Raw genomic sequence first — 56,505 nt, forward strand, 5'->3', positions numbered from 1 at the left:
GGGGGGGGGGGGGGCGGGGCGGGGGCCCCGGGGGGGGGGCCGGGCCGGACGGTCGGCCGGCTCGGGGAGCCGGCCGACGTCAGGCGTCGATCGGGTCGAACGCTCAGGCGTTGGCGAGGATGTAGTCCACCGCGTCGCCGACGGTCTTCAGGTTCTTGACCTCGTCGTCCGGGATCTTCACGTCGAAGCGCTCCTCGGCGGCCACGACGACCTCGACCATGGAGAGCGAGTCGACGTCCAGGTCGTCGGTGAAGGACTTGTCGAACTCGACGTCCTCGGCCGGGATACCGGCGATCTCGTTGACGATCTCGGCGAGACCTTCCAGAACCTCGTCCTTGGTAGCCATACTGGCTGCTCCTCTTCAGTGGTGAATGCGGCCGCCCGGCGGACGGACGCAGGCTTTCTTGGGGGTGGGGCGAAACGCGCCTAGGGGAGCGTAACGACTGCCGCGGCGTAGACCAGACCCGCCCCGAACCCGATGATCAGCGCGAGGTCGCCGCTGCGTGCCTCACCGCTCTCCAACATGCGCTCCATCGCCAGCGGGATGGAGGCGGCGGAGGTGTTGCCGGTCTCGGTGATGTCGCGGGCGACCGGAACCGACTCGGGCAGCTTGAGGGCCTTGATCATGGCATCGGTGATGCGCATGTTGGCCTGGTGCGGGATGAACGCGCCCAGCTGGTCGGCGGTGACCCCGGCGGCGTCCAGCGCCTGCTGGGCCACCTTGGCCATCTCCCACACCGCCCAGCGGAAGACCGTCTGGCCCTCCATCCGCAGGGCCGGCCACTTGACCTCTTCGCCGGCGCCGTTGACGGCGTCCTCCTTGGCGAAGGCGGTGTCCCAGGCCTGGGTCTGCGAGATGACGTCCTTGTGCGAGCCGTCCGAGCCCCAGACGACCTTGCCGATGCCGGGCGTGTCGGACGGGCCGACGATCGCGGCGCCGGCGCCGTCGCCGAAGATGAACGCGGTGGAGCGGTCCGACTGGTCGGTCAGGTCGCTGAGCCGCTCGACGCCGATCACCAGCACGTAGTCGGCGCTGCCGCCGCGGACCATGCCGTCGGCCAGGCCCAGGCCGTAGCCGAAGCCGGCGCAGGCGGCCGAGATGTCGAAGGCGGGCGCGGTGCCGCAGCCCAGCCGCTCGGCGATCTCGGTGGCGATCGCGGGGGTCTGCTTGAGGTGCGAGACGGTCGCGACGATCACGGCGCCGATCCGGTCGGGGTCGATCCCGGCCTGCGCGATCGCCTTGCCGGCGGCCTGCACCGACATCTCGGAGACGGTCTCCTCCGGGCCGGCCCAGCGGCGCTCGGCGATCCCGCTACGGGTGCGGATCCACTCGTCCGAGGAGTCGATCCAGGTCAGCACCTCGGAGTTGGGGATCACCCGCACCGGGCGGTAGCCGCCGACCCCGAGGATGCGTGAGTACTGAGCGCCGGTGACCGGCCTGATCCGGGCTCTGCTCATGCCTGCTGCTCCTGACCGCCGTGCTCCGCGACGAGCTCACGGGCCTTGTCCAGGTCGGCGGGCGTCTTGAGGGCAAGCGTTGCCACGCCCTTGAGGTTGCGCTTGACCAGTCCGGTGAGGGTGCCCGCCGGGGCGAGCTCGATGACGGCGGTCGCGCCCAGCTCGCGCAGGGTCTCCATGCAGAGGTCCCAGCGGACCGGGTTGGAGACCTGCGACACCAGCCGGTCCAGCACCTCGGTACCGGACGCCACGACCTGGCCGTCCTGGTTCGAGACGTAGGCGACCTTCGGGTCGGAGACCGGCAGGGTCGGGGCCAGCTTGGCCAGCCGCTCGACGCCGGGCGCCATGTGCGAGGTGTGGAAGGCGCCGGCGACCTTGAGCGCGATCAGCCGGGAGCCGGCCGGCGGGTCGGCCTGCAGGGCCTCCAGCTGCGCCAGCGTGCCGGCCGCGACGATCTGGCCGCCGCCGTTGTTGTTGGCGGCGGTCAGGCCGTGCTCGGCGAGCTTGGCGGAGACGGCCTCCGGCTCGCCGCCGAGGACGGCGATCATGCCGGTCTCGGTGGCCGCGGCGGCCTCGGCCATCGCCAGGCTGCGCTCGCGGACGAACGTCAGCGCGTCGTGGGCGGAGAGGACACCGGCGCCGGCGGCGGCGGTGATCTCGCCGACGCTGTGGCCGGCCACGGCGCCGACCAGCGCACGGGCGCGGTCCTCGTCGGGGAACAGCTCTCGGGCGGTCACCAGACCGGCGGCGACCAGCAGCGGCTGGGCGACGGCGGTGTCCTTGATCTCCTCGGCGGACGCCTGGGTACCGGCGTGCACCAGGTCGAGCCCGGCGACCTCCGACCAGCCGCGAAGCCGGTCGGCGACACCGTCGAGCTCCAGCCAGGGGCTGAGGAAACCGGGGGTCTGGGCACCCTGTCCAGGGGCGACGATTACGAGCACGGTTCAACCCTCTCTCGCCGGACGCCCGCGGGCGGGTAGGCGACGGTAACGAAGAAAAGCATCCGGGATTGTAAGTTCCCTACATCGGGTTCAACTGGGCTCCCCGGCCGCCGTGAGTCGTCCCAGCGCCAGTGCGATGCGCAGTGTGAACGCCGAACGTACGTCGGAGGGAGCGTAGCCCGTGACGTCCGTCACACGTCGGAGCCGGTAGCGCACCGTGTTGGGGTGGACGAAGAGCATCCGGGCCGCTCCCTCCAACGAGGAGGCCTGTTCCAGGTAGACACTCAGGGTTTCCAGCAGCGCCGAGCCGGCTTCGTCCAGCGGTGTGTAGATCTCCTCCACCAGCTGACGACGGGCCGCCTGGTCACCGGCGAGCGCCCGCTCCGGCAGCAGGTCGTCGGCGAGCACCGGGCGGGGCGCGTCAGGCCACGCCGCGCAGGCCCGCAGGCCGGCCGCGGCGGCGTGCGCCGAGCGGGTCGCCGACAGCAGGTCGGGCACGGTCGGGCCGACCACCACCGGGCCGGGGGCGAACTGGCCGATCAGCGCCCGGGCCGCGTGCACCGGCTCCTTGTCGCCACCGACCACCACCACCAGGCGCTTGCCCAGCACCCCGGTCAGCACGTGCAGCTTGGCGTGCCGGGCGGCCCGGCGGATCGCCTCGACCACCAGTTCGCTGTCGCCGTCCGGGGCGCTGCCCATCACCACCCGGACCTGGCTCGGCTGGCCCCAGCCGAGCGCGGCGGCCCGGGAGAGCACGCCCTCGTCGGCGTCGCCGGAGAGCAGCGAGTTGACGACCAGCGCCTCCAGCCGGGCGTCCCAGGCGCCGCGCGCCTCGGCCGCCTGGGCGTACACCTGGGCGGTGGCGAAGGCGATCTCGCGGGCGTAGACCAGCACGGACTCGCGCATGTCCGCCTCGTCGCCGGGGGCGGCGACCTCCTCGATGGCCTCCTCCATCACCTCGATCGTGGTGCGGATCAGCTCGACGGTCTGGCGCAGGGTGATCGCCCTGGTCAGCTCGCGCGGCGCGGTGCCGAAGACGTCGGTGGAGATCGCCTGCGGGGCGTCCGGATGGCGGTACCACTCGGTGAAGGCGGCGATGCCGGCCTGGGCGACCAGACCGATCCAGGAGCGGTGCTCCGGCGGCATCCGCCGGTACCAGCCGAGCTGGTCGTCCATCCGCGCGATCGCGGCGGTGGCCAGTTTCCCGGAGGACTTCTCCAGCCGCTTGAGCGTCGCGGCCCGGCGCTCGGCCCGCTCGGCGGCGAGTCTGCGCTCCTGCGCGGTCAGGCGCGGCGCCGCGCGGCCCGGCCGGTCGCGGCCGGCCCCCGGGGCCGGACCCTTTCCGTTCTGGCCGGGCCCGGTGGTGGGATCGCTCTTGGAGTTCGCTGAAGCGGCTGGCACAAGGACAAGACTGCCTCACCGGAGTGACTGCTCGTGCACAGCCCCCGGCGGAGCGGCACGGTGGCGGCCGTCACACCCACTACGGTGGACCCGTGACCGACGCCCCCGCCCGCCCCCGCGCCGACCTGCGCCGCACCGCCGAGCGCTACCTCTCCACCCCGGCCGAGGGCGTCGAGACCAGGCACGCGTTCTCCTTCTCCGGCCACTACGACCCGAAGAACACGCACTTCGGCGCGCTGCTCGCGTGCAACGAGGAGCTGCTCGCCCCCGGCGCCGGGTTCGACGAGCACCGGCACCGGGACACCGAGATCCTCACCTGGGTGCTGGAGGGCGCGCTGGCCCACCGGGACTCCCACGGCCACGGCGGCGTCGTGCGCCCGGGCATGCTGCAGCACCTGAGCGCGGGCTCCGGCGTCACCCACACCGAGCGCAACGTCGGCGGCGCGCCGGGGCCGGTGCGCTTCGTGCAGATGTGGCTCCAGCCGGACGTGTTCGACGCGGACCCGGCGTACGGGCTGCGCCGGGTGGAACCGGCGGACGGCGGGTTGACGCTGCTTGCCTCCGGGCTGGACCGGGACGCCGGCGCCGGCGCCCTGCGGCTGCGCCGCAGCGACGCCGCGCTCTGGCTGGTCACCGCCGGCCCCTGGCAGCCGCTGCCCGAACTCCCGGCCGCCGCCTGGCGCTACGCGCACCTGACGGCCGGTTCGCTCGGCTACCGCACGGTGCCCGGGCCGCAGGGCGGCGGGCGCTCGATGGCGCCCGGCGACAGCGTCCGGATCACCGGCGGGGCCTTCGCCGATCCGACCGCCGGCGAGACCGGCGCCGAGCTGCTCCTCTGGGAGATGCACTCGCCGGTCTCGTACGGCTGACGGACGCGCGGGGGTGTCGCGGGTCAGCCGCGCAGTTCGGCCAGCACCGCGTCGCTGAGCACGGGCCAGACCTCGGCGGCCCACGGCCCGAAGTCCTGGTCGGTGAGCGCGATGCAGGCCACGCCGGCCTCCGGGTCCACCCAGAGGAAGGTGCCGGACTGGCCGAAGTGCCCGAAGGTGGCGGGGGAGTTGGTGGTCCCCGTCCAGTGCGGCGTCTTGCCGTCGCGGATCTCGAAGCCGAGGCCCCAGTCGTTCGGCCGGCGGTGGCCGAAGCCCGGGAGCACGCCGCCGGTGCCCGGGAAGGCGACCTCGCGGGTGGCCGCGCGCACGGTGGACGGGTCGAGCAGCTTGGGCGACTGGAGCTCGGCCGCGAACAGTGCGAGGTCGGCCACCGTGGAGAGGCCGCCCGCACCGGCGGGGGACCTGTGCGCGGTGTTGATCAGCGTCGAGCCCATCCCGAGCGGCTCGAACACGGCCTCGGCGGCGTACCGGCCGAACTCGATGCCCGAGGCCTCCTGGAGGGTCCGCGCCAGCACGTCGAAGCCGGCGTTGGAGTAGAGCCGGCGGTTGCCCGGCTCCGCCATCACCCGGTGCTCGTCGAAGCCCAGGCCCGAGGTGTGCGCCAGCAGGTGGCGGACGGTGGACCCGGCAGGACCGGCCGGGTCGTCCAGCTCGAAGACGCCCTCCTCGACCGCGACCAGCACGGCGTACGAGGTGAGCAGCTTGGTCACCGACGCCAGCGGGAACAGGTGGTCCTGCGGGCCGTGCCCGCCCAGCACCGCGCCGTCCGAACCCCGCACCACCGCCGCCGCGGCGTGGGGCACGGGCCAGGTCTCGATCATCCGCAAGCTCTCCATGCGCCCGACTCTAACGGGACGGCGCAAGCGGTCACCGGGGGAGCACCCGGATGGCAGGCTTGCTTCGAGTGCACTCCAACTCACTAGCGTCGTCGTCACCACCGCTCACCACTGGGGGTTTCCGGTCATGGCACTTCTCTCGCCGATCCAGGTCGACATGCGCACCTGTTCCGACGTGTTCAACACGCCGCTCGGAGAGCCGGACCGCACTCCCCGGCACAGCATCAGCGAGGTCGCGGCGGCCAGCGGACTGAGCGCCCACACCCTGCGCTGGTACGAGCGGATCGGCCTGCTCGACCCGGTCGACCGCTCCGCCTCCGGCCAGCGCCGCTACTGCGACGCCGACCTGCACCGGCTGGCCTTCCTGGGCCGGCTGCGGCTGACCAGCATGACCGTGGCCGACATGCTCCGCTACGTGGAGCTGGCCCGTCAGGGTGAGCGGACCTCCGAGGACCGGCGCGACCTGCTGGTCGCGCACCGCGAGGTGGTCCGGCAGCAGATCGCCGACCTGCACGCGACCCTCGCCGTCCTCGACTACAAGATCGATCTCTACGCCGGCAAGATCGCCGACCGCGGCGAGTCGGCGGACCGACCGCAGAGGAAGAAGAGCGCATGAGCCTCCCCACTCTCCCCACCGCCCCGCTCGGCACCGACGGTCCGGCCGTCGGCGTCCAGGGCCTCGGCTGCATGGGCATGAGCGAGTTCTACGGTCCGACCGACACCGCCGAGGCGCTCGCCACCCTGGACGCCGCCCTGGACGCCGGTGTCACCCTCTTCGACACCGCCGACATCTACGGGGCCGGCCGCAACGAGGAGCTGATCGGCCCCTTCGTCCGCGCCAACCGCGACCGCGTGGTCGTCGCCACCAAGTTCGCCGTCGAGCGCAGGGCGGACGACCCGTCGTACCGCGGCATCCGCAACGACCCGGCGTACGTCCACGCCGCCGTGGACGCCTCGCTGCGCCGCCTCGGCGTGGACGTGATCGACCTCTACTACATGCACCGCCGGGACCCGGCCGTGCCGCTCGCCGAGTCGGTGGGTGCCATGGCCGAACTGGTGAAGGCCGGCAAGGTGCGCCACCTCGGGCTCTCCGAGGTGACCGGGGCCGAGCTGCGCGAGGCGCACGCCGTGCACCCGATCGCCGCCCTGCAGTCCGAGTGGTCGGTCTTCGCCCGGGACGTCGAGCGCTCGGCGGTGCCGGCCGCGGCCGAGCTGGGCGTCGCCTTCGTGCCGTACTCGCCGCTCGGGCGCGGCTTCCTGACCGGCTCGTTCGGCGCGGCCGAGGAGCTGGCCGCGGACGACGTGCGGCGCACCCAGCCCCGGTTCACGGGTGCCAACGCCGCGGCCAACGCCACGCTGCTCGACCCGCTCCGCTCCATCGCCGAGGCCCGCGGGGTCACCATCGCCCAGGTGGCGCTCGCCTGGGTCCACCAGCGCGCCGAGGTGCACGGGCTGACGGTGATCCCGATCCCCGGCACCCGCAAGCGCACCCGGCTCGCCGAGAACACCGCCGCCGCGACCCTGCGGCTCGGCGCCGACGAGCTGGCCGCGCTGGAGCCGGTCGCCGGCCGGGTGACCGGCGACCGCTACCCGGACATGTCCTTCACCTCGGTCGGCCGGGAGTGACGGACGCCCGCCGGGAGCACGGGAAGCGGGCTCCCGGCGGGCGTGGGCGGTCTCAGACCTCGCGGCCCAGCCAGGCCGCCAGCCGGGTGGTCGCGTCGGCGTCCGCCGGGGCGGGCCGGACCGGGCCGAACGGGACCGGGCCGCCGCGGTTCTCGGCCGGCAGGATGGCCGTGGCGGCGGCCAGGGCGCCCTCGGCCAGCCGCTCGTCCAGGGCGAGGCCGCTGCCCAGGGTCCGCGCGATGTCCCAGGAGTGGGTGACCGCCTCCATCACGTAGCCGCCGACGGCGGCCCGGCCGGGCACCTCGCCCCAGGGGGCGAAGGAGGGGCGGTCCAGCTTGGCGTCGTCGGCCCAGGCGGCGGTCACCCGGGCGCGGGCCCGGTCGAACGCGGCCGGCCAGGCGTCGTCGGCCAGATCGCCGGTGGCCGCGGGGACGTCCTCGGCCCGGCCCCCCTCGCCGATGTAGGCGAGCCGGTGCATGCCGCCGACCACGTGGCCGAGCAGCTGCCGCAGGTCGTACTCGGTACACGGGGTGGGCCGCCCCAGCGTCTCCGGCGTCACCTCGCCGATCAGCTTCTCCAGCTGGCCGAGCGCGAGCAGGTACGGCTGGCGGGGGTCCTGGGTGGTGTCCATACGGGGTCAGCTCCATTGGTGCGGAAGGTGTTTGTCCGTCGGAGGCAATCTCCCGGTAAAACCTGACAACCGCCGTCAGGGTTTCTGGGATCCTTCCGGCATGAAGGCCGACCGCCTGCTCTCGATACTGCTGCTGCTCCAGACCCGCGGCCGGGTGTCCGCCACCGAACTGGCCGACCGCCTGGAGGTGTCGGTCCGCACCATCTACCGCGATGTGGAGGCGCTCTCCGCGTCCGGCGTCCCGGTCTACACCGAACGCGGCCGGCACGGCGGGATAGCGCTGCTGCCCGGCTACCGGACCGACGTCAGCGGGCTGACCTCGGACGAGGCGCGCGCCCTGTTCGTGCTCTCCGCCCAGTGCGTGCACAGCGACCTCGGGCTGGACGGCGCGCTCGGCTCGGCGCTGCGCAAGGTGATGGCCGCGCTGCCCGCCCCGCACCGCCCGGCGGCCGAGCGGATCAGCGAGCGCGTCCTGGTCGACCCGGCCCGCTGGCTCCAGCCCGGCTCCGCCGCCGCCGGAACGGACCTCGGCGAGCTCCAGCACGCCGTCTTCGCCGACCGCCGGCTGCGGCTGCGCTACCGGCACAGCGGCACGCCGGACCCGGTCGAGTACACCGTCGACCCGTACGGCCTGGTCTTCAAGGCGTCGGTCTGGTACCTGGTGGCCGATCTGCACGGCGAGCCCCGGCTGTTCCGGGCCGAGCGGGTGCTCGCCGCCGAGACCGCCGAGGAGCCGGTGCGCCGCCGTCCGGGGGTGGGGCTCGCCGAGGCCTGGACGGTGCTGCGCGAGCAGGTGGAGCGGCTGCCGAAGGAGCTGGCGGTGAAGGTCCGGGTGCGGCGCGGGCGGCTGGACATGTTCGTCCGGATCCACGGCTCCCGGCTCGCCGCACCCCCGCCGGCCGACGCGGGCGGCGGGGCCCCCGAGGAGTGGGTCGAGCTGGCGATGGGGTTCCAGTCACTGCCGTCCGTCCGCGCGCTGCTCTCCTTCGGCGGGGACGCCGAGGTGCTCTCGCCGCAGGCGGCCCGCCGGGAGCTGGCCCGCGCGGCCGCCGAGGCGGCCCGGCTCTACCGGGACTAGACCGGCTCCGGCGGGCCGGGCCCGGGCGCCCGTCGTCAGGCGCCCGTCATCAGGCGCCCGTCCGTCAGGTGTCAGGCGTCCGGGGCCGGGCGGACGACGTCCTGGTAGTGGCCGAGCGAGATGGCCGCGAAGTTGCGCAGGCTGTCGGTGCCCTCGGCGAAGTAGCCGTTGTGGCCGGAGGAGCGCGCCGAGGAGATCTGCTCGGCGCCGAAGTCGGCCGAGGTCGGGTCGGCGCCGTGGCCGAGCCCGCCGACCTCCAGGTAGGGCACGTTGCCGATCCAGTCGCTGCCGTTGCGGGTGGCCCAGACGTGGACGCCGGTGCCCAGCTCGGTGGTGCTCTGCACGCCCATGCCGGGGCTGCCGAACACCATGAGGTCGGTGACGCCGGAGGTGTCCGACGGGGACGCCGCCGCCCGCGGGATCTCGGGGGCGGCGTTGCCGCAGACCACCGAACCGTAGGAGTGGCAGAGCAGGGACGGCGGCGTGTCCGGGCGGGTGGTCTCCTTCAGCCCGGCGAGCAGCCGCTCCAGCCGGGGCGCGCCGACGTCGGCGAGCCGGGAGGTGACGGCGTCCGGGCCGAGGCCGGAGGGCGTGACGTAGCCGGTCCAGGCGATCACCGCGGTGCGGGTGGCGGGCGACTGCCGCCGCTGCTCCGCGTACAGGGCGCGGGCCATCCCGGCGGGGGAGCGCAGCGGTTCGACGGCCTGGTCGAAGTGGCCGAGGTCGGCGTCCGAGCCGGGGACGACGACGGAGATCCGGTCGGCGTCGGCGAGGTCGCCCCAGACCTCGGTGACCAGGCCGCGGCCGCGCGGGTCGAAGGCGAGGACCTGCCGCCCGGGGGCGAGCAGGTGGTCGACGTCGTTGGCCCGGGAGACGGCGAGCGCCCGCAGGTCGGAGTCGAGGTTCCGGTCGGCGGCGCGGGCCCGGGCGCGGTCGCGTTCGGCGGCGAGCGCGATCCGGTTGGCGCGGTAGCGCAGGTCGACCGGGGCGCCGTCGAAGTTGCCGACCACCAGCGGGTAGTCCCGGATCAGCCGGTCCAGCTCGGTGGGTGCCAGCGAGTCGAAGAACTCGGCGGCGGCGGCCGGCGTGGTGGTGGCCGGGCTGGGCAGGGTGCGGCCGAAGGAGTGGTCCTGGACCCAGGCGGTGCTGCCGGCCGGGGGTGTGGAGATCGCGAGCTGCTCGGTGGAGGCGGCGGCCTGGGCCGCGGCGGCGCCGGCATCGGCGAGGACGGCGCACCCCGCGAAGGCGCCGATCATTACACGCTTCCACCGCCGACGGCGCATCGCGTCAACTCCTAGGGGCCCGTGACCGTTCCGCGGGCGGGGCCCGGAGGTGGTACGCCTGCCAACTTCGACTGCCAACTTCCTGGGCCAGCCTAGGGCGCCGGGCGGAAAGCCGGGCCGCCGTAAACTGTGGGATGGATCACATGAACCGGAGGTATCCGGCCGGCGTCACGGGGCGTCACCCCGCGGTGCCGGCGTCGAACTCCCTGACCATCCGCTTCGGCGCGGCCAGCCGCCAGGCCTCGGTCAGCAGGTCCCGCAGCTCCTCCGGGTCGACCAGGTCGAGCCGGACGCCGACCCAGCCGTGCCGTCCGACGTACTTGGGGTAGGAGAACACCTCGGGCTCGGCCGCCAGCAGCTCGGCCTGGTCCTCCCGGGAGGCCTTGACGCTGATGGTCCCGCCGTCCGGCGAGCCCATCGCGAAGATCTTCGTACGGACCCGCAGGGTCTCGATCTCCCAGGTGGGCTGCTGTTCGGCCTCGGGCAGGGCGAGCGCCATCGCGCGGAACTCGTCGAAGGTCACCATGGCGGCAGCGTAGGGCAAGGGTCCGACAGGGCGCGGCGGTACGCGCGCACCGGGGCGCCCTGTCGGACGGGCCGTCAGAGCAGTGAGTCCCACCCGCTGCACGAGCGGTCGTCGTTGACCACGCGGTCCTGGTGGCCGCTGCCGTCGGCCACCGAGATCTTGCGGTAGTCCTCGCCGTGGAACACCCAGTACTCGCTCTTTCCGCCGACCCGCTGGCGGTCGGGCACCGGGAGGAAGCAGTCGACCCTGCTGATGCCGTTCAGCGAGCTCCACTGGGAGAGCTCGCGGTCCGTGCGCTCGCACACGTCGGCGTGGGCCGCGCCGTCGGCCACCGAGATCAGCCGGTAGCGCTGGCGGCCGCCGCTGGTGTGGAACACCCAGTACCAGCTCTTGCCGCCGACCCGCTGCTGGTCGGGCACCGGGAGGAAGCAGTCCACCCGCTCGACGCCGTTCAGCGAGTTCCAGGCGGTGAGGTCGCGGTCCGGCCGCTCCAGCGTGCCCGTGTGGCTGCCGCCGCAGGTGATCGAGACGGACCGGTACTGCTGCTTGCCGCCGGTCGAGTGGAACACCCAGGACCAGCTCTTGCCGCCCGGGTTCTGCAGGTCGGGCATGGGCAGCACGCAGTCGATCCGGCCGACGCCCTGGAAGCAGGGCAGGGCGCTCAGCCTGCTGTCGCCCTTGACCGTGCGGTCGGTGTGCGAGGAGCCGTCGGCGACCGAGATCTTCCGGTACTGGTCGCCGTGGCAGGCCCAGAACTGGGTCTGCCCGCCCGTGCGCCACTGGTCCGGGACGGTGAGGAACTCGTCGGCCGGGTACGCCTTGCCGGTCTGCGGCTTGGTCTGGCCGCCCTGCTGACCCTGCGACCGGCCGGTGAGCCGGCCGTCGGCGAGCGCCTTGAGGGTGCTGATGGACGGCGCGAACGCGTACACCGAGCCCTGGGTCTGGACGAACTGCTGGAAGCTGAGCGGGGTGTGCCTGATCGCGCCGTCCGGGCCGCGGCTCTCGAAGTCGACGTTGTCGGCCTCGGTGATGACCGGGTCCTTGCCGGGCTGCGGGTTGCGGCCGGGCGGGAAGTCCGGCTGGTCGATCCAGTCGGCCTGGATGAACTCGAACTGCGCCTGGATGTTGGCCTGGTAGCAGACGAAGAGCAGGCCGCGCGGGTCGTCGGGCCCGCCCGGGCCCTCCGAGGCCGGGTCGAACGGCTGCCCGTACGGTGCGCCGCGGCGCATGATCCGCCGGCCGTCGAGGTCCTTGGCGTCGAGTGGTGGCACGCTCGGGTTGGGCGCCTGCAGCCCGGCGCGCGGGCTGGACTTGCGCAGGTGCGACCAGAGCGGGGTGACCAGGCCCTCCAGGTCGTCCCGGAAGTCGAAGTTGTTGTCGGACGAGGCCTTCGGGTCGTTCGGGACGTCCCGGTCCTGGTGCTTGCAGACCGGGGCGCCGGAGCGCCAGCGGCCGACCAGCCGGGCGGCCAGCCACTCGTCGGTGGCGGTGTCCGGGACGGCCTTGGCCCGCTTGAGCTCCTTCAGCTTGACGGAGACCTGGGCCCACCAACCGGGGACGTCCTGGGCCAGGCGGCGGACGACCTGGAAGGAGCCGTTGCGCGCCCAGTCGGGGTAGTCGGTGAAGCTGCCGGGGGCCGGCTCCTCGCCGACGACGAACTCGCCGGCCGGGATGATCCGGGTGCCGGGGTGGCCGTCCACCTCCTCCGGGTTGTCCGGGTTCGGCCGGTCGAAGAAGCGGACACCGGGCTCGCTGATGCCGTCCTTGAAGCCGAAGTGCTCCTTGCCGCGGCGGCTGCCGAGCAGGGTCTTCGCGTTCTGCTGGAAGATGGTGACGATCTTGGCCGCGGCGGCCGCCTCGCGCTGGGCGGTGACGGCGGCCACGAGGTCCTGCTCGGTGTCCGAGGCGATCGTCAGCACGGCGTGCACCGGCTGGTTCCTGCCGTTGCCGAACAGCCAGTTCTCCGGGGAGTTGTCCCCGGTGTCGCCGAGCGCGCCGGCCCGCTTGGCCGAGCCCTCCTTGAACGCCTCCAGGCCGCTGCCGGTCGGCGGGGCCTTCTCGAACGGGTCGGTGGCGGAGAGCACGCGCATGCCCTCGTAGGTGAGGCTGACGCCGAACCAGGTGGCCTTCAGCCCCTTGGGATCGTCGCCGCCCGAGGACTTGCGGGCCTCGCTGAACGCCTCGTTGAACGCGGCGACCTGGCGGGTGGTGGCGATCTGGGGGGCCAGCTGCCGCAGCCAGTCGCGGGCCTGGTTCGGGTCCTCGAACTTCAGGAAGAGCAGGCTGACGTTGTCCTTCTTGAAGCCGGCGATGATGTCGCCCTGGATCTCGTCGCTCTCGCGCAGTCTCAGGTCTGTTGCCATGGGTTTTCTCCGGGTGGGGAAGGGCTGGGGGATCAGGCCGAGGAGCTGAGCTGCACCCACTGCGCGACGCTGGGCACGCCCTGGTCGTTGAGCAGGAAGAGCATGTACCAGCCGGGCGGCGCGGCCTTGGCGTCCGGCGGGGCCTGCAACTCCAGGCGGTTGCCGGCCCGGCTGCTGATCCGCAGTTCGACGTGGCGCTGGCTGGTGTTGACCGAGTGGGTGGAGGTGGTCGGTGCCAGCAGGACGGCCTTGGCGGCCCGCTCCGGGGTCGAGGTGGTGACCAGGAACTTCTTGTCGAAGCCGACCGGGGTGGTCGGGGCCCGGTCGAGCGAGGGGCGGTTGCCCTGGTGCAGGTAGGCCGGTTCGTAGATCTCGATGGTGCCGTTCATGTTGATCGGGCCGGTCGTGCCGGGCACGCCGCTCACCGTGCCGTCGATGTCCGGGTTGTTGGCGAGCTGCTGGAGCTCGTCGCCGGTCACCATGACGCGCCCGTCCGGCAGGACCACGGCGTTGGAGTGGTAGCCGCGCGGCAGCCGCTGGACCGGGCCGAGCTTCCAGTTGCCCTGGGCGTCGCGCAGCTCGATCTGGCGGTACTTGAGGTCGGCGTTCGGGTTGTAGGGGCCGTTGCCGTAGTCGCGGATGTCGTACGCGCCGTTGACGGTCATCAGCTTGCCGTCGGGAAGCAGGATGGTGTCGTCCTGGGTGCGGCCGAACGCGCGGGACTTCTCGGCGGTCCAGCTGCCGTTGGAGAAGCGCAGGGTGCTCGGGTTGTCCCGGTCGCCGCCGAGGACCAGCGCGGAGTCCGGGCCGTAGACGCCGCCGGGCAGCATGACGGCCGAGCCGTAGTTGCGCTTGCGGCCGTCCGGGCGGGCGGCCAGGTCGCTGCGGGACTCGGCGACCGGGTCGAACTTCCACTGCTCGTTGGCCTGGCGGCCGAAGCCGTAGATGTTGCCGTCGTTCAGCGAGAACAGGTGCGGGTAGTCCAGGGAGAACGGGGCGTCCGCCTTGAACCGGTCCACCGGGGTGTTCTTCGGGATCTCGCTCTTGAGCGTGGGCACCGGGTAGCCCTTGGCGGGGAACCGCTCCACCACCGGGGTCGGGGTGCCCCAGCCGAGCTCGGACTGGCCGGACATGATCAGCTGCCGGCCGTCGGCGCCGGTCACCACGGACGGGTACCAGCGGCCGACCGACATGTCAGGGTTGCGCGTCCAGGTCTCGGTCCACGGGTCGAAGACCAGCGACAGCTTGGCACCGGTGCCGCCGTTGCCGCCGAGGTTGCCGCCGAAGACGCCGAGCATGCCGTTGGGCAGGAACGAGTGGCCGGAGCAGAAGAACGGCGCGGGCCGGGGCTCGTTCAGGCCGTCGGGCATGTCGACGACCGGCGGGGTGACCTTCTTGTACGCGTCGGGGCCGCTGCCCTTGGCGGGGTCCCAGAGGAAGGCCCGGCCGGCGTTCTCCTTGCCGGTGGTCTGGGTCGGCGCGGGCTCCTTCTCCGGGTTGGTCTCGATGCGTTCGAAGGAGAACAGCAGCACCTTGCCGGTCGGCAGCAGCGCGATGTGGTCGCCGAAGTCGGGCGAGGGGAAGTACTCGTTGAACGTGCCGAAGACGGTCGGGTCGAAGCCGGCGTTGGTGGTGGTCTGGGAGTCCGTCAGCGCCTTCAGCCGGTTGGTCCGGGTCGTCTGCGGGTAGTCGCCGATGCCGCGGATGGCGGCGCGCATGCGGGCGTGTTCCTCGGCGTGCTCCTGGCCGAGCGCGGCGACCTCGTCGTCCCGGATCTCGGCCTGCACCCGGGGGGAGGTGACGTGCGGGGCGGTGTCGTCGGCGCCGTGGCCGGGCACGAGGGCGACGGCGGGCGCGGCGGCGGCCAGGACGGTGCCGGTGGTGAGCGCGCAGACGACGGCGGTGGCGACGGCGGACAGCCGGCGGCCGGCCCGCGACCGGTGCCGTGGCCGCGGTGGGGACAGGGACATGGGACTCCTAGCGAGGGGATGTCGTGGGAGGACCGGCGGGTGCGGCGCGGACGGGCCGTGGGAGGACGCGGGCGCGCGGGCGGTCGCCGACCGTCACAGGACATCACAGCGCGTGGTGGTTCGCATGCGGGTGGACCGCTTTGGCGGGTGCGTGTCGCATGCGAACGGGGCGTGCGCCCGAACGGCTCACGCCCCGTCAGTCCCCGTCGCCGGGCGCCCGATCAGACCACGCCCAGCGCGTACGCGGCGAACAGCGCGGCCGCGGCGCCGGCCGCCGCCTTCCAGCTGCGGGAGAACGCCGTCCACGGGCCGTCGAAGCGGCGGGTGAACCATCCGATGCCGACCAGCACGGCGCCGAACAGCGGAAGCAGCGCCAGCCGGGCGGCCACCCAGCCGAGCGAGTCGGGGGCGCCGGTCAGCCCGGGCACCGTGCCGAGGGCGGCCGCGCCGGGAACGGCGACGGCGAGCATCGCGCTCTGGTGCCAGCAGAAGATCGTCATCGCCGAGAGGTTGACCACCACCACCGGGAGCCAGAGCAGCGGACGGCGCTTCAGCAGCCGGCCGAGCCGTTCGCGCAGCAGCACCGCGGCGCCGCACTGCAGCGCGGCCAGCGCCAGCACCAGCAGGGACGGCGGGTGCGAGTTGGTCCGCTCGGCGCCGGGCACGCCGACCATGCTCGCCGGGTAGTGGAAGACCAGCAGCAGCACGGCGAACAGCGCGCCGCCGCCGAACAGCAGCAGTCGCGCCGCCGGACGGCCGAGCCGCCCCCGCGCCCAGAGCACGCCCAGCTGGTAGCCGAAGAGCCAGCCCGGCAGGATGTTCAGCAGCCCGACCCAGGACGGCACCGCCTCGGCCCAGGGGCCGTACCGGAGCAGGTCGACCACGGCGACCACGGCGGGCAGGATCCCGGCCGACCAGCCGCGCAGCCGCCGGGCGGCGGCGACGCAGAGCGGGGTGAGCGCGGTCAGCCCCAGGTAGACGCCGATGTACCAGAGCGGCTGGACCACCAGCACCGAGCCGGTCCGGACGGTGTCGCCCGGGACGCCGAGCCGGTCCAGCACCGGGATCAGCAGCGCCCAGACGGCCGTCACCCCGAGCACCGGGCGCAGCAGCCGGACGGCGCGGCCGCGCAGCCAGCCCGCGTACCCGCCTCCCTTGGCCCGGGCCCGTTCCAGCGAGCGGACCGAGGAGTGGCCGCCGACGAGGAAGAAGACGCCGAGCATCTGGAGCACCCAGCTGGCCGGGGCGAGGAAGCCGAGCGAGCCGAGCGGGCTGGCGTTGTGCAGCGCGCCGTCGGCGGAGAGGGTGAAGCCGCCGAGCATCCAGTGCCCGAACGGCACCGCGAGCAGGGCGAGTGCGCGCAGGCCGTCCAGGGCGCGGTCGCGGGTCTCGGGGGTGCGGGCGTCGATCTGGTCGGCGGCGCGGCGCAGGGCGGTGAGGGGGTGGGCCATGGCGGGTCTCCGTTCGCGGGGCGGTGCGGGGCGGCGGGGGTGGCGGGTGTGGCGGTGTGGTGCGGGGTGGGCCGCGTCGGTGTTGCGCGGCCTCGCCGGTTGCAGCGGCGGCAGCGGGTGCGGCGGGTGCGGCGGCGTCAGCGGCCGAGGGCGACGGCGGCGCAGGCCGCCAACGAGGCGGTGCCGGGGACGAGGTAGCCGGCGTGGCCGTGGGATCCGGTGGCCGGGAGCGGGCGGGCGCCGAAGCCGGGGGCGGTCGGGTCGGCGCCGTGGCCGAGGCCCAGGAGCGAGACGTTGGGCACGTTGCCGATCCAGTCGGAGCCGTTGCGCTCGACGGCCCAGAGCGGCACCCGGGGATCGAGCTCGGCCGCGGAGCCGACGCCCATCCCGGGGGAGCCGAGCACCACCACGCCGGAGGTCTGCTGCGGTCCGAGCCCGGCCAGCCCGCAGACCACCGAGCCGTAGCTGTGGCAGAACACGGTGGCGGGTGCCGCGGGGGCGGAGGAGACGGCGAGGCCGTCGAGCAGCCGGGACAGCCGCTGCGCCCCGGCGTGGGCGAGCGTCTCGGTGGCGGCGTCCGGGCCGACGCCGACCGGGGTGGTGTAGCCGGCCCAGGCGATCACGGCGCTCTCCCGGCCGGTGGCCTCGTACAGGGCCCGGGCCATCCCGGCCGGGGCGCCGTACGGGTCGCCCTGCCGGTCGTAGTCGTGCAGGTCGACGTCGGATCCGGGGACGATCACGGCCGTCCGGCGGGCGGTGGCCAGGTCGCCGTAGACCTCGGCGACCTGGCCGCGGCCGCGCGGGTCGAAGGCGAGGATCTGCCGGCCGCCGTCCAGCAGCGTGCGGTAGCGCTCGGCGCGGTCGCGGGCGGCGGCGTGGTCCTGCGGGGTGAGTGCCGGGTCGGCGGCGCGGGCCAGCTGGCGCTCGCGCTCCCCGGCCAGCGCCAGCGCGTTGGCCCGGTAGCGGAGCCGGACGGGGGCGCCGTCCAGGTTGCCGGTCACCAGCGGGTGGCGGACGGCGAGCGCGTCCTGCTGGGCGGCGGGCAGCCGCTCGAAGAAGGCGGCGACCTCGGCGGGGGAGGCGGTCGCCGGGTCGGGCAGCCGCAGGCCCAGGGTGGTGTCCGCGACCCAGGCCGCGCTGCCGGGCGGCGGCCCGGTGACCGCCTGCTGGGTGTCGGCGGACCAGCCGCCCGCGCCCAGGACGGCGGCCAGCGCCACCGCGGCGGCGGCGACCGCCCGCCGGAACCGCCGGGGCCTGTGGTGGGTGCGCGGCTGCCGCATCTCGTTCTCTCCTCGTCCGTTCGGTCTCGACGGAGAGGAAGGTAGAAATACGACGGCCCCGCGTTCGTCACACCGCGGGGCCAACTCCCGGGTACTACCCGGGTATCACACGACCTGGTTCACTGGCCCGGCGTCACCAGTCCGGACTCGTAGGCGAGGACCACCGCCTGGGCGCGGTCGCGCAGGCCGAGCTTGGCGAGGATGCGGCCGATGTGGGTCTTGACGGTCTGTTCGGCGAGCACCAGCCCGGCGGCGATCTCCTGGTTGGAGAGGCCGCGGGCGATCAGCTCCAGGACCTCCGTCTCCCGCGGGGTCAGGCCGTTGAGCCGCACCTTGGGGTCGCGGCGCCTGGCCGGCTTGTTCCGGGCGAACTCCTCGATGAGCCGGCGCGTCACCGAGGGGGCGAGCAGCGCCTCGCCGGCCGCGACGACCCGGACGGCGGCGATGAGGTCGGCCGGGGGCGCGTCCTTGAGCAGGAAGCCGCTCGCCCCGGCACGCAGCGCCTCGTACACGTAGTCGTCCACGTCGAAGGTGGTGAGCATCAGCACCTTCGGGCGGTGGGCGCCGGGGACGGCCGGGTCGAGCAGCCGGCGGGCCGCCTCCAGGCCGTCCATGCCGGGCATCCGGACGTCCATCAGCACCACGTCGGGGTGGGAGGCGCCGCTCACCTCCAGGGCCTGCGCGCCGTCCGCCGCGTCGCCGACCACGTCGATGTCGCTCTGGGCGTTCAGCAGGGCGGCGAAGCCGGCCCTCACCATCGCCTGGTCGTCGACGATGATCACGCGGATGGTCATGCGGGTTTCCCCCCGGGGGTGTCGAGCGGCAGGACGGCGGCCACCTTGAAGCCGCCGTCGGGCAGCGGGCCGGTGTCCAGCCTGCCATCCAGCAGCCGTACGCGTTCGCGCATTCCGACAAGGCCCTGGCCGGTCCCCTCGGCCGAGGCCTCCAGCGACTCGGTGCGCGCCGGCGGGGCGCCGTTCACCACGGTGACCTTCAGGCCCTGGTCGTCGACGGCCAGCGAGACCCACGTCTGGGCGCCCGGCGCGTGCCGCACGACGTTGGCCAGCGCCTCCTGCACGATCCGGTAGACGGAGAGGTCGACCGCCGGGGGAAGGGTGCCGGCCAGCTGGGGCGGCGTGACCAGCTCGGCCGGCACCCCGGCCCGCCCCACCGTCTCGACCAGCTGGGCCAGTTGCCCGACCCCCGGCTGCGGAGCCTTCTCGGCGGCCGACTCCTCGCTGCGCAGCACGCCCAGCAGCCGCCGCATCTCGGCGAGCGACTCGCGGGCGGTGCCGGCGACGGCGGAGAACTCCTCGGCGGCCGCCGCCGGGACCTCGGGAATCCGGTACGGGGCGCTGGCCGCCTGCACGGCGATCACCGACATGTGGTGGGCGACCACGTCGTGCAGCTCACGGGCGATCCGGGCGCGTTCCTCCAGCAGGGTGCGCCGCTCGCGCTCGGCCTCGCTGATGTGCTCCTGCTCGGCGAGCAGCCGTTGGGCCTCGGCCCGTTCCCGCAGGGCCCCGCCGAGTACCAGCACGACACCGGAGAGGGCCGCCAGCAGCAGGGTGTTGTCGCCGCCGAACCGGCTGCCGGCGATCGCCGACAGCAGGAGGCTGGTGGCACCGGTGACCAGCCAGACGGAGACCAGGGTGCGCCGGGGTTCGCGGAGTGCGAGCGGCAGCATCAGGAAGAGGTAGCCCACCAGGCTGGTGGCGGGCCAGGGCCAGACGGAGGAGGTCTCCCTCCCGGTGGTGAGGATCAGCAGGGAGGTGAGCAGTTCGGCGCCGCCGATGATCCACCAGGCGGGCAGCGGGCGGCTCACCGCCAGCAGCAGCGGCACGGTCTGCGCGACGGCGAGCCCCGCGGCCAGGCCGCCGTTGAGCCCGTAGTCGCTGCTGAGGACGTTGATCGAGCTGGGCAGCAGCGAGGAGATCGCCGCCACCGCGAAGACGTAGGGCAGGTAGCGGATCCAGGGGCGGGAGACGTGGGCCAGCAGCGGGGTGTGGTCGGCGGAGGGGCGGGTGAGCGGGGCGAGCAGTGCCAGCAGGGCGGGCACGGCGGGCGGCCGGCCGCCGCCCCGGGCCGGTTCGGTGGTCGGATCGATCATCCCGTCAGCGTAGGCGGGGCGGGGAGCCGCGGCGTGCTACCAGGGGCTGGATCCGGCCGTAGTACCCCGGTATGACACGGGGCCTCAGCTGCGCCAGTCGCCGGCCAACGCCGGCCCCAGCTGGTCGAAGTAACGACCGATCAGGGCGATCATGCCGTCCGGGCCGGACTCCTCCTGGTCGGCGGTCCAGGAAAGGTGGGCCGCGCGCAGCACGCTGCCGAAGACCGCGGCGACCACCGTGGGGCGCAGGTCCTCGGCCGGATCCAGTCCCTCGCGGGCGGCGATCACCTGGGCCACCACCCGTTCCTGCTCGGTGACCCGGCACAGGTGGGCGGCGAGCAGGGTGGGCGACTCCTCGATCATCGCGATCAGCTCCAGCGCGCTGGTGACCGAGCCCGGGCCGGTGTGCAGCGGGGAGCCGAGCTCGCGCCAGGACTCCACGATGGCGGCCCGCAGCGCCTGGATCGGGTTCTCCTCGGCGGGGCGCCGGCGCAGCTGGTCGATGAAGTAGTCCTCGGCGTCGGCCAGGACGGCGAGCGCGACCTCGTCCTTGTTGGCGAAGTAGCGGAAGAAGGTCCGCTGGGAGACGTCGACGGCGGCGGCGATCTCGTCCACGGTCGTCCGGGTGAAGCCCTGGCTCAGGAAGAGCCGGTGGGCGGCCTCGATCAGGGCGTCCCGGGTCTGCTGCTTCTTGCGCTCGCGCAGGCCCGGGCCGGTGCCGTCGGCGGTCCCGTCGCGTCCGGCGGGTCGTCCGGCCGCCGGGGCGGGGGCGGCGGGCTGGGGCTGAGCGGCCATGGCGGGGCCTTCCGGGCGGTGGGTGCGGCTGAGGTGCAGGGGCACAACTGTAGCGGTCTGACAAATGTCAGCGAACGGCATGAGACAGTCCGGGACATCAGTCAGCTATTGGCACAAGTCAGTGTTTGCCGAATGGCAGTCACTGACATAATCTCCGAGCGTGGCGCCCGACGGCCGGGTAACTCGTGGGGACGGGTGGCCGGGGCGCCACGCCCATGCCAGTCCCACCGCCATGCCCCCGGAGGGCCCAGATGAGCCAGTCCGTCGTCAAGAGCGCCGAGGCGGACGTCCCGCCGCAGCGCAAGCCCCCGGCCGGGAGGCGCCTCCAGGGGCACCCCTGGCTGACCCTGCTGACCGTCGCCGTCGGCGTGATGATGGTCGCCCTGGACGGGACGATCGTCGCGATCGCCAACCCCGTCATCCAGGCCGACCTCAAGGCCGCGCCCTCCGAGATCCAGTGGGTCACCAGCGGGTACCTGCTCGCCCTGGCGGTCTTCCTGATCACCGCCGGCAAGATCGGCGACCGGTTCGGCCACAAGACGACCTTCCTGGTCGGCGCGGTCGGCTTCGCCGCCACCTCGGCCGCGATCGGCTTCGCCACCAACATCCAGACGGTGATCGCCTTCCGCGTCCTCCAGGGCCTGTTCGGCGCGCTGCTCCAGCCGGCCGCGCTCGGCCTGCTGCGCGGGGCGTTCCCGGCCGAGCGGCTCAACATGGCGATCGGCATCTGGGGCGGCGTGATCGGCGCCTCCACCGCGGCCGGCCCGATCGTCGGCGGCCTGCTGGTCGAGCACGTCAACTGGGAGTCGGTGTTCTTCATCAACATCCCGGTCGGCCTGATCGCGCTGGCCCTGGGCGTCTGGATCCTCAAGGACGTCCGGGCCGAGAACGCGGCCAAGTCCTTCGACGTCCCCGGAATCGTGCTGCTCTCGGTGGCGATGTTCGCGCTGGTCTTCGGCATCATCAAGGCCCCCGAGTGGGGCTGGGGCGACACCCGCACCGTCCTGTTCCTCGGCGGGGCGGTGGTCCTGATGGCGCTCTTCGCGCTCTGGCAGGGCAAGGCCCGCGAGCCGCTGATCCCGCTCAGCCTGTTCCGCTCGCTGCCCCTGTCGGCCGGCACCCTGCTGATGGTGCTGATGGCGTTCTCGTTCTTCGGCGCGATCTTCTTCGTGACCTTCTACCTGCAGAACGTCCACGGGATGTCGCCCGTCTCGGCCGGCGTCCACCTGCTGCCGATGACCGGCATGATGATCGTCGGCTCGCCGCTCGCGGGCCTGGCCATCGGCAAGCTGGGCCCGCGGATCCCGATCGTGGCCGGCATGCTGATCACCACCACCGCGATGTTCGGCATGTCCACCCTGGACGCGGGCTCCGGCACCGGCGTGATGTCGCTCTGGTTCGTGCTGATGGGCCTGGGCATCAGCCCGGTCATGGTCGGCGCCACCGAGGTGATCGTCGGCAACGCCCCGCTGGAGCTCTCCGGCGTGGCGGGCGGCCTCCAGCAGGCCGCCATGCAGGTCGGCGGCAGCCTGGGCACCGCCGTCCTGGGCGCGCTGATGGCCGCGAGGGTCACCGACGTGCTGCCCGGGAACTGGGCCGAGGCCGGCCTGCCGCCGGTCGAGGGCGCCCAGGCCGAGGGCCTCAACCAGGCGGCCCAGCTCGGCATCGCCCCGCCCGCCCCGGCCGGCACCCCGCAGCAGGCCGTCGACGCGATGGCCGGCGCCGTCCACGACTCCTTCGTCAGCGGCATGTCGCTCGCCTTCGCGGTCGCCTCGGTGGTGGCCTTCGCCGCCGCCCTCCTCGGCCTCCTCACCCGCCGCGGCGCCACGGACGCCGGCCCCGCCGTGCACATCTGATCCACCGCGCGCCCGACGGCGGCCCCGGACTCGGCGGAGTCCGGGGCCGCTCCCGTTCTCCCGGGCCCGCCGGTCCGGTCCGGGGCGGCCCGGGAACGGCGAAGGGCCGGACCCCCCCGGGTGGGAGGTCCGGCCCTCAGCGGCCTTCAGGCGGCTGTCAGGCGTCGCCGCCGGCGGCGCCCGGGTCGGCCGCCGCCACGTCGAGCAGCTGGTAGCGGTCGATCGCGTCCTTCAGGGCGCTGCGGTCGATCTTGCCCTGCTTGGCGAGCTCGGTGAGCACGGCGAGGACGACCGACTGGGCGTCGATGTGGAAGAAGCGACGGGCCGCGCCACGGGTGTCGGCGAAGCCGAAGCCGTCGGCGCCCAGCGACTGGTACTGGCCCGGCACCCAGCGCGAGATCTGGTCCGGCACCGCGCGCATCCAGTCGGAGACGGCGACGAACGGGCCCTCGGCGCCCTGGAGCTTCTGCGTCACGTACGGGACGCGCTGCTGCTCCTCGGGGTGCAGGAGGTTGAACTCCTCGGTCTCCACCGCGTCGCGGCGCAGCTCGTTCCAGGAGGTCGCGGACCAGACGTCGGCCTTGACGTTCCACTCCTCGGCGAGGATGCGCTGGGCCTCCAGGGCCCACGGCACCGCCACGCCGGAGGCGAGGATCTGGGCCGGGATCTGGCCGGCGGCGCCGGGGGCGTACCGGTACAGACCCTTGAGGATGCCCTCGACGTCGACGTTCTCCGGCTCGGCCGGCATCTTGATCGGCTCGTTGTAGACGGTCATGTAGTAGAAGACGTCCTCGCCGTGCGGGTGCTCCGCCGACGAGCCGTACATCCGCCGCAGGCCGTCCTGGACGATGTGCGCGATCTCGAAGCCGTACGCCGGGTCGTACGCGACGACGCCCGGGTTGGTCGAGGCCAGCAGCTGCGAGTGGCCGTCGGCGTGCTGCAGGCCCTCACCGGTCAGCGTGGTGCGGCCGGCGGTGGCGCCGATCACGAACCCGCGGGCCAGCTGGTCGGCCATCTGCCAGAACTGGTCGCCGGTGCGCTGGAACCCGAACATCGAGTAGAAGACGTACACCGGGATCAGCGGCTCGCCGTGGGTCGCGTAGGACGAACCCGCGGCGATCAGCGAGGCGGTGCAGCCGGCCTCGGAGATGCCGTCGTGCAGCATCTGCCCGGTCGGCGACTCCTTGTACGCCAGCAGCAGCTCGCGGTCGACCGACTCGTAGGTCTGGCCGAGCGGGTTGTAGATCTTCGCCGACGGGAAGAGCGAGTCCATGCCGAAGGTGCGGTACTCGTCCGGGGCGATCGGCACGAAGCGGTTGCCGATGCCCTTGTCGCGCATCAGGTCCTTGAGCACCCGGACGAACGCCATGGTGGTGGCGATGGTCTGGTTGCCGGAGCCCTTCTTGACCGCCTTGTACGCGTCGTCGCCCGGGAGCTCCAGCTGCCGCGGCCGCACCTTGCGGGTCGGCACGTAGCCGCCCAGCTCCTTGCGGCGGTCGTGCATGTACTGGATCTCCTCCGAGTCACGGCCCGGGTGGTAGTAGGGCGGGTAGCCCTCCTCCAGCTGCTTGTCCGTGATCGGGATGTGCAGGCGGTCGCGGAAGCGCTTGAGGTCCTCGACCGTCAGCTTCTTCATCTGGTGGGTCGCGTTGCGGCCCTCGAAGTTGGGGCCGAGCGTCCAGCCCTTGACCGTCTGGGCGAGGATGACCGTCGGCTGGCCCTTGTGCTCGCGGGCGGCCTTGAACGCCGCGTACACCTTGGCGTGGTCGTGACCGCCGCGACCCAGGTGCTGGATCTGCTGGTCGGTCATGTTCTCGACCATCTTGCGCAGCCGCAGGTCGCCGCCGAAGAAGTTCTCGCGGATGTACGCGCCGGTCTCGGTGGCGTAGGTCTGGAACTGGCCGTCCACCGTGGTGTTCAGCTTGTTCACCAGGACGCCGTCGCGGTCCTGCGCGAGCAGCGGGTCCCAGCTGCGGTCCCAGACGAGCTTGATCACGTTCCAGCCGGCGCCGCGGAACTGCGACTCCAGCTCCTGGATGATCTTGCCGTTGCCGCGGACCGGGCCGTCCAGGCGCTGCAGGTTGCAGTTGACCACGAAGGTCAGGTTGTCCAGGCCCTCGCGCGCGGCGAGCGACAGCTGGCCGAGCGACTCCGGCTCGTCCATCTCGCCGTCCCCGAGGAAGGCGTAGACGTGCGACTGGGAGGTGTCCTTGATGCCGCGGTGCTCCAGGTACCGGTTCATCCGGGCCTGGTAGATCGCGCCGAGCGGGCCGAGGCCCATCGAGACGGTCGGGAACTCCCAGAAGTCCGGCATCAGCCGCGGGTGCGGGTAGCTGGAGAGGCCGTACGGGGCCTTCGACTTCTCCTGGCGGAAGGCGTCGAGCTGCTGCTCGGTCAGCCGGTCCAGGAGGAAGGCGCGGGCGTAGATGCCGGGGGAGGCGTGACCCTGGAAGAAGATCTGGTCACCGGACTCGCCCTCGGCGTCCTTGCCGCGGAAGAAGTAGTTGAAGCCGACGTCGTAGAGCGACGCGGAGGAGGCGAAGGTGGCGATGTGACCGCCCACGCCGATGCCCGGGCGCTGGGCGCGCGAAACCATGACGGCCGCGTTCCAACGGGTGGCGTTGAGGACCTTGCGCTCGATCTCCTCGTTACCGGGGAAGAAGGGCTCGTCCTTGGTGGCGATGGTGTTGACGTAGTCCGTGCTGCGCATCTCGGGCACGGCGACACGCTTCTCGCGGGCGCGCTCGATCAAGCGGAGCATCAGGTAGCGGGCACGCTCGCGCCCCCGCTCGTCGATGGCCGCGTCGAGCGACTCCAGCCATTCCGCGGTCTCCTCGGGATCGAAGTCCGGGACCTGACTCGGAAGGCCGCCAATGATGATCGGGTTGCGATCGGATCCGGAAGCCACGCTGTTCCTTCACTGTCGGTCGAAACTGAGGTGTGTCGCGCCGCCTCCATCGTGCTACCGCGCTCGGAGATCCGTCATCTCTACCGATCGGTAACCGTTCCGCCTGGTGGGCGGTACGGTCTGGCGGTGTGCGGAACAGGCGCTGTTGCCTGTGCCGCGCACCACCGGGTGTTACGAACAGAGGTGGTCCGACCTGGTTGCCCGGCCGCCCGATGGCGGGCGGTCGGGGTGAGGGCCAACAGGAGACTCTACGCCCGCGCACGCGCGGACCCGAATGCCGTTCGCATCTCGGGCACGCGTACGGCCTGTGGACCTGGACCACCCGAAGCATCCTTGTCCCACGCAGAGAAGGGCAAATCGGTGTGATTCGCGACACCTCGACCGGCGTGTCCCCCTGCGACACGTCAACCTTTGGAGGGGATCGGGGGTCGGGTACTTGCGCGAACCGCCGCGCCCGTGTGGACTACGGCCACAGCCTCGGCATGGATGCCGGGCCAAATACTGGAGGTTATTCCCGTGAGCGCGACCGCGGACCCCGCGGACAAGTCCAACCCGGCGCACCGTCTCGCTTTCGAGGCGGGCCAGATCATCCAGGAGCTGGGGTACGACGACGACACTGACCAGGAACTCCGCGAAGGAATCGAGGAGCTCACCGGGACGGATCTCGTCGACGAGGACTACGACGACGTCGCCGACGCCGTCCTGCTGTGGCACCGCGACGACGACGGGGATCTGACCGACGCCCTCGTCGACGCCCTGGAGTACCTGGCCGAGGGCGGCCTCATCTGGCTGCTGACGCCCAAGACCGGTCGCGACGGCCACATCGAGGCCTCGGACATCGCCGACGCGGCCCGGACCGCCGGCCTCTCCCAGACCAGCTCGATCGCGATCGCCAAGGACTGGGCCGCCACCCGTCTGGCGACCAAGGCGACGAAGGCGGGCAAGCGCTGAGCGCCCCGACGAACCGGTCCGGGGCCTGAGCCGCGGACCGGGGCCGGGCCCCGCCGGAGGAGACTCCGGCGGGGCCCGGCCGTTTTCGCCGCCCCGTCCGGCCCCGTTCCCGGCCTGCTTCCGGCCGGCCCTGGTGCGCCCCGGTCAGCCCTGATCCGACCCGGCTTTCGCGGGGAAGGTGCGTTCGCTCAGGGCGAACGCGTCCGCCCGGCAGGCCGGCGGCCTCACCCGTCCGGCCGAACCGGTGTCAACGGATGCGAAAATGGCGACCGCCGCGCCCGCTGCGCGGCCCGGTCGCGTCAGAAAGGTCCCACCCATGGCCATCGAGGTCGGCACCGAGGCCCCGGACTTCGAGCTGAGGAACCAGCACGGCGAGCCGGTCCGGCTCTCCGACTTCCGGGGCGGGCAGAACGTCGTCCTGGTCTTCTACCCGTTCGCCTTCACCGGGGTCTGCACCGGCGAGCTCGGCGCGATCCAGAAGGAACTGCCGCGGCTGCAGAACGACGACGTGCAGGTGCTCGGCGTCTCCAGCGACTCGCCGTTCACCCAGCGCGTCTTCGCCGAGCAGGAGGGCCTGGAGTTCCCGCTGCTCTCCGACTTCTGGCCGCACGGCGAGGTCGCCCGCGCCTACGGCGTCCTCGACGAGCAGAAGGGCTGCGCCGTCCGCGGCACCTTCGTGATCGACAAGGCCGGCACGGTCCGCTGGAGCGTCGTCAACGACCTGCCGGACGCCCGCGACGAGCAGGAGTACCTGAAGGTCCTCGGCTCGCTCTGAGGCCCCCTCCCCGCCCGCGCGGGACCGGCCCGGCCGAGATTCGAACAGCCACGCCGGTCCCGTTCCCTGCCCAGGACGGGAACCCCGCACTACGATCGGTCCGTTGGCTGGTCAGAGGGCCGGGGGCAACCGCCGCCGGTGTCTCGGACCGCACCACGGGGGCACCACGGAGTGCCTCCCGAATCTTGGAGGACAAGTGGGTGTCAGCCTGAGCAAGGGCGGCAATGTCTCGCTCACCAAGGAGGCCCCCGGCCTGACCGCCGTGGTCGTCGGCCTCGGCTGGGACGTCCGTACCACCACCGGCACGGACTTCGACCTGGACGCCAGCGCCCTGCTCTGCAACGACCAGGGCAAGGTCGGCACGGACGGCAACTTCGTCTTCTTCAACAACCTGAAGAGCCCCGACGGCTCGGTCGAGCACACCGGCGACAACCTGACCGGTGAGGGCGAGGGCGACGACGAGCAGATCAAGGTCAACCTGGCCACCGTCCCGGCGGACGTGTCCAAGATCGTCTTCCCGGTCTCCATCTACGACGCCGAGAACCGGACCCAGAACTTCGGCCAGGTCCGCAACGCGTTCATCCGCGTGGTGAACCAGGCCGACAACAAGGAGCTGGCCCGGTACGACCTCTCCGAGGACGCCTCCACCGAGACCGCGATGGTCTTCGGCGAGCTCTACCGCAACGGCGCCGAGTGGAAGTTCCGCGCCATCGGCCAGGGCTACGCCTCCGGCCTGCGCGGCATCGCCCAGGACTTCGGCGTCAACGTCTGAGCCTGGCGGCAGGCCCTGGCGGCCTGACGAAGCACCACCGGCCGGGGCGGCCGCGGACGCATGGCGTCTGCGGCCGCCCCGGCTTCGCGTTGTCCCGGCGCACTGGAAGGATAGGAGTTCAGGAAGTTCAGCCGGCCGGAAGAGGCCGGGCGGGGCCACGGGGGAATAGACCTGAGATGCGCCCCGGAGGCAAAGGGAGGAAGGACAGCGATGAGTGTCACGCTCGCCAAGGGTGGAAACGTCTCGCTCACCAAGGCCGCGCCGAACCTGACGCAGGTGCAGGTCGGGCTCGGCTGGGATGCCCGCTCGACCACCGGGGCGCCGTTCGACCTCGACGCCAGTGCGCTGCTCTGCTCGGGAGGGCGGGTGCTCGGCGACGAGTACTTCGTCTTCTACAACAACCTGAAGAGCCCCGAGGGCTCGGTCGAGCACACCGGCGACAACCTCACCGGTGACGGCGACGGCGACGACGAGGTCGTGCTGGTCAACCTGGACCTCGTCCCGCCGCAGGTGGACAAGGTGGTCTTCCCGGTGTCGATCTACGACGCCGAGTCGCGGCTGCAGAACTTCGGCCAGGTGCGCAACGCGTACATCCGCGTGGTCAACTCCGTGGACGGACAGGAGATCGCGCGCTACGACCTGACCGAGGACGCGTCCAGCGAGACCGCGATGATCTTCGGCGAGCTGTACCGCTACGCGGGGGAGTGGAAGTTCCGGGCGGTGGGCCAGGGTTACGCCTCGGGCCTGCGCGGCATTGCCCTCGATTTCGGCGTAAACGTACAGTAAAGGCGCGATACCCGCCTGCGGCGCATTCGCCGCAGGGGGCGCCATGAACTCGAAAGGTAACCAAGTCCCGTGTTCCTCCGCACATTCGGCTGGTCATTCGCGATCACCGTCATCGGGCTGATCGCAGCCGGCCTGCTCTGGGGAGCCGAGGGATTCGGCATTGTGCTGATCCTCTCCGTCCTGGAGATCTCCCTGTCGTTCGACAACGCGGTGGTCAACGCCACGGTGTTGAAGCGGATGAACCCGTACTGGCAGAAGATCTTCCTCACCGTCGGTGTGCTGATCGCCGTCTTCGGCATGCGGCTGATCTTCCCCCTGCTGGTGGTCGGCCTCACCGCACACCTCAGCCCGGCCACGGTCATCGACCTGGCGCTGCACTCGGACAAGACCTACGAAGGCCTGACGTACGCCCAGTACCTGGAGGCCGCCAACCCGGCCATCGCGGCCTTCGGCGGCGTCTTCCTGCTGATGATCTTCCTCGACTTCATCTTCGAGGAGAAGGACTACAACTGGCTGGCCTGGATCGAGCGTCCGCTGGAGAAGGTCGGCAAGCTGGACGCCTTCTCGACGGTCGTCGCGCTGGTCACGCTGCTGCTGGCGTCCAACTTCTTCGCGGGTGAGCACGCCGAGACGGTGCTGCTCGCCGGTGTGCTCGGCCTGGTCACCTACCTCTCCGTGAACGGCCTCTCCTCGGTCTTCGAGGCGGGCCTGGAGGAGGAGGCCGAGAAGGAGGAGGAAGCCGAGAAGACCGGCAAGTCCATCGTCCAGGTCGGCGGGAAGGCGGCGTTCTTCCTCTTCATGTACCTGGAGGTCCTGGACGCGTCGTTCTCCTTCGACGGCGTCGTCGGCGCGTTCGCCATCTCCAGCGACATCTTCCAGATCACCCTGGGCCTCGGCATCGGCGCGATGTACATCCGTTCGCTGACCGTCTTCCTGGTCCGCAAGGGCACCCTGGACGACTACGTCTACCTGGAGCACGGCGCGCACTACGCGATCGGCGCGCTCTCGGTGATCCTGCTGGTCGGCATTGAGTACCACATCCCGGAGATCGTCACCGGCCTGATCGGCGTGGCCTTCATCGGCCTCGCGCTCGGTTCGTCCATCCTCCGCAACCGCCGCGAGGCCGCCGCGGGCGGGGGCGAGGAACGGGAGCTGGTCAGCACCGGCAAGTAGCAGGGCCGACAACGGCAGGTCCGGTGTTCGGCAGAGCCGGCACGTAGCAGGACCGGCAACGACAGGGCCGGTGTTCGGTAGAGCCGGTAAGTAGCAGGACCGGCAACGACAGGGCCGGTAAGTAGCAGGACCGGCACGTAGCAGAGCCGGTTGCGGCAGGTCCGCCCGCGGTGCCCGGCGGCGCCACGGCGGAAACGGAACGGCCGCCCCCTTCGGTGAGAAGGGGGCGGCCGTTCGGCGTTCCCGGGGTGTTGCCCCCGGTGACTAGCCCAGCTGCTGCTCGATGGCGCGCAGCTTGCGCTCCAGCGAGTCCAGCTTGGGCATCGACAGGGTGTCGTCGTCGGCCGTCAGGTCGATGGACGAGCTGCGATAGGACGAGGACGAGGAGCTGCTGCTGCGGTACGACTCGTCGGAGGAACCGAACGAGGAGGACGAGCCGTACGAGGAGCCCGAGTCGTAGGAGGAACCCGAGCCGAAGGAGGAGCCCGAGTCGTAGGAGGAACCCGAGGAGGACGAGCCGAGCGACGAGGACCTGAGCGACGAGGATCCGACGGCGGCGCGCGGGCGGCGGCCGGTCTCCAGGGCGCTCAGCGGGGCGGGCTCCAGCGAGGAGGCGGCGTTCTGGGTGGTGGCGTCGGCGTCAGCGGCTAGGGCAGGCTCCGTAGCGCTCGGGCCGTCGCCGGCAGCGGTGAGCGCGGGCACCTGGCGGCCACCACGGGCCCGGGCGAGCATGCCGCCCTGGCGGGAGATGGCCTTGAGCTCGGCGCGCTCGCGGCGGTCGGCGCTACGGGCACGCAGCTTGGCGGCCTCCTTGGCCTGGCGCTCCTCGCGCACCTCCTCGACCGCCTCGTCCAGGCTGCGGACGTTCTCCAGCAGCATCAGCGACCAGGCCGCGTAGGTCTCGCGGGGGGCGCGCAGCCAGCGCACGATGCGGATCTGCGGCAGCGGGCGCGGCACGAGGCCCTGCTCGCGGAGCGCGGCCTTGCGGGTCTGCTTCAACGCCCGGTCGAACAGGATCGCGGCCGAGATCGACATGCCGGAGAAGAACTGCGGGGCGCCGTCGTGCGACACACCGCGCGGGGCGTGGACCCAGTTGAACCAGGCCGAGGCGATCGCGAAGACCCAGACCAGCAGGCGCGAACCGAGCGCCGCGTCACCGTGGCTGGCCTCGCGCACGGCGAGCACCGAGCAGAACATCGCCGCGCCGTCCAGGCCGAACGGGACGAGGTACTCCCAGCCGTTGGAGAGACCCAGGTTCTCCTTGCCGAAGCCCACCAGGCCGTGGAACGACAGCGCGGCCGCGACGCCGGCGCAGCAGAACAGCAGGACGTAGGAGGAGATCCCGTAGATCATCTCCTTGCGCCGACGGCGCTCCTCGCTGCGCTCCCAGGAGTCGCCCGAGTCCTCGGTCTTGCCGGTGTTCTTGAAGCGCAGCGTCGCCACCAGGATGGCGGTGAACAGCAGGGCTGCGCCGCCGATGACGGTCCAGACCAGCTGTATGGAGGTCAGGTTCATTGCGGGTCGGGCCTCGGGTTTCCGCAGGGGACAGGGGGCACATGGACACAGGCGGTCAGGTTCCCTCCCCGGGACCGGGCCTGACGGTGCGTCGTTGCTCTCGGCGCGCCCGTCCCACCCGGGCAAGGGGGCGGACGGGACACCTGTGCGGCTAGACGATATCGCGTCCGAAGGGGCGGCATGTTACGGGAGGGGAGCTTCGACCGGTCAACCGACCCGCCGGTGCCGGTCGTCGGCGGGCTCCCCGGTAGTGCCCGCCGGTGGTGCCCGCCGGTGTTCGGGGTATGGGGACGGGTAGCGAGCCCGCCGGTTGGGAAGTTCGGCTACCCGGCGGGCGGGCTGATGCCCGATCATGGAGCGGTGGTCCGTCAGATCGACTGGCGGTACCAGGGGGAGGACTGGGATGGCCTCGATTTGGGAGTACCTGCGCGGGGAGCGGAACACCCTCGACCCGGGCGGGCAGCACAAGGTCACGCTCACCAAGTCGACGCCGCAGCACGCGATCACCGGGGCTGCGGCCACCACCGGTTACCTCTACGTCAACCTGCACTGGACCACCCGGATAGGAGCCCCGCGCCCGTCCGGCCGGGACACCCTCAAGCGCTTGTTCAGCCCGCGCATCCTCAGCCCGATGGAGCCGGACTCCCAGCAGGCGGCGCAGGTCAACGTCGACCTCGACCTGGCCTGCCTGTACGAGCTCTCCGACGGCAGCCGCGGCGTGGTCCAGCCGCTCGGCGGCCTCTTCGGCGACCTCCAGCGGGTCCCCTACATCAAGCTCAGCGGCGACGACCAGTACGGGGCGCCCTCCGGGGAGACGATGTACGTCAACCTGGAGAAGAAGGACCAGTTCAAGCGGCTGCTGATCTTCGTCTACATCTACGACGGCACGCCCGCATTCGAGCAGGCCAACGCGGTGGTGACGATCGTGCCGCAGACCGGCCCGCGCATCGAGATCAAGCTGGAGGAGCGGGCCGCGGCGGCGCGCTCGTGCGCGGTGGTGCTGATCGAGAACACCGGGGACAACACGCTGACGGTCCGGCGCGAGGTGCGGTACGTCAACGGGTTCCAGGCGGACATCGACCGGCTTTACGGCTTCGGGATGCAGTGGCAGCGCGGGTACAAGGGCGCTTCGGGGTCCTCGGGGCCTTCGGGACCGGAGTAGGGGCGTAGGCGGGGCTCAGGCAGGCAGACGGGGGCGGGCGCCGGGGCGGACGGGAGCGGGCGGGGCGCGTCGGGTCGGGCAGGGGCGCGGTTGTGCCGTCGTGCGCTGGCACGCCGGGTGCTGGTACGGGCGCGCCGGGGCGCCGGGTGTCACGGGCGCGGGGGCGCTGGCGCGTCGGGTGTCGTCACGGGTGGCCGGAGGGCCGGGTGACCGGGGCGGTTGCCCCGGCCGGACCCGGTCTCAGCGCGGCTGGAACTGCGGGCCCTGCGGCGGCAGTGCGAACTCCTCGGCGGCGGCCGGGGGCTGCTGGGGCTGCGGGCCGGTGTTCGGCTGGGGGTAGCCGTAGCCGCCGGCCTGCTGGGGCTGCTGCGGGGCCTGCGGTTGCTGGGGGTAGCCGTAGCCGGGAGGCGGCTGGTTGGGCGCCTGCTGGGGCTGGGGGTAGGGCTGCGGCTGCGGCTGAGGGTAGCCGTATCCGGAGCGCGGGGCCTGCGGCGGGTAGCCGTAACCCCCCTGCTGGTGCGGCGCGGACTGGTGCGGTGCGGCCTGCTGCGGGGCCGGCTGGGGGTAGCCGTACGCCGGCTGCCGGGTCGGGGGAGCCGGTGGCGCCGGCGGGACGGTCGGCGGCATGGTGGGCGGGGCTGTCGGCGGCGGGGGCGTGTTGGCGGGCACGGCCGGTGCCGCCGTGGGCGGCTGGGGGACGGCCGGGGCCAGGGTGAACGTGCCGGGCTCGGCCCGGCCGGCCGGGCGCGGGTCCGGTACCGCGGTACGCGGGTCCACCGCGGGGGTGACCGGAGCGGCGGACCCCGCAGCCGCGGAGGCGGCCGCGTCGTCCTCGACGGTGATGCCGAAGTCGGTCGCCAGGCCGATCAGCCCCGAGGCGTACCCCTGGCCGACGGCCCGGAACTTCCAGGAGCCGGCCCGGCGGTAGAGCTCGCCCGCGACGAGCGCGGTGACGTCGTCGGCCTCCGGGATCGCGAACTCGGCGAGCGCCGCCGCGCCCTCGCCGCCGGCGGCGTCGAAGAGCAGTACCCGCAGCCCGGTCACCGAGCGGAACGAACCGCCCTCGGAGGAACCGGCCAGTACCACCCGGTCCACCTCGGGTGGCAGCTTGCCGATCTCGACCTCGACGGTGTCGGCGATCTCGGTGCCGCCGGACGTCTGCTGCTTGGGCAGATGGCGCACCAGACCGGTGGGGTGGCGCGGCTGGTTGTAGAAGACGAAGTCTGCATCCGAACGGACCCTGCCGTCCGCGCCGAGCAGCAGCGCGGAAGCGTCCACGTCCGGCGCACCGGGCGTGGCGCTCCAGCGCAGCACGGCGCGGACCGCCGCCACCGGCAGTGCGATGTTGGCGCCCTTGGCCATCACGTGCGTCATAGCCGACCATCCTGCCTGTTCGCCACCCCTTCGGACAACGTGACCGAAGGTGGTGAAACGGTGGGACTTTGCCAACGCTTGCGCTTTGTGAAGCGGAGGGTAACCTTCCGAGAATTCGATGTTTCGGAACCACATTCGACCGGAAGTCGTCCGTACGATTGGCGGCCAGGGGCCTCCGGGGGGTCCGGCAGGGGGGTGTCAGACGCGCGAGCCCGGGAACGACTGTGCCGGGCGGGTCGGTTAACCATGGTGAGGCCCCGCGCTCCGGGGCCGGGTCCGACCGCCCCCTCCGCCCCCGGCGTCCTGTATCCAGCTCGCCCCCTCCGCCCGCCCCGCCCCGAGCCAGACCGCTGCCGCCCGCCCCCTGCCCGACCGCCCCGGCGCACCCGGGCACCGCACCGCCCACCCGCCCGGGTTGCCTGCCCGAGCATCCCGTCTCATCCGCTGAGCCCCGCCTCACCCGCCGAGCCCTTTCGCGCCTGCCCGAGTCCCGCCGCCCCCGCCGAGCCTTTCCGCACCCGCCGAGTCCTTTCGCACCCGCCCAGACCGGCGGCCGCAACCCCTGAGGAGAGCACCATGCGCCATTTCGGCCACCTCGCCGACGACGTACGCGGCCGGCTCTTCCTCGAACAGCCCCGGGCCTTCTCCCCGGACAGTGAGGCGGACGTGCTGGCCACCGCGCTCGGTGCGACCCTCTACAGCCCGGCCACCAGGCCCACCCTGGGAGCGGACATCCGCAAGCAGGCGGCCCGGGGCGTGGTCTCGATGGTGCTCTGCCTGGAGGACTCGATCGCCGACCACGAGGTGACCGCGGCAGAGGCCAACCTGGTCGCGCAGCTCGGCGAGCTGTCCCGCGAGCAGTCCCACGAGCTGGCGGGCGAGCTGTCCCGCGAGCTGTCCGGCAGGCAGCCCGGCGAGCGGTCGGGCGGGGGCGCGGAGGCTCTCGGGGCCGCCCCCCGGGATACCCCGGAAGCCGCTCATATCTCCACCAGTTGCACACAGGACCTGCCCCTTCTCTTCATCCGAGTGCGCACCGCCTCCCAGATCACCGACCTCGCCGGCCGGCTCGGCCCGGCGATCGGGCTGCTCACCGGTTTCGTGCTGCCGAAGTTCACCGACGAGAACGGCGGCGCGTACCTGGAGGCCCTCGCCGCCGCCGAGGCCGCCACCGGCCGCCGGCTCTTCGCGATGCCGGTCCTGGAGTCCCCCGAGCTCGCCCACCTGGAGACCCGCCGTGAGCAGCTCTTCGGCATCGCCCGGCTGCTCGACAAGTACCGCGGACGCGTCCTCGCCGTCCGCCTCGGCGTCACCGACCTCTGCTCCGCGTACGGCCTGCGCCGCTCGCCCGACCTGACCGCGTACGACGTGGCCCTGGTCGCGGCCGTGATCGGGGACGTGGTCAACGTGCTCGGCCGGGCCGACGGCACCGGGTTCACCGTGACCGGGCCGGTCTGGGAGTACTTCCCGGTCCAGGAGCGGATGTTCAAGCCCCAGCTGCGCCGCACCCCGTTCGCCGAGGCCGAGCCCTCCGGGGAGGCCGTCCGGCAGCGGATCATCGAGCACGACCTGGACGGCCTGATCCGCGAGTTCGAGCTGGACCGGGCCAACGGCCTGCTCGGCAAGACCTGCATCCACCCGAGCCACGTCCCCGCCGTGCACGCCCTCTCGGTGGTCACGCACGAGGAGTACTCCGACGCCCGGGACATCCTCGACCGGGAGCGCCACGGCGGCGGGGTGCTGCGTTCGGCGTACACCAACAAGATGAACGAGGCCAAGCCCCACCGGGCCTGGGCGGAGCGGGTGCTGCTGCGCGCCGAGGTGTTCGGGGTGGCCCGGGAGGACGTCAGCTTCGCGGAGCTGCTCTCGGCCTGCCTCTGTGGCTGAGGACGGTACCCGCCGTGCCCGCACCACCCGTCCCGGCCGGCCCAACCCGCAGGACCCGTCCGCAGCACCGCACGGCCCGGACGAGCCGAGCGGCCCGAGTGGCCCGTCCGGACGGAACGGCCCGCATGATCCGTATGAGCCGAGTGGCCCGTCCGGACCGAACGGCCCGCACGGCCCGCACGACCCGTACGGCCCGTACGGCCCGTACGGCCCGTACGGCCCGTACGGCCCGTACGGCCCGCATGATCTGCAGGAGCCGAACGACCCGTCGGACCCGAAGCAACCCGCACGACTCGCACCATCGAAGGCAGGACCAGTAGTGACAGCACAGCAAGAGTGGACCGGCCGCTGGGTGGCGGACCGGGCCGGCGTCGGCCTCACCGGCTCCGACCGGCTCCCCGAACTGGTCGGCCTGGCTCTGCGTGAGAACCGCAAGCGCGCCCACCTGCTGGTCTCCACCGTGCTCGGCAAGCACGTTCCGCAGCGACCGTCGGTGGTGCACGGCTCCGGCCTCGACCTCGGCCGCCGGGTCCGCGAGCTGCTCGGCGAGGACGCGGCCGCGCGTGCCGTCGTGCTCGGCTACGCCGAGACCGCGACCGGGCTCGGCCACAGCGTCGCCGACGGCCTGGACGCCCCCTACCTGCACTCCACCCGGCGTGCGGTGGACGGGGTGGCCCCGGTCGGCGGCTTCGAGGAGGAGCACTCGCACGCCACCTCCCACCTGCTGCTGCCCGCCGACCCCGCGCTGCTCGCCGGGGACGGCCCGCTGGTCCTGGTCGACGACGAGTTCTCCACCGGCAACACGGTGCTCAACACCATCCGCGAGCTGCACGGCACCAACCCGCGCGGCCACTACGTCGTGGTGGCCCTGGTCGACCTGCGCGACGAGGCCGACCGCCGACGGCTGGCCGACACCGCCGCCGAACTCGGCACCCGCCTCGACCTGGTGGCCGCCGCCAGCGGTGGCGTCGAGCTGCCCGCCGACATCCTGGACCGCGCCGAGCGCCTGATTGCCGAGGCCGGCCCGGCCCCGGCGCTGCCGTCCACCGCGCCCGCCCCGCTGGTCCGGGCCGCCCTGGACTGGCCCGCGGGCCTCCCGGACGGCGGCCGGCACGGCTTCACCGCCGAGCACCGCGGCCGTCTCGAAGCCGCGCTGCCGGACCTGGCCGCCCGGCTGGCGGAGGCGCTGGAGCCCGTCGGGGACGGCGGGCGCGTGCTGGTGCTGGGCTTCGAGGAACTGATGTACGCGCCGCTGCGCCTGGCCGGCGCCCTCGCGGACCTCCTGCCCGACGGTGGCGAGCGCGTCCGCTACTCCACCACCACCCGCTCGCCCGTCCTCGCCGTGGACGACCCCGGCTACGCCATCCGCACCCGGCTGGCCTTCCCCGCCCACGACGACCCGGACGACTCCGCGCCGCGAGAGCGCTTCGCCTACAACGTCGCCCCCGGCGCCGACCCGGCCCGCCGCTTCGACGCCGTCGTGCTGGTGGTCGACGACGTCGCCGACACCCCCGCGCTGCACGAGGGCGAGCGGGCCCTGCTGACGCAGCTGCGGCAGGTCACCGACCGGGTGGTGCTCGCCGTCCTGCCGTCGCACCGTCCGTCCCGTCCGTCCCGTCCGGCGGCCGTTCCTTCGGCCGACCTGGCGGTCGGCCCGGAGGTCGCCCCTTCGGCCGGCCCGGCGGCTGGTCTGCCCGGCTCGGCGGCTGGTCTGCCCAGTCCGCTGCACGGCCCCGGGTTCTCCTCCTACCGCCCCGACGAGGTGGCCTGGCTGCTCAAGGACCTCTCCGACGTCCCGTTGGAGGCCCCCACCGAGGAGCGGGAGGAGGCCGTCCAGAGCGGCGGAGCCCACTACGCCGAGTCGCTGCCGGTCGAGTACCAGCCCAGCCCCGAGTACCAGGAGCTCTTTCACCAGGCCCTGCGGGTCTCCGCCCGCAGGATCGCGCTCGCGGTCGGCACCGTCGCCGAGACGCTGGTGCGCGAGCGCGGCCGCGGCCTGGTGCTCGCCTCGCTGGCCCGCGCCGGGACCCCGGTCGGCGTCCTGATCCGGCGCTGGCTCGCCTTCGCGCACGGCCTGGACACCCCGCACTACGCCGTCTCGATCATCCGGGGCCGCGGCATCGACCCGGTCGCCCTGCGCTACCTGGACGCCCACCACCACGCCCCCGACGTCGTGTTCGTCGACGGCTGGACCGGCAAGGGCGCGATCACCCGCGAACTCGCCGAGGCCCTGGCCGGTTCCGCCTTCAACCCCGAGCTGGCCGTCCTCGCCGACCCCGGCCGCTGCGTACGCACCTACGGCACCCGGGACGACTTCCTGATCCCGTCCGCCTGCCTCAACTCCACGGTCTCCGGCCTGATTTCGCGTACCGTGCTGCGCGCCGACCTGATCGGCCCGGACGACTTCCACGGAGCCAAGCACTACACCGACCTGGCCGGCGGCGACGTCTCCGAGGCCTTCCTGGACACCGTCGCCGACCACTTCGCCGACGTCCGGGAGGAGGCCGCCGGCGCCGCGGCCAGGCTCGCCGCCGAGGACCGCACGCCGGACTGGGCCGGCTGGGCCGCCGTCGAGCGGATCAGCGCCGAGTACGGCATCGACAACGTCAACCTGGTGAAGCCCGGCGTCGGCGAGACCACCCGGGTCATGCTGCGCCGCGTCCCCTGGCGGGTGCTGGCCCGCCGCGGCGCCGGTGCCGACCTCGACCACGTCCGCCTGCTCGCCGCCCAACGCGGCGTCCCCGTCGAGGAGGTGGACGACCTGCCGTACTCCTGCGTGGGTCTGATCCACCCCCGCTACAGTCGGGGAGCGACCGGTGCCTCCGGCACGGCCGTCCTGGTGAAGGAGTCCTGAGCCCGATGAGCAGTCCCAGTGGTTTCCTGGTCGCGAGCGACCTCGACCGCACCCTGATCTACTCCAACCGCGCCCTCGCCCTGGACGTGCCCGACCGGCTCGCCCCGCGGCTGCTCTCGGTCGAGGTGCACGACGGCAAGGCGCTCTCGTTCATGACCGAGCAGGCCGCCGCCCTGATGGTGGAGCTGGCCCGGGAGGCCCTTCTCGTCCCCGCCACCACCCGGACCAGGACGCAGTACGAGCGGGTCAACCTGCCCGGCCCGACGCCCGGTTGGATACCCTCGTACGCGATCTGCAGCAACGGCGGTCGGCTGCTCGTGGACGGCGTGCCGGACGAGGACTGGCAGGCCGAGGTGGCCGGCCGGCTGGCCGCCGCGTCGGTGCCGCTGGCCGAGGTGGTCGAGCACCTGGCGCTCTGCGCCGACCCGGAGTGGACGCACAAGCGCCGGGTCGCCGACGACCTCTTCGCCTACCTGGTCGTGGAGCGCGCCGAACTGCCGGCCGGCTGGCTGGAGGAGCTCACCGGCTGGTGTGCCGAGCGCGGCTGGGCCGTCTCGTTGCAGGGCCGCAAGGTGTACGCGGTGCCGGCGCCGCTCAGCAAGAGCGCCGCCCTGGCCGAGGTCGAGCGTCGGGTCGGCGGGGCCACCGTGCTGGCGGCCGGCGACTCGCTGCTCGACGCCGACCTGCTGCTCGCCGCCGACTTCGGCTGGCGCCCCGGCCACGGCGAACTCGCCGACAGCGGCTGGACGGCCCCCGGCGTCACGGCCCTCGACCAGGTGGGCGTGGCGGCGGGGGAGGAGATCGTCCGTCAGTTCCTGGCCCGGGTCCGGGGCGAGGTGGACGCCGTCGTCGCGCGCTGACCGTTTCGGCTGCGCGCCGACCGTTCCGTTCGGCGGTGGCGATGACTGGTCCGTTCAGTGGTGGTGGCGGGGTTGCCCTGCCTGGCGCTGGTGCGCCCGGGCCCGGTGCCCGGCGTGCCCGGTGCCGGCGTCAGGGCCGCCCCGCCCGGTACCGGCGTCAGCCGCAGCAACCGCCGCCGCAGCAGCCCCCGCCCCCGCCCCCGGACGGGGCCTGCTGGGCGGCGCCGCCGGAGGCTCCGCCGGTGACGGCGACGGCCGACAGCAGCTTCACGGTGTCCTCGTGTCCCTGCGGGCAGACCGCCGGGTCGTTGGCCTGCGCCATCGTGCGGCGGAGTTCGAAGGTGGCGCCGCAGGAGCGGCAGCGGAAGTCGTAACGTGGCATACCGGCAGGGTACCCAGCCTCAGGCGGTGCGGCGCTTCTCCCGTACGTACAGCTGCTTGCGCACCCGGGCCACCACCGAGCCGTCCGCCGCCAGGACCTCGGTGTCGAACCAGACCAGGGCCTTCTTGCCCTCCTGGGTCAGCTCGCGGATCTCGGCCAGCCGGTCCTCGGTGAGCACGAACTCGGCGAAGACGTCACCCCGGCCGGGCGAGACGAAGGTGATCTCGGCCGCCGCGTCCCAGACCATGTAGTCGCGGCCGAGGTTCTCCATCACCAGCAGCATCCAGAACGGGTCGGTCATCGCGAAGATCGAGCCGCCGAAGTGCGTGCCCACGTAGTTGCGGTTCAGCCGCCCGAGCCTGAGCCGGACCTTCGTCCGCCGGAAGTCGTCCGAGAGGGTCAGCACCCGGATTCCGGCGAACAGGAACGGCGGCCAGAAGTTGATCCCGCGCCGGAGCGTGCGGGCCGGGATGCTGCGCTTACGAGCCATGGCGGGACTCTACCCGACAAAGTTACTCACGGGTAACCGGGGGGTTGTGGCCGCTGACCTGTGGTTCTCCCCGTTCGGAGGCCAGTGACTTCCGGCGGAGGCCCGCGCTACCGGTGGCCGCCGATGTCCCCGCGGATCAGCTCCACCACCTTCGCCGCCGTCTCCCGCACGCTTGCCAGCTCCGTCAGGAAGTGCCAGTAGTCGGGGTGCCGGCCGGCCGCCTCCAGCTCCGCCACCGCCCGGTCGAGCCGCCCGACCGCCGCGTCCAGCGGGCCCGCGTGCCGCGGGTCCGGCGCCTGCCGGCCCGCCATCGCCAGCCGTTGGGCGTCGCGCAGGGCGAAGCGGGTGCGCTCGATCTCCCGGTTCGGGTCGTGCTGCACCTCGTTCAGCTGCCGCAGCCGCTCGTTCACGGCGACCACCGAGCCGTCCGCGGTGTCCAGCAGGGCGCGCACGGTACCGATCGCGCCCGTCGCGTCCGCCCAACGCTGCTCGTCGCGCGCCCGCGCCGCCTCGGTGAGCTTCTGCTCCGCCGCGCGCCCCGTCTCCGCCACCTGGTCCGGCACCCGCTGGAGGTCCTGCCAGCACGCGGTGGAGAACCGTCGGCGCAACTCGCTCAGCGCCGGTTCCACCGTGGCGGCCTTGGTCTCCAGCGCCTGGATCCTGGTCCGCAGACTGGCCACCCGCCGGTCGATCTCCCGCGCCCGCTCCGGAAGGTGCGAGGCGTCCGCCGCGATCGCGTCGGCCCGCTCCTTCACCTGCTCCGCGCGCCGGAGCGTCGCCGCCACCCCGTGCCGACCGGCGCCCTCGTTCAGCCGGCCCAGCTCCGGCGCCAGCTCGGCCAGCCGGGCCGCCAGGTCGTCCGCCTTCAGGCCCGCCCCGCGCACGGACTCGAGCGCGGTGGTCGCCGCCAGAAGAGCCCGCTTGGCCTGCTCCACGGCCGGCGTCACCCGCATCAGCTGCGACTCGGCGTGCTGAAGCGACGGCTGCAACCGCTGCAGGAACCCGTTCAGCTCCGCCAACGCCTGCCCGAGCTGCCCCTTCACGTCCTCCAGTTGGTGCCGGGCCCGCGCCGCCGCCCCGGACTCCAGCTCCTCCGCGTCCAGGTCGTGCGCGTCCAGCGCCGCCAGGTAGTTCACGGTCACCTGGTCGACCCGGCCGGAGATCGCCGCGAAGTCCGCCGCCGCCTGCCGGGCGGCCGCGCCGTCCTCCGCCGCGCGCACCGTCTCCACGGCCAGCCGCACCTCGCGCTGCGTCGAGTCCAGCTCGTAGAACGCCTGCTGTGCAGCGTCCCGGGCCGCCCGGGCGTCCGCCCGCACGCCCTCGCCACCACGCCGCCCCCACCAGCCGCCGCCCCGGCCGCCCCCGGCGCTTCCGAACGCCGACGCCACGGCCGCCCCCAGCGCGCCCGCCACCACGAGCGGCAACACCAGCGCCTCGGCCACAGCACTCCCCGGTCGCCGCCCCCGCCTGCTCCCGCCGGCCACCCTCACTGCGCGCTCCCTGTTCCGACCGCTGATCCGCCCCCCATTCTTCCCGATCACCCCACCCCACCGGCACCCCACCCGTCCCACTCCCCGACCACCTGCACCACACCACCCCCGGGACCGGGTACCCTAGGCAGTCGCCGTTGCCCACCCCGGGCCACGGCCGGGGGCGCGTAGCTCAGTGGTAGAGCGCTGCTCTTACAAAGCAGATGTCGGCGGTTCGAAACCGTCCGCGCCCACCAGCCCAGAAGGCCCGCAGCGATCATGCTGCGGGCCTTTTGACTGCAACAACTGACGGCAACCGCTGATGTCAGCCCGTTGGCCGCCTCCGCTTCAGCAGGCGGTCCATGTGCCCCAGAGCCTCCCGCCGGGTGTCCTCGGAGACGTGGGTGTAGACGTTCATCGTCACGGCGATCTGCGAGTGCCCCAGGATCTCCATCACCACCCGCGGTGCGACCCCGGCCGCGAACAGGATGGTCGCGCACCCGTGCCGCGCGTCGTGGAGTCGAATGCGCGGCAGACCGGCGTCGGCGCCGATCCGCTCGAACGACCGGCTGAGGTTCCGGGGCTCGATCGGCTGGCCGCTCCGCGTGGTGAACACGTACCCGGTGTCCTCCCACTCCTTCCCGGCGGCGGCGCGCTGTCCGGCCTGTTGGATCCGGCGCCAGCGAAGCGGGGCGATGCACATCGCTGGCAGCGGGATCACGCGCGTCCGACGGTTCTTCGTGCTGTCGGCGTACAGCTCCTTCTGGACGCGCTGGAGCTGGTTCCGAACCGTGAGCGTGCGGCCGTCCAGGTCGATGTCACTCCAGCGCAGCCCCAGGACCTCGCCGCGCCGCAGGCCCAGCGTGATGGCCAGTACGAACGCCGTGTACAGCGGGTCCGGGCGAGCCGCCTCCAGGAAGGTGACCGTCTGGTGCGGTGGCGAGGTTGTTGCGGCTTTTGGCGATGAGTGCAGTTAAGGGCGGTCGTGGTGCGTGGTCTGTAAAGCGGCGGGTCAACCGGCCTCTGCCGGTCACCCTTGCGGGGTTGCGCACTTCCTATTGGTTCCCGAGTGGCAACTAGCGTTGTATATCTAACGCCTCATCGGACATGCGCCTGACCTCGCCCCGCCAGTGGGCGAGGTTGCCTTGGGTGATGAGGGTGTCGGGGTGGTCCGGGCCCAGCACCCGGATCCGATCGCTCAGCAGCTCTGCGAGGGCCGTGGCGGCGCCGCCCGGATCCCCTGCCTCGCCCCGCAAGCGGGCGAGTCTGGCCCGGGTGGAGAGGGTGTCGGGGTGGTCTGGGCCCAGCACCCGGACCTGGTCCTTCAGCAGCGCGGCCAGAGCGGTTGCGGCGCCGGCCGGATCGCCTGCCTTCCCCTGCCAGTGGGCGAGGTTGCCCCGGGCGTACAGGGTGTCGGGGTGGTCCGGGCCAAGTACCCGGACCTGGTCGTTCAGTAGCCCGGCATAGCCTTTCGTGGCGCCAGTCGGGTCCCCAGACGTTCCTTGCCAGTGGGCGAGGTTGGCCCGGGTGGAGAGGGTGTCGGGGTGGTCCGGGCCCAGTATCCGGATTTGGTCGTTCAGTAGCTCGGTGAAGCCTTTTGTGGCGCCCACCGGATCCCCGGCCCTCCCTCGCAGGGAGGCGAGGTTAGCCTGAGTGGTGAGGGTGTCGGGGTGCTCTGTGCCCAGCACCTGAACCAAGGCGGGCAGCAGGTCGGCGAAGGCCGCCGTGGCACCAGCCGAATCCCCCGCCGCGCCTTGCCAGTACGCGAGGGTGCCCCGATGGGCGAGAGTGACGGGGTGCTCCGAGCCGAGATGATGGGTCGCGACGGTAGTGAGGTGGTGGAAGTGGTCGCGGGCTGCTGCGGCCTGGCCGCTTTCGCCGAGGCTGCGGCCTATCCGCTGCAGCACCAGGTGCTCATGCGGTCGGTGCAGCTCCTCGTCGGCGCAGGTGATTAGAGCGGCGGTGTTGGCGCGCAGCGCTGCGGCGAGGGCGGTGTCGCGTTCGATCGCAGGCCAGACGGCGATCAGAGCGTCGGCGGCGGTGCGGGCGAGTCGCTGGTGCTGGTCGGGAATGAGGGTGTCGCGTACGGCGCGTTGGATGAGCTGGTGAACCCGGACCGCATGGCGTTGGTCCCGGGGGGTGTGATCAATCAGGCTGAGTCGGTTCAGTGCCCGCAATGCCTGTGCCGCCTGGCCGGCTGTGACTTGGGGACCGACACCACGGTGGCTGGTTAGGTGCGCTAGAGCGGGCTCGCTGGTCAGAACATCGGTGGGGATTCCGTTGGGATCCAGAAAGGCGGCGAGCTGGAGCATGGGCTGGGCTAGTCCTGCGGGGCGCAGGGCATCAGCCCGCTCGATGGACAGAGCCCATGCGGCGGCCATGGTGTGGGTTTGGCCGTCAGGGAGTGCTTCTGGGGAAGCGTCGGTGAGCGTGGTGGCGCGGTCGGCGAGCAGGGCGCGATAGTCGGCGCAACTGATGTCGGCGTCGACGAGGTAGGCGGCGGCTTGAGCCAGGGCGAGCGGCAGGTGGCCGAGGTCCTCGGCGAGGCCGGCGAGCTGCTGCTCGGGTTCGTGGCGCTGGTGGGTGGCCAGGGCGTTGGTGAGGTAGGCGAGCGCTTCGGCTGGTATGAACAGGCCGACCTCGATCATGCGTCGGTGGTGGCCGGTCAGGGCTGCATCCTTGCGGCGGGTGGTGGCCAGGGTGCGCCCGGTGGGGCTGGTCGGCGGCCATAGTCCGTGCAGGTCGGCAGGGTCGGTGACATCGTCCAGGACGATCAGCCATCGGCACGCTGGCCGCTGGGGGGCGGGTTCGAGCCAGGCAAGGAATGCCTCGGCGGCGGCCTGCGGGTCGGTGGGGTCGGCGGCCAGGAGCGCGGTGGCGGCCTGCGCGTACCCAGTCACTGCGGCGCTGCGGTTGCTCGCGGTGATCCACACCAGCACGTCCAGCTCGCCCGCCTGCCACACCGTGCGAGCGTAGTCAGCGGCGAGCTGGGTCTTACCTACCCCGCCCATCCCGACCAGTACTCCTCCCGTCGGTACGGCGTCTGCGGACTCGACGACCGCCGTACCTCCGGAGGCCAGCGCGGTCTTGAGCCAGGCTGTCTCTGCCCGGTCGCGAAAGCAGTCGGCCCGCGGCGGAAGCACGCCTACCTGGTGAGGCCACCGCACGGGCGTGCGGGGTGGGCTGTGGAAGTAGTTGTGCTGTTGGCTGTAGTCGCCGTACTGGCCGGCTATATCGCCGGTGAATGCGTTGGTGATGTTCTGCGCGGCGATGGACCGCTCACCGGCTGCCTCGTTGCTCACGCACTGGCCCCCTGGCGGGCCGGGGGCCAGGTGAGCTGGGTGTGATCACCTGTGATGGCGGTGCCTATGGCGTGGGCGGCGACGGAGCGTTCTCCGGAGGCGGTGATGGTCACCGACCCGGAAGCCGGCGTGGGGAGGAGGGCGGCGAGTTCCTTGAGCAGGTCGGCGTCTTCGCGGATGGCTCGCTTGATCTGATGGCGCAGTGCGGCTGTGGCGTCGGGGTCGTCGGTGTCTTCGGCTGCTTCGTGGATCGCGGCTTCGAGGGCGGCTTGTTCCCGTTCTGTGCGGCGGCGCCAGACAGCTTGCAGGAAGCGCCGGCCGAGGTTGGCGGTCGCTTCTGCGGCACTGTCTTCGGCCCGGGCCAGGGCGACCCCGCCGTAGGCGCTCATGGCTGCTGTCAGGTATGGGCTGGCCTGCTCGACCAGCTGGACGATGTCGCCACTCACGTCAGTGCCTCCGCCTCGCCCATGGAAGGTTTATGACGGAGCGTATGGGAGGTGGTCCCGGCGAGTGGAGGGTTCCTCGAAACCCCAGGACCAAGGTTCAGCGGGACATCTGTGGGACCGCCAGTCAATCCTGGGGAAGGTGGCAGCTCAAGGCAGCTGTCATGCGTAGAGCCGTCCGCTGTTCAGCTCCGCCTGGTTGCGTTGCACCCGGACGAGCCGGTTCGCCAGGTCGACGTCCCGCCGGCGGAGCGCGGCCAGCTCACCGAAGCGGAGCGTGGTGAACGCGGTCAGCAGGACCAGGGCCCGCCGGCGCGGTCCGATGGCGTCGGCGACGGCGAACGCCTCGGCCACGGACAGGACGGGCCGTTCCGGGACGTCGTAGGTGTCGGCGCCCTTGATCCGGCACGGGTTGCGCTGGATCAGCTCGTCGTCGAGGGCGGTGTTCATGATGCCCCGCAGCAACTGGTACGCCTTGACCACCGAGGGCTCGCCGGCCCCGTTCTCCAGGAGGGCGGAGAGCCAGGAGCGAACCCGTGCCGGGGTGATCTCGGCGAGCGTCCGATGACCCGGAAACGTGCCGGCGGCGCGATTCGCGTCGTCGCTCCGTCGTTTTCGAGCTCACCACCAGGTGGCCTTGACCTACTGTGACGGGCTCGCAGTAACCCGGAACTGGCCCATCGCTCCGGCATAGAGCACTGCATCGCCGCTTGCGAAGATCACCCAGACTGCTGGCTTGCCAGCGACGGCCAGCTCCAGTTTGCGGCGAAAGATACCGTCGTCGGCTTCTGAAACAGGCTCGAAGGTCACGATGTTCTCATGATCCCAAGGAACCTGCCGGATGGCTTGCACCACTTGCCAGCCGCCGCTGATTGACGCTTCCAGTTGTATGAGTCCCATACTCCGATGCTCCGGCGCGCGGCGGTTATGTGCATCTGGGCCCGAGATCTGGACGTGAAGACGGTCCCAGGTGGGAAGTCCTGAGGCGGTCAGTCGACTCCGCCGCCTACCTCTGGCGTCAGGTGATGGCGCACGAGTGGCTGTGCCACAGGCGTGCCAGATCGGGCGGTATGTGGCGGTGGGTCGCGGGCGCCGAGGGCGCGATGGCCAGGGAACGGTCAGACCAGGCGCGCCGCAGGTCAGGGCGGATGCCCCACGCCAAGCCCTACAAGGCAGATGTCGGCGGTTCGAAACCGTCCGCGCCCACCGGCCCAAAAGGCCCGCAGCGATCATGCTGCGGGCCTTTTGCCATCTCGGGCTGACATCGGTGGCGGCGCTTGAGCAGCCGGTTCGTGTGGCCGAGCGCGTCGTGTTGAGTGTCCTGGCACTGCGTGGCTGTGGGGGCGTTCACGGCCAGCCCGGCCGGAGTCGCAGTCTCGTTAACGCGGTCCCTCTGCGGGGCGCCTGAGTCCGCCAGATGGCTCACTTGGGGGAGTCGGTCCCCTGAATTCCTCCTAAATGATCACGACGTTTATGCAGGTGCAGGATGCTGGCCAGGCGTGACAGTTTCCCCGGCCGGAGGGGTCGGCCAGGGAGGCCTGTGTCGAGGTGGAGGGATGGTCGTGCACCCCCTCGGCGTGCTCTCGGGTATCCGCCGTCCGCCCGCTCGGAGCGTTCCGGCAGGCAGTAGCGCCACGCGTGCGCAGGCACGACGGCCGGTCGCTCATCGGGGTGCTTCGGGCGAGTTGGGCTACTGGGCCTTCCTGTGGCGACTGCCGATCCGGCTCCAGACCTGGCGGTGTCGCGCGACTCTGAAGACCATGTCAACGTGCCTCGGCGCGAGCCGCGTTGGTGCCGACGGGAGGTTCGAGGCGATCTGCTCGCCTGCGACGACGAGCACGGACGACGCCCCGCCGTGGCTGATCTTCCGGGCGCCGACCACGGCGATGACCGGGTGGACCGGTACCTCGAACCCGCACCACTCCTCCAGCAGCCCCGTCGTTCGCGAGGCTTCGAACTCGGCGTTCGCCAGGTAGGGGAAGCTGTTGCGGTTGACGCTGACCATCTTGTCGCCGACCCGCACGGTGGCGTCCGGGTGGTGCTTGGTGTTGATCGTGAAGACGCCGGGCGGGCCGATCACCACATGATCGATGTCGGACCCACTGGGCAGCGGAACGCCGTGCAGGACCTTCCACCCCGAGGCCCTCAGCGGCTCCAGGGCGGCTCCGACGATCCGTTCGCCCTCCAGTCCCAGGAGCGTCGTCGGGGTGGCGAGCGGGTTCCGGGTCACCTTGGCCACCAGGCGAACCCAGATGTTGTGTGACTGTTCCTCCTGCCGGAGCATGCTTTCCAGCCCGGCTCCGGGGGCGTTCAGCGAAAGGTCGTCCTCATCCCGCATCGGCGGCAGGAACGGCGTACCGGCCCGTTGCCGCGACGCGGGCACCCTGGGCGGCGTCGGCACGGTTGCGCCTCCACGGCGTCTGACGGTCCGCGGGGGCACGGACTGTCCGTGGACAGCGCACCACTCTTCGACCTTCGCCAGTGCGGCAGCCTCGGACGCGGGGTCCTGGACCTCGATCACGCCGGTCAGGCAGTCGAGCCATGCGACCGAAGCACCCCGGGAGTCGGCTCTGTTGACGTACAGCCGCCACCTGCCGGGCTTCCGCCATGGCCTGACCGACAGTTCCTCCACGCGGCTCCGCCCTCCCCGGCCCAGACGCATGACGCGTACGCCGTAAGCCCTACGCCTGACACCTGGTCAGCATGCCCGGGCGGCGCGGTTCGCGAACGCCGCCGGCCGGTAGGGGAGGGGCGAGGTTCGGCCACATCGTCCGCGCCCACGCTTCCGGGATGCCCCGGAGACCGTACGGCCTCCGGGGTTGCCTGGCATTGCGCGGTGGGGGCCGGGGTCAGCGGGAGGTGTGGGCGCCGCCGTTGAGGTGGAGGGTCTGGCCGGTGAGGTGGCGGGCGCCGGGGGAGGCGAGGAAGTGGGCGGTGTGGGCGATGTCGGCGGGGGTGCCCGGGCGGTTGGTGTGGGTCTCGGCGATGAGGGCGGTGCGGCGTTCGGGGGTGAGGGCGCCCCGGAAGAAGTCGGTGCCCTCGACGTAGCCGGCGGCGATGACGTTGGCGGTCACGCCGAGCGGGCCGAGTTCGGCGGAGAGCGCGGCGTTCCATGCGGCCAGGGCGGCTTTTGCCGCGCCGTAGGCGCCGCCGCGGCGTTCGGCGCCGATGGAGCCGATGCTGATCACCGAGCCGCCGGGCGCGAGTGCCGGGCGGACGGCGGTGGTGGTGAGGACGGCCGTCAGGAGGTTCTGGGCGAGGTTGGCCTGCCAACCGGCGAGCAGGGCTTCGAGCGGAGGGAGGTCGTCCGGGGCGGGGCCGGGGAGGCCGCCGGCGGCGTTGACGAGGACGTCGAGTTCGGGGAGGCCGGCGGCGAGTTCGGCGACCTGGGCGGGGTCGGTGGCGTCGCAGACGACGCCGCGGGCGGACAGGTCGGCGGCCGTGCGTTCGACGGTGTCGGGGTGCCGGCCGGTGAGGACGACCCGGTCGCCGGTGGCGGCGAAGAGTTCGGCGACGGCGCGGCCGATGCCGCTGGTGCCGCCGGTGACGAGCACGGTGCGCGGCACGGTGTTCGTGCTGGCGTGCGGCGTGACGTGCGGCGTGACGTGCGGCGTGGTGTGCGGGGTGGTGCGGGACATGTGACTCCCCCCGGAAGTATGTTTAGGTCTAAACGTAGCAGGAGGGTGGTGTGCGCGATGGTGGAGAGCAACGCGGCCGGGATCACTGCGGCCGGGATCGCCGCGGCCTGGCAGCGGGAGCGGCCCGGGACGCCGACCGGATCGATCGAGATCGTGACGCCGATCTGGTGGCTGGCGAAGGTGTTCACGGACGACCGGGGCCGGGCCCTGCGGGCGGCCGGGATCGACGCGGCCACGCTCGACCTGCTCTCGGTGCTGCGCCGCTCGGGGGCACCGTACACGCTCACCACCCGGGAGCTGGCCCGCCGCACGCTGGTGACGGCGGGGGCGATTTCGCAGCGGGTCGCCCGCGCCGAGCGGCAGGGGCTGGTGGCGCGGGCGCCGGAGGAGGCGGGCGAGGGCGGGCGGCGTGCCGTCCTGGTGTCGCTGACGGCGGACGGGCACGCGTTGGTCGAACGGTCGGTGGACGTGGTGCTGGGCCGGGAAGCCGAACTGGTCGGCGGGCTGTCGGAGTCGGAGCGGGAGCAGCTCGTCGGACTGCTGGGCAAGCTCCTGGCGGACGTGCGGCGGCGTGCGGCCGCAGGCGGGCAGGGAGACCATCGAGGGGCTGAGGAGAGCGCCGAGCAGTGACGGGGAGTGGTCCTGGATGGGCGGCGGTCCGTGGCGGTGACGAAGCCCGACGAGGGCGGCAGCAGCCGGGCCGAACTGTCGTCGAGGCTCAACTGGCTGCGTGCGGCCGTGCTCGGCGCCAACGACGGCGTGGTGTCCACGGCGGGCATCGTGACCGGTGTCGCCGGCGCGTCCGGGTCGCGGACGGCGCTGGTTGCGGCGGGTGTGGCGGGGCTGCTGGCCGGGGCGATGTCGATGGCGGCCGGGGAGTACGTCTCGGTCAGCACCCAACGGGACACCGAGCAGGCCGCGTTGGCGAAGGAGCGGCGCGAGCTCGCGGAGGACCCGGAGGGTGAGCTGGACGAACTGACCGACTTCTTCCGCGGCAGCGGGCTGGACGACGGGCTCGCCCGCGAGGTGGCCGTGGCGCTCACCGAGCGGGACGCGCTTGCCGCGCACGCGCACACCGAGCTGGGAATCGACCCGAAGGCCCTCACCAACCCCTGGCAGGCGGCGGTCGCCAGTGCCGCGGCCTTCACCCTGGGCGCGCTGGTGCCGCTGCTCGCGGTGCTGATCCCGCCGGAGTCCTGGCGGCTGGTGGTGACGGTGCTCGCCGTCCTGGTGGCGCTCACCGCGTCGGGTTGGACGAGTGCCCGGCTGGGCGGGGCCGGGGTGGTCCGGGCGGTGCTGCGCAACGTCGCGGGCGGCATGCTTGCGATGGTCGTCACGTACAGCGGGGGCGTGCTGCTCGACCACTTCACGGGCTGAGACCCACATGCGGTGAGGCACGTACGGGGTGAGGCCCGCCTGCGGTGAGGCACGTACGCGGTGAGGCACGCATGCGCTGAGCCATGCATGTGCTGAGGCAAGCACGCGGTGAGGCACCGGGCCGCCAACGGATCGTCCCGGGAGGCGGGTGAACGGGGCCTGTGTTTGTGTGGGCTCAAATCGTTTGGGAGAGGTGATCCACCGTGACGATGCCCCCGTTCGGGTCGAACGATCCGTTCTCCGACCTGCTCAGCCGGTTCTTCGGCATGAGCCCGCTGGCCTCCCCGCCGGCGGTTCAGCGGGTGCCGATCGGGCGGATGTTGAGCGAGTCCTCGCAGGAGTTGCTGGCCCTCGCCGCGCACCGCGCCGCCGAGGACGGGAGCAGGGACCTCGACACCGCGCACCTGGTCTGGGCGGCCACCCGGGTGGAGCCCTCACGGCGGATGCTTGAGCGGGCGGGGGTCGATCCGGACCGGCTCGCCGACGACCTGAGTTCCGGGCTGCCGACCGGGACCGCGGAGGTCGAGCGGGACGGGCGGCCCGCACTCACCCCCTCGGCGAAGCGCGCGCTGCTCGCCGCGCACGCCCGGTCGCAGGCCGCCGGCGCCTCCTACATCGGGCCGGAGCACATCCTCGGCGCCCTGCTGGAGGAGGAGCGCTCGGGCGCGGGCACTGCCCTGCGCAACGCGGCCCCCTCGCAGGAGGCGCTGCGCACCGTGCTGGACGGGCGCGGCGTGGGCGGTGAACGCAGCAGCACCGGCGCGCACCCGAGCCAGACCCCGACCCTGGACGAGTACGGCCGGGACCTCACCGAGGAGGCGCGCTCCGGCCGGCTGGACCCGGTGGTCGGGCGGGCCGAGGAGATCGAGCAGACCGTCGAGATCCTCTCCCGGCGGACCAAGAACAATCCGGTGCTGATCGGCGAGCCGGGCGTCGGCAAGACGGCGATCGTCGAGGGCCTGGCGCAGCGGATCGTCTCCGGGGAGGTGCCGCAGAGCCTCAGGGACAAGAGGGTGGTCACCCTCGACCTCACCGCGCTGGTGGCCGGTTCCAAGTACCGGGGTGAGTTCGAGGAGCGGTTGAAGAGCGTGATCGACGAGGTCACGGCGGCCGAGAAGAGCGTGATCCTCTTCCTGGACGAGCTGCACACCGTGGTCGGCGCGGGTGGTGGCGGCGACGGCTCGATGGACGCGGGCAACATCCTCAAGCCGGCCCTGGCCCGGGGGGAGCTGAGTGTGGTCGGCGCCACCACGCTGGACGAGTACCGCAAGCACGTCGAGAAGGACGCCGCGCTGGAGCGGCGGTTCCAGCCGGTGCTGGTGCCCGAGCCGACCGTCGGGGAGACGATCGAGATCCTGCAGGGGCTGCGCGACGCGTACGAGGCCCATCACCAGGTGCGCTTCACCGACGAGGCGCTGGATGCCGCCGCGACCCTCTCCGACCGGTACGTCAGCGACCGGTTCCTGCCTGACAAGGCGATCGACCTGCTCGACCAGGCCGGTGCGCGGGTGCGGCTGCGCAGTCTGAGCGGTTCGACCAAGGCGATGCCGGTTGAGGAGCGGATCAGCAAGCTGCGCCGGGAGTTGGAGGAGGCGGTCGCGGACGAGGAGTTCGTGCGGGCGGCCAACCTGAAGACCGAGTTGCGGCAGACCGAGGACGAGCTGGCCGCGATCGCCGAGGGCCGCGAGGAGGTCGTCGAGGTCACCGCGGACGACATCGCGCAGGTGCTCTCGCGGCGGACCGGCATCCCGGTCGCCGAGCTGAACGCGACCGAGCGCGAGCGGCTGCTCAAGCTGGAGGAGCACCTGCACCGGAAGGTCATCGGGCAGGACCAGGCGGTGACGGCGGTCGCCCAGGCCGTGCGGCGCGGCCGGGCCGGGATGGGCGACCCGGAGCGGCCGACCGGTTCCTTCCTCTTCCTCGGCCCGACCGGCGTCGGCAAGACCGAGCTGGCCAAGGCGCTGGCGGAGCTGCTGTTCGGAGACCCGGACCGGATGATCCGCTTCGACATGAGCGAGTTCCAGGAGAAGCACACCGTCTCCCGCCTGGTCGGCTCGCCGCCCGGGTACGTCGGCTACGACGAGGCCGGCCAGCTCACCGAGGCGGTCCGCCGCAAGCCGTACAGCGTGCTGCTCTTCGACGAGGTGGAGAAGGCGCATCCGGACGTCTTCAACCTGCTTCTCCAGGTGCTGGACGACGGGCGGCTGACGGACGCCCAGGGGCGCACGGTCGACTTCCGCAACACCGTGGTCATCATGACCAGCAACATCGGCTCGCAGCGGATCCTCGACCACGCGGGTGACGTCGACGAGATCAGGGACGACCTGATGAGGGACCTCCGGGCGCAGTTCCGCCCGGAGTTCCTCAACCGGATCGACGAGGTGATCGTCTTCCACGCGCTCACCCGGAAGGACCTGCTCCAGGTGGTCGATCTGATGCTGGACCGCAGCCGGCGCCGGCTGAAGGCGCAGGACGTGGGGCTGGAGGTCACCGAGGAGGCCCGGGAGTGGCTGGTGAACCGGGGCTACCGGCCGGAGTTCGGGGCGCGGCCACTGCGCCGGACCATCCAGTCGGAGCTGGACAACAGGGTCTCCAACCTGTTGCTGGACGGCAGCGTGCAGGAGGGTGACACGTTGATCGCGGGGGTGGACGACGGGGAGCTGGTGGTGACGCTCGCCCGGCCGGAGGCCTCGGCGACCTTCGATGAGGCGGAGGCGAAGGCGAAGGTGGAGGCGGACACGAGGGTGGAGGGGTAGAGGGGAGCAGCAGCCGGGAGTAGAGCTTGCGTTCGGGCGTACTCCCGCGGGAGTACGCCCGAACGCAACTCCGGGGTGACGCGGCCGGGCGTGTGCGGGGTCTAGCCTTCCGGGCATGACGCCGCGTACACCTCGGCCGCCGTCGGCGGGTTCCGGGCCGCCGGAGGAGCACCCCGTGCCGGGAGAGCACCCCGCGCCGGGCGGGTCCCGCTGGACGCCTCCGGGCGGGTTCGGCGCGCCCCCCGGCGGGTTCGGCGCGCCTGCGGGCGGGCTCGCCGAGCCGTGGCGTCCGCCGTGGGTGCGGGCCGCCAAGGCGGGGTGGCCGGTGGCCGCGGCGATCGTGGTCGCGGTGGTCCAGGTGGTCGGGTCCTCCGCGGCCGCGAGGCACCAGAGCGGGCGGGTCCCGCTGGACGCCTTCGGCTACCTCCTGCTGCTGCTCGGGCCCGCGCTGCTCGTCCTGCGCCGCAGGTGGCCGGTGGCGGTGGTGGCGGGCACCTCGCTGGTCACGGCGGTGTACGTGACCGCCGGGTACCCGTACGGGCCGGTCTTCCTGAGCTGGGTGGTCGCCTGCTGTACGGCGATCGGCTCCGGGCACCGCCGGGCCGCCTGGGCCGGGCTCGGCGGGGTCTACCTCGTCCATGCGCTGGTCACCTTCGCGGTACCGGCCGACTGGCAGCGCGCGGCGCCGTCGACGATCACCTGGTGGCAGGAGCTGGCGCTGATCGCCTGGCTGCTGTTGGTGGTGTCGGTCGCCGAGATCGTGCGGTTCCGGCGGGAGCAGATGGCCGCCCACCGGGAGTACGAGCAGCAGCTGGCGCAACGCCGGGCCAACGAGGAACGGCTCCGGATGGCGCGGGAGTTGCACGACATCCTGGCGCACAGCCTGTCGCTGATCAACATCCAGGCCGGGGTCGCGCTCGCGCTGATCGACAGACGGCCGGAGCAGGCGCGGACGGCCCTGACCACGATCAAGGCGACCAGCAAGGAGGCGCTCGGCGAGGTCCGCCAGGTGCTCGGGACGCTGCGGGCGCCCGGGGCGGCGGCGCCGCGCGGCCCGGCGCCCGGGTTGGACCGGCTCGACGAGCTGACCGAGCAGGCGGACAACGTCGGGCTGGCGGTGGAGGTGCACGAGAAGGGCAGCCGGCGAGCGCTGTCCGCCGGCATCGACCTGACGGCCTTCCGGATCGTCCAGGAGGCGCTGACCAACGTGATCCGGCACTCGATCGCCCGGCAGGCGGTCGTCGTGCTGGACTGGACGGATCCCGACGCCCTGGTCGTCGTGGTCGCCGACCCGGGCCCGGCCTCGCCCGGTGACGCGGGCGGGTCGGGAAGTGGGCTGGCCGGGATGCAGGAGCGGGCCGCGGCGTTCGGCGGCGGCATCACGGCGGGGCCGGTGGCGCCGTCCGCGGGCGGCGGGTTCCGGGTCCGGGCGGTGCTGCCGACGCGGCCGGAGGGCGCGCCGCCGGGGTCCGCAGGCGAGTGGCCGGGGACCTCGGGAGCGGGCCCGGGGACCACCGATGAGAGGGAGGGTGCGTGATCCGGGTACTGCTGGCGGACGACCAGCTGCTGGTACGGGCGGGGTTCCGCGCGCTGCTCGACATGCAGGACGACCTCACCGTCGTCGGCGAGGCGGACGACGGCGAGGCCGCGCTCCGGCTGGCCCGCGAACTCCTGCCGGACGTCGTCCTGATGGACATCCGGATGCCCCGGATGGACGGGCTGGAGGCGACCCGCAGGATCGCGACCGACCCGGCACTGACCGAGGTCCGGGTGGTCGTGCTGACCACCTTCGAGCTGGACGAGTACGTCTTCGAGGCGCTGCGGTCGGGGGCGGCCGGGTTCCTGGTCAAGGACACCGAGCCGGCCGAGCTGCTACGGGCGGTCCGGGTCGCGGTCGCCGGGGACGCACTGCTCTCACCCGGGGTGACGCGCCGTCTGATCGGCGAGTTCGCGGCCCGCTCGAAGGCGCCGGAGGCGGCGGCGACGGGCCTGACGGACATCTCCGTGCTCACCGAGCGCGAGCGGGAGGTCCTGGCGCTGGTCGGCATGGGGCTCTCCAACGAGGACATCGCCCGCCGGCTGGTGGTCAGCCCGCTGACCGCGAAGACGCACGTCAGCCGGGCGATGGTGAAGCTCGGTGCGCGGGACCGGGCGCAACTCGTCGTGCTGGCCTACGAGTCGGGTCTGGTGCGGCCGGGCTGGCTGGGCTGAGGCGCGGCCCGGATTCCTGAGGTGGGGCCCGGTGCCTTGTGGTGCGTCCCGGTGCCTTGCGGTGCGTCCCGGCATCCGAGGTGCGGCCGGGCCCTTGAGGCGGGGCCCGGCCCCTGCTGCGCGGTCCGACCCTCCGGACCGCCCCCGCGGGTGAGCACGCCCTCTGCCACCTCACTACCTCCGGTGCTCCTTGTCCCGCCACCCCCACTTCTGTCCTGCCCGTACTCCCCGCATCCCTGCGGCGCGGCCTTCCGTACTCCCACGGGAGTATCCCGACTGCCGCTCCCCGGAGGACGCGGGAGTAGCTCCCCCGGCGGGAGGCTCAAAGCACTTCGGGAACCGCCCCGAGGTCGCTTCGGGAACCCTCCCGAGGTCACCTCGGAGCAGTCCCGAGGCCCCTGAAGCCAACCGCCGAGGAGATGAAGCACCATGAACACGCTGCTGGCCGACCACGACGGGCACTGGCCGGGCCCCTGGATCCTGCTGATCCCGCTGGCCTGGGCCGCCGTGGTGTTCCTCGTGATCGTCCTCCTGCGCCGGACGGTCTGGCGCCGGGGCTGCGGAGGCGGCCCGGACCACCCGATGGCCGTACTGGGCCGCCGCTATGCCGAGGGCGACATCGACGCCGACGAGTACCGCGCCAAGCGGGCCGTGCTGACCGAGACACGCCGCACGCAGGAGCGCGGCTCGTTCGGCGGCGACTACCGAGGGGGTGCCGGGAAGTGACCACCCTCGATGTCGTACGCGGCACCGCCGCGCGGGTCGCCGACGCCGTCAAGATCTACGGCGTCGGCGGAACGGAGGTCCGGGCGCTCGACCACGTCACGGTCGAGTTCCCGGCCGGACGGTTCACCGCGATCATGGGCCCCTCCGGGTCGGGCAAGTCCACCCTGATGCACTGCGCGGCGGGGCTGGACACCCTCACCGC

48 protein-coding genes, 1 tRNA gene and 1 pseudogene (1 of these 50 only partly in view) are annotated in these 56,505 nt (G+C 72.7%); 22 read left to right on the forward strand and 28 right to left on the reverse strand.

The features are described 5' to 3' along the window. Positions 1–103: 103 nt before the first annotated feature. The 4 genes from ACFC1F_RS13350 to ACFC1F_RS13365 all read right to left on the reverse strand — a co-directional run bounded on the left by ACFC1F_RS13350 (position 104) and on the right by ACFC1F_RS13365 (position 3,686). Entirely contained in the window at positions 104–346 is a 243-nt protein-coding gene (locus tag ACFC1F_RS13350; protein ID WP_148645266.1) for an acyl carrier protein, read from the reverse strand. 80 nt (positions 347–426) lie between these two features. Next, complete coding sequence (locus ACFC1F_RS13355) at positions 427–1,458, reverse strand: beta-ketoacyl-ACP synthase III (protein WP_376157893.1); 1,032 nt, start codon at positions 1,456–1,458, stop codon at positions 427–429. Then, on the reverse strand, positions 1,455–2,399 hold the full coding sequence (locus ACFC1F_RS13360; RefSeq protein WP_209413387.1) for an ACP S-malonyltransferase: 945 nt from the start codon (positions 2,397–2,399) through the stop codon (positions 1,455–1,457). Before ACFC1F_RS13360 ends, ACFC1F_RS13355 begins: the two co-directional genes overlap by 4 nt. A 90-nt stretch (positions 2,400–2,489) precedes the next feature. Continuing rightward, positions 2,490–3,686 (reverse strand): CdaR family transcriptional regulator, encoded by a 1,197-nt coding sequence (locus ACFC1F_RS13365; protein ID WP_148645928.1) that lies wholly within the window; start codon positions 3,684–3,686, stop codon positions 2,490–2,492. A gap of 206 nt (positions 3,687–3,892) precedes the next feature. Between ACFC1F_RS13365 and ACFC1F_RS13370 the strand changes: the two genes are divergently transcribed. Beyond that, complete coding sequence (locus ACFC1F_RS13370) at positions 3,893–4,669, forward strand: pirin family protein (RefSeq protein WP_376157896.1); 777 nt, start codon at positions 3,893–3,895, stop codon at positions 4,667–4,669. A 23-nt stretch (positions 4,670–4,692) separates the two neighbouring features. Here the strand turns inward: ACFC1F_RS13370 and ACFC1F_RS13375 are convergent, their stop codons facing one another. Then, positions 4,693–5,526 carry a serine hydrolase domain-containing protein gene (locus tag ACFC1F_RS13375; protein WP_376157900.1) on the reverse strand — a complete coding sequence of 278 codons (834 nt, stop codon included), beginning with the start codon at positions 5,524–5,526 and terminating at the stop codon, positions 4,693–4,695. Positions 5,527–5,683: 157 nt separating this feature from the next. On the opposite strand from ACFC1F_RS13375, the gene ACFC1F_RS13380 reads away from it, so the two are divergent. Next, positions 5,684–6,142, forward strand: coding sequence for a MerR family transcriptional regulator (locus ACFC1F_RS13380; protein WP_376158007.1), 459 nt, complete (start codon positions 5,684–5,686; stop codon positions 6,140–6,142). Then, on the forward strand, positions 6,139–7,152 hold the full coding sequence (locus ACFC1F_RS13385) for an aldo/keto reductase (RefSeq protein ID WP_376157902.1): 1,014 nt from the start codon (positions 6,139–6,141) through the stop codon (positions 7,150–7,152). Before ACFC1F_RS13380 ends, ACFC1F_RS13385 begins: the two co-directional genes overlap by 4 nt. 52 nt (positions 7,153–7,204) lie before the next feature. On the opposite strand, the gene ACFC1F_RS13390 is transcribed toward ACFC1F_RS13385, so the two are convergent. After that, positions 7,205–7,783, reverse strand: a complete 579-nt coding sequence (locus ACFC1F_RS13390; protein WP_376157905.1) for a TIGR03086 family metal-binding protein — start codon at positions 7,781–7,783, stop codon at positions 7,205–7,207. Between the two features lie 100 nt (positions 7,784–7,883). Between ACFC1F_RS13390 and ACFC1F_RS13395 the strand changes: the two genes are divergently transcribed. Next, positions 7,884–8,861, forward strand: a complete 978-nt coding sequence (locus ACFC1F_RS13395) for a YafY family protein (protein ID WP_209413392.1) — start codon at positions 7,884–7,886, stop codon at positions 8,859–8,861. A 71-nt stretch (positions 8,862–8,932) separates the two neighbouring features. Here the strand turns inward: ACFC1F_RS13395 and ACFC1F_RS13400 are convergent, their stop codons facing one another. The 9 genes from ACFC1F_RS13400 to ACFC1F_RS13440 all read right to left on the reverse strand — a co-directional run bounded on the left by ACFC1F_RS13400 (position 8,933) and on the right by ACFC1F_RS13440 (position 20,639). Beyond that, the gene (locus ACFC1F_RS13400; protein ID WP_376157907.1) at positions 8,933–10,117 is read right to left on the reverse strand and encodes an alpha/beta hydrolase; all 1,185 of its coding nucleotides are present in this window, start codon (positions 10,115–10,117) and stop codon (positions 8,933–8,935) included. Positions 10,118–10,322: 205 nt separating this feature from the next. Beyond that, positions 10,323–10,670: an MmcQ/YjbR family DNA-binding protein gene (locus ACFC1F_RS13405; RefSeq protein ID WP_209413393.1), complete on the reverse strand. Its 348-nt coding sequence runs from the start codon at positions 10,668–10,670 to the stop codon at positions 10,323–10,325. A 74-nt stretch (positions 10,671–10,744) separates the two neighbouring features. Continuing rightward, complete coding sequence (locus ACFC1F_RS13410; protein WP_376157910.1) at positions 10,745–13,033, reverse strand: Dyp-type peroxidase; 2,289 nt, start codon at positions 13,031–13,033, stop codon at positions 10,745–10,747. Positions 13,034–13,065: 32 nt separating this feature from the next. After that, a complete protein-coding gene (locus ACFC1F_RS13415; RefSeq protein WP_376157913.1) occupies positions 13,066–15,003 on the reverse strand; it encodes a galactose oxidase-like domain-containing protein in 1,938 nt (645 codons plus the stop codon). A 221-nt stretch (positions 15,004–15,224) separates the two neighbouring features. Continuing rightward, positions 15,225–16,454 carry an acyltransferase gene (locus ACFC1F_RS13420; RefSeq protein WP_376157916.1) on the reverse strand — a complete coding sequence of 410 codons (1,230 nt, stop codon included), beginning with the start codon at positions 16,452–16,454 and terminating at the stop codon, positions 15,225–15,227. Between the two features lie 137 nt (positions 16,455–16,591). Continuing rightward, positions 16,592–17,734, reverse strand: coding sequence for an alpha/beta hydrolase (locus ACFC1F_RS13425; RefSeq protein ID WP_376157919.1), 1,143 nt, complete (start codon positions 17,732–17,734; stop codon positions 16,592–16,594). Between the two features lie 119 nt (positions 17,735–17,853). Beyond that, complete coding sequence (locus tag ACFC1F_RS13430; protein WP_209413397.1) at positions 17,854–18,528, reverse strand: response regulator transcription factor; 675 nt, start codon at positions 18,526–18,528, stop codon at positions 17,854–17,856. After that, positions 18,525–19,844, reverse strand: coding sequence for a sensor histidine kinase (locus ACFC1F_RS13435; protein WP_376157921.1), 1,320 nt, complete (start codon positions 19,842–19,844; stop codon positions 18,525–18,527). Before ACFC1F_RS13435 ends, ACFC1F_RS13430 begins: the two co-directional genes overlap by 4 nt. An 84-nt stretch (positions 19,845–19,928) precedes the next feature. Beyond that, positions 19,929–20,639, reverse strand: coding sequence for a TetR family transcriptional regulator (locus ACFC1F_RS13440; protein WP_209413399.1), 711 nt, complete (start codon positions 20,637–20,639; stop codon positions 19,929–19,931). A 371-nt stretch (positions 20,640–21,010) separates the two neighbouring features. On the opposite strand from ACFC1F_RS13440, the gene ACFC1F_RS13445 reads away from it, so the two are divergent. Next, the gene (locus ACFC1F_RS13445) at positions 21,011–22,495 is read left to right on the forward strand and encodes an MFS transporter (protein ID WP_376158010.1); all 1,485 of its coding nucleotides are present in this window, start codon (positions 21,011–21,013) and stop codon (positions 22,493–22,495) included. 157 nt (positions 22,496–22,652) lie between these two features. Here the strand turns inward: ACFC1F_RS13445 and aceE are convergent, their stop codons facing one another. Next, positions 22,653–25,403 (reverse strand): pyruvate dehydrogenase (acetyl-transferring), homodimeric type, encoded by a 2,751-nt coding sequence (aceE, locus tag ACFC1F_RS13450; protein WP_209413401.1) that lies wholly within the window; start codon positions 25,401–25,403, stop codon positions 22,653–22,655. Positions 25,404–25,919: 516 nt separating this feature from the next. Here aceE and ACFC1F_RS13455 point away from each other — a divergent pair. From ACFC1F_RS13455 to ACFC1F_RS13475, 5 genes are all read left to right on the forward strand, one after another. Continuing rightward, entirely contained in the window at positions 25,920–26,354 is a 435-nt protein-coding gene (locus ACFC1F_RS13455; RefSeq protein ID WP_209413402.1) for a DUF3052 domain-containing protein, read from the forward strand. Positions 26,355–26,670: 316 nt separating this feature from the next. After that, positions 26,671–27,129: a peroxiredoxin gene (locus ACFC1F_RS13460; protein WP_209413403.1), complete on the forward strand. Its 459-nt coding sequence runs from the start codon at positions 26,671–26,673 to the stop codon at positions 27,127–27,129. A gap of 196 nt (positions 27,130–27,325) precedes the next feature. Beyond that, positions 27,326–27,901: a TerD family protein gene (locus tag ACFC1F_RS13465; protein WP_148645286.1), complete on the forward strand. Its 576-nt coding sequence runs from the start codon at positions 27,326–27,328 to the stop codon at positions 27,899–27,901. A 210-nt stretch (positions 27,902–28,111) separates the two neighbouring features. Then, complete coding sequence (locus ACFC1F_RS13470) at positions 28,112–28,687, forward strand: TerD family protein (RefSeq protein ID WP_209413404.1); 576 nt, start codon at positions 28,112–28,114, stop codon at positions 28,685–28,687. Positions 28,688–28,756: 69 nt separating this feature from the next. After that, positions 28,757–29,860 (forward strand): DUF475 domain-containing protein, encoded by a 1,104-nt coding sequence (locus ACFC1F_RS13475; protein ID WP_148645288.1) that lies wholly within the window; start codon positions 28,757–28,759, stop codon positions 29,858–29,860. Positions 29,861–30,124: 264 nt separating this feature from the next. On the opposite strand, the gene ACFC1F_RS13480 is transcribed toward ACFC1F_RS13475, so the two are convergent. Continuing rightward, on the reverse strand, positions 30,125–31,375 hold the full coding sequence (locus tag ACFC1F_RS13480; RefSeq protein WP_209413405.1) for a DUF2637 domain-containing protein: 1,251 nt from the start codon (positions 31,373–31,375) through the stop codon (positions 30,125–30,127). A 403-nt stretch (positions 31,376–31,778) separates the two neighbouring features. Between ACFC1F_RS13480 and ACFC1F_RS13485 the strand changes: the two genes are divergently transcribed. Next, entirely contained in the window at positions 31,779–32,537 is a 759-nt protein-coding gene (locus tag ACFC1F_RS13485; RefSeq protein ID WP_209413406.1) for a Tellurium resistance, read from the forward strand. 240 nt (positions 32,538–32,777) lie between these two features. On the opposite strand, the gene ACFC1F_RS13490 is transcribed toward ACFC1F_RS13485, so the two are convergent. Then, entirely contained in the window at positions 32,778–33,911 is a 1,134-nt protein-coding gene (locus tag ACFC1F_RS13490) for a TerD family protein (protein ID WP_376157928.1), read from the reverse strand. Between the two features lie 576 nt (positions 33,912–34,487). On the opposite strand from ACFC1F_RS13490, the gene ACFC1F_RS13495 reads away from it, so the two are divergent. The 3 genes from ACFC1F_RS13495 (at position 34,488) to ACFC1F_RS13505 (ending at position 39,509) form a co-directional block, all read left to right on the forward strand. Continuing rightward, positions 34,488–35,795, forward strand: coding sequence for an HpcH/HpaI aldolase/citrate lyase family protein (locus ACFC1F_RS13495; protein WP_376157930.1), 1,308 nt, complete (start codon positions 34,488–34,490; stop codon positions 35,793–35,795). 319 nt (positions 35,796–36,114) lie between these two features. Beyond that, positions 36,115–38,649, forward strand: a complete 2,535-nt coding sequence (locus ACFC1F_RS13500) for a phosphoribosyltransferase (RefSeq protein WP_376157932.1) — start codon at positions 36,115–36,117, stop codon at positions 38,647–38,649. A gap of 5 nt (positions 38,650–38,654) precedes the next feature. Beyond that, positions 38,655–39,509 (forward strand): HAD family hydrolase, encoded by an 855-nt coding sequence (locus ACFC1F_RS13505; RefSeq protein WP_209413410.1) that lies wholly within the window; start codon positions 38,655–38,657, stop codon positions 39,507–39,509. A gap of 157 nt (positions 39,510–39,666) precedes the next feature. On the opposite strand, the gene ACFC1F_RS13510 is transcribed toward ACFC1F_RS13505, so the two are convergent. The 3 genes from ACFC1F_RS13510 to ACFC1F_RS13520 all read right to left on the reverse strand — a co-directional run bounded on the left by ACFC1F_RS13510 (position 39,667) and on the right by ACFC1F_RS13520 (position 41,823). Then, on the reverse strand, positions 39,667–39,891 hold the full coding sequence (locus ACFC1F_RS13510; RefSeq protein ID WP_148645294.1) for a zinc ribbon domain-containing protein: 225 nt from the start codon (positions 39,889–39,891) through the stop codon (positions 39,667–39,669). 19 nt (positions 39,892–39,910) lie between these two features. Beyond that, on the reverse strand, positions 39,911–40,381 hold the full coding sequence (locus ACFC1F_RS13515) for a DUF4442 domain-containing protein (RefSeq protein ID WP_209413411.1): 471 nt from the start codon (positions 40,379–40,381) through the stop codon (positions 39,911–39,913). A gap of 107 nt (positions 40,382–40,488) precedes the next feature. Beyond that, positions 40,489–41,823 carry a hypothetical protein gene (locus ACFC1F_RS13520; protein WP_376157936.1) on the reverse strand — a complete coding sequence of 445 codons (1,335 nt, stop codon included), beginning with the start codon at positions 41,821–41,823 and terminating at the stop codon, positions 40,489–40,491. Positions 41,824–42,032: 209 nt separating this feature from the next. Here ACFC1F_RS13520 and ACFC1F_RS13525 point away from each other — a divergent pair. Then, a tRNA-Val gene (locus ACFC1F_RS13525) sits at positions 42,033–42,107 on the forward strand. Between the two features lie 68 nt (positions 42,108–42,175). Here ACFC1F_RS13525 and ACFC1F_RS13530 read toward each other — a convergent pair. The 7 genes and pseudogenes from ACFC1F_RS13530 to ACFC1F_RS13560 all read right to left on the reverse strand — a co-directional run. Further along, positions 42,176–42,781 (reverse strand): annotated as a pseudogene (locus ACFC1F_RS13530) (site-specific integrase); the annotation flags it as partial. 145 nt (positions 42,782–42,926) lie between these two features. Then, positions 42,927–45,152: a tetratricopeptide repeat protein gene (locus ACFC1F_RS13535; RefSeq protein WP_376157938.1), complete on the reverse strand. Its 2,226-nt coding sequence runs from the start codon at positions 45,150–45,152 to the stop codon at positions 42,927–42,929. Next, positions 45,149–45,598: a hypothetical protein gene (locus tag ACFC1F_RS13540; protein WP_376157941.1), complete on the reverse strand. Its 450-nt coding sequence runs from the start codon at positions 45,596–45,598 to the stop codon at positions 45,149–45,151. Before ACFC1F_RS13540 ends, ACFC1F_RS13535 begins: the two co-directional genes overlap by 4 nt. A 159-nt stretch (positions 45,599–45,757) precedes the next feature. Continuing rightward, entirely contained in the window at positions 45,758–46,078 is a 321-nt protein-coding gene (locus ACFC1F_RS13545) for a hypothetical protein (RefSeq protein ID WP_376157944.1), read from the reverse strand. A gap of 159 nt (positions 46,079–46,237) precedes the next feature. Continuing rightward, a complete protein-coding gene (locus ACFC1F_RS13550; protein WP_376157946.1) occupies positions 46,238–46,495 on the reverse strand; it encodes a hypothetical protein in 258 nt (85 codons plus the stop codon). Positions 46,496–47,285: 790 nt separating this feature from the next. After that, entirely contained in the window at positions 47,286–47,933 is a 648-nt protein-coding gene (locus ACFC1F_RS13555; protein ID WP_376157949.1) for a nuclease-related domain-containing protein, read from the reverse strand. A gap of 511 nt (positions 47,934–48,444) precedes the next feature. After that, complete coding sequence (locus ACFC1F_RS13560; RefSeq protein WP_376158012.1) at positions 48,445–49,161, reverse strand: SDR family NAD(P)-dependent oxidoreductase; 717 nt, start codon at positions 49,159–49,161, stop codon at positions 48,445–48,447. A gap of 129 nt (positions 49,162–49,290) precedes the next feature. Between ACFC1F_RS13560 and ACFC1F_RS13565 the strand changes: the two genes are divergently transcribed. The 7 genes from ACFC1F_RS13565 to ACFC1F_RS13595 form a co-directional block, all read left to right on the forward strand. Beyond that, complete coding sequence (locus ACFC1F_RS13565; protein ID WP_376157951.1) at positions 49,291–49,863, forward strand: MarR family winged helix-turn-helix transcriptional regulator; 573 nt, start codon at positions 49,291–49,293, stop codon at positions 49,861–49,863. Positions 49,864–49,893: 30 nt separating this feature from the next. After that, positions 49,894–50,610, forward strand: a complete 717-nt coding sequence (locus tag ACFC1F_RS13570) for a VIT family protein (protein ID WP_376157954.1) — start codon at positions 49,894–49,896, stop codon at positions 50,608–50,610. Between the two features lie 209 nt (positions 50,611–50,819). Next, positions 50,820–53,366, forward strand: coding sequence for an ATP-dependent Clp protease ATP-binding subunit (locus tag ACFC1F_RS13575; protein ID WP_376158016.1), 2,547 nt, complete (start codon positions 50,820–50,822; stop codon positions 53,364–53,366). Between the two features lie 175 nt (positions 53,367–53,541). Then, on the forward strand, positions 53,542–54,903 hold the full coding sequence (locus ACFC1F_RS13580; RefSeq protein ID WP_376157957.1) for a sensor histidine kinase: 1,362 nt from the start codon (positions 53,542–53,544) through the stop codon (positions 54,901–54,903). After that, positions 54,900–55,577, forward strand: coding sequence for a response regulator (locus ACFC1F_RS13585; protein WP_376157959.1), 678 nt, complete (start codon positions 54,900–54,902; stop codon positions 55,575–55,577). The genes ACFC1F_RS13580 and ACFC1F_RS13585 overlap by 4 nt, the downstream gene beginning before the upstream one ends. Before the next feature lie 429 nt (positions 55,578–56,006). Further along, positions 56,007–56,303: an SHOCT domain-containing protein gene (locus tag ACFC1F_RS13590; protein WP_376157961.1), complete on the forward strand. Its 297-nt coding sequence runs from the start codon at positions 56,007–56,009 to the stop codon at positions 56,301–56,303. Beyond that, positions 56,300–56,505: the beginning of an ABC transporter ATP-binding protein gene (locus ACFC1F_RS13595; RefSeq protein ID WP_209413418.1), read on the forward strand. The gene runs 550 nt beyond the window's last position; the window shows 206 of its 756 coding nt (coding positions 1–206); the start codon lies at positions 56,300–56,302; the stop codon falls past the right edge of the window. The genes ACFC1F_RS13590 and ACFC1F_RS13595 overlap by 4 nt, the downstream gene beginning before the upstream one ends.

The organism is Kitasatospora sp. NPDC056181 (assembly GCF_042266225.1).
GTDB lineage: Bacteria > Actinomycetota > Actinomycetes > Streptomycetales > Streptomycetaceae > Kitasatospora.

Excerpts from the sequence above, each read along its gene's own strand:
- ACFC1F_RS13550 (WP_376157946.1), bottom strand. The coding sequence starts at position 46,495 with ATGGGACTCATACAACTGGAAGCGTCAATCAGCGGCGGCTGGCAAGTG.
- ACFC1F_RS13385 (WP_376157902.1), top strand. The coding sequence starts at position 6,139 with ATGAGCCTCCCCACTCTCCCCACCGCCCCGCTCGGCACCGACGGTCCG.
- ACFC1F_RS13460 (WP_209413403.1), top strand. The coding sequence starts at position 26,671 with ATGGCCATCGAGGTCGGCACCGAGGCCCCGGACTTCGAGCTGAGGAAC.
- ACFC1F_RS13350 (WP_148645266.1), bottom strand. The coding sequence starts at position 346 with ATGGCTACCAAGGACGAGGTTCTGGAAGGTCTCGCCGAGATCGTCAAC.
- ACFC1F_RS13565 (WP_376157951.1), top strand. The coding sequence starts at position 49,291 with ATGGTGGAGAGCAACGCGGCCGGGATCACTGCGGCCGGGATCGCCGCG.
- ACFC1F_RS13430 (WP_209413397.1), bottom strand. The coding sequence starts at position 18,528 with ATGACCATCCGCGTGATCATCGTCGACGACCAGGCGATGGTGAGGGCC.
- ACFC1F_RS13435 (WP_376157921.1), bottom strand. The coding sequence starts at position 19,844 with ATGATCGATCCGACCACCGAACCGGCCCGGGGCGGCGGCCGGCCGCCC.
- ACFC1F_RS13510 (WP_148645294.1), bottom strand. The coding sequence starts at position 39,891 with ATGCCACGTTACGACTTCCGCTGCCGCTCCTGCGGCGCCACCTTCGAA.
- ACFC1F_RS13395 (WP_209413392.1), top strand. The coding sequence starts at position 7,884 with ATGAAGGCCGACCGCCTGCTCTCGATACTGCTGCTGCTCCAGACCCGC.
- ACFC1F_RS13490 (WP_376157928.1), bottom strand. The coding sequence starts at position 33,911 with ATGACGCACGTGATGGCCAAGGGCGCCAACATCGCACTGCCGGTGGCG.
- ACFC1F_RS13400 (WP_376157907.1), bottom strand. The coding sequence starts at position 10,117 with ATGATCGGCGCCTTCGCGGGGTGCGCCGTCCTCGCCGATGCCGGCGCC.
- ACFC1F_RS13555 (WP_376157949.1), bottom strand. The coding sequence starts at position 47,933 with ATGCGGGATGAGGACGACCTTTCGCTGAACGCCCCCGGAGCCGGGCTG.
- ACFC1F_RS13380 (WP_376158007.1), top strand. The coding sequence starts at position 5,684 with ATGCGCACCTGTTCCGACGTGTTCAACACGCCGCTCGGAGAGCCGGAC.
- ACFC1F_RS13440 (WP_209413399.1), bottom strand. The coding sequence starts at position 20,639 with ATGGCCGCTCAGCCCCAGCCCGCCGCCCCCGCCCCGGCGGCCGGACGA.
- ACFC1F_RS13415 (WP_376157913.1), bottom strand. The coding sequence starts at position 15,003 with ATGTCCCTGTCCCCACCGCGGCCACGGCACCGGTCGCGGGCCGGCCGC.
- ACFC1F_RS13405 (WP_209413393.1), bottom strand. The coding sequence starts at position 10,670 with ATGGTGACCTTCGACGAGTTCCGCGCGATGGCGCTCGCCCTGCCCGAG.
- ACFC1F_RS13575 (WP_376158016.1), top strand. The coding sequence starts at position 50,820 with ATGCCCCCGTTCGGGTCGAACGATCCGTTCTCCGACCTGCTCAGCCGG.
- ACFC1F_RS13355 (WP_376157893.1), bottom strand. The coding sequence starts at position 1,458 with ATGAGCAGAGCCCGGATCAGGCCGGTCACCGGCGCTCAGTACTCACGC.
- ACFC1F_RS13495 (WP_376157930.1), top strand. The coding sequence starts at position 34,488 with ATGCGCCATTTCGGCCACCTCGCCGACGACGTACGCGGCCGGCTCTTC.
- ACFC1F_RS13470 (WP_209413404.1), top strand. The coding sequence starts at position 28,112 with ATGAGTGTCACGCTCGCCAAGGGTGGAAACGTCTCGCTCACCAAGGCC.
- ACFC1F_RS13425 (WP_376157919.1), bottom strand. The coding sequence starts at position 17,734 with ATGCGGCAGCCGCGCACCCACCACAGGCCCCGGCGGTTCCGGCGGGCG.
- ACFC1F_RS13390 (WP_376157905.1), bottom strand. The coding sequence starts at position 7,783 with ATGGACACCACCCAGGACCCCCGCCAGCCGTACCTGCTCGCGCTCGGC.
- ACFC1F_RS13515 (WP_209413411.1), bottom strand. The coding sequence starts at position 40,381 with ATGGCTCGTAAGCGCAGCATCCCGGCCCGCACGCTCCGGCGCGGGATC.
- ACFC1F_RS13375 (WP_376157900.1), bottom strand. The coding sequence starts at position 5,526 with ATGGAGAGCTTGCGGATGATCGAGACCTGGCCCGTGCCCCACGCCGCG.
- ACFC1F_RS13505 (WP_209413410.1), top strand. The coding sequence starts at position 38,655 with ATGAGCAGTCCCAGTGGTTTCCTGGTCGCGAGCGACCTCGACCGCACC.
- ACFC1F_RS13485 (WP_209413406.1), top strand. The coding sequence starts at position 31,779 with ATGGCCTCGATTTGGGAGTACCTGCGCGGGGAGCGGAACACCCTCGAC.
- ACFC1F_RS13480 (WP_209413405.1), bottom strand. The coding sequence starts at position 31,375 with ATGAACCTGACCTCCATACAGCTGGTCTGGACCGTCATCGGCGGCGCA.
- ACFC1F_RS13445 (WP_376158010.1), top strand. The coding sequence starts at position 21,011 with ATGATGGTCGCCCTGGACGGGACGATCGTCGCGATCGCCAACCCCGTC.
- ACFC1F_RS13410 (WP_376157910.1), bottom strand. The coding sequence starts at position 13,033 with ATGGCAACAGACCTGAGACTGCGCGAGAGCGACGAGATCCAGGGCGAC.
- ACFC1F_RS13420 (WP_376157916.1), bottom strand. The coding sequence starts at position 16,454 with ATGGCCCACCCCCTCACCGCCCTGCGCCGCGCCGCCGACCAGATCGAC.
- ACFC1F_RS13590 (WP_376157961.1), top strand. The coding sequence starts at position 56,007 with ATGAACACGCTGCTGGCCGACCACGACGGGCACTGGCCGGGCCCCTGG.